We start from the raw sequence: 57,671 nt of genomic DNA on the forward strand, positions 1-57,671 counted from the left end.
TGTGTCTCTGTGAATCTTGTCTTTTTCATCTTTTACAGTTTAAAATTAATAAATTTCTCTATTTTTAAACTGTCTGGTTTTTAGGGACACTTACAATTTCAGTAATATTACACCCTGTTTCTATATTGAGTATTGTAGTAATAGACAATAGAATCATATTAGAGAAAATCATAAAGATAGTCATAGGCTAAAAATTACCCATTTCAATACTATTATAAAATATATTTAATCGAAAATAATGTAGTGCTACGTTTTATTTATGCAATAACAATTAGATACACTACAAAATAATATATAGTTTTCTACTACATGTAAATATCATAAAATAAAAAAGAGGCTAATTTTTATACTTTTTCCTTAGATAATTTTCTAAGAAAAGTACAATGTTTACAATCAGTAATACAAAATAATACAGTGGATAGTATATAAATTTATTTCAAATATATTTATATGTTAAATTTTAATTATATATTTAATTATTTAAGAAAAATTTGTTAAACATGTTAGATCAGTCATTTTCCTATGATAATTTTAGAATATTATTAGATGTTGAAAACAGAAGAGGGAGGTACCTTCAAGATAGAAGTATTTTTAATAATGATGATGATTACTTTTTTGAATCTAGGAAATTAACAGAAAAAATAATAAGGCTTAATCGAGAAATCCGCGAGTCACAAAAAGCATTATCACTTACTCATTCACCAAAAGATGATGAATATGAAGAACATCAGAAACTATTAGATGAAAAAGAATACATTAAGGCAGAAAGGGAAGGAAAACTAGAAGAAGCATTAAAAAAAATTAGCCTTATTGCGAATGATGATGATTTTAAATTAGTGATAAGGAAAGGAATTGTAAAATTTGGTGACCAACTATATGTTACTGACAATACTGTAGAAAACTATCTAGTACTAAAACAACTTCAAAGAAACATCTACAAAACATTTAGTGTAAAGCAAGCTGATAGAAAACTAATTATTTCCCAAATAAAACTTTTGTTGAGCGAAAATTTCCCAAAAATTGTAGTAAGAACAGATATATCAAAGTTTTATGAATCCATACCTCATAAGCAACTAATCAGCAAAATTGAAGAAAACAGCCTTTTAAATAATTCTTCAAAACGTATTATTAAAAGTATTTTAAATCAGTATTGGAATTTACTGATAGCTGATGGTATAAAAAATTCGACTGATGAAAGAATAGGAGTCCCAAGGGGCATAGGCATAAGTGCGTTTTTATCTGAATTATATTTAAAAGACATTGATAATATAATCAAGTCTATTCCTAATGTAATTTATTATTCAAGATATGTAGATGATATAATCATAATTTTTTCTCCACCGCATCGCAATGAAAAAAAGACAACGGATCAATATAGGAAACTAATTGAGAAAGTTGTAAACAAATTTCATTTGGAGATGAACTCTAGCAAAACAAAAGTATTTGATTTAAGAAAAGAAAATTCTGAAAGGAAAACATCAATAAAATATGAGATCACATTTTTAGGATACAAATTTATTAAAGAATTTAAAAAGGAAAAAAAGCAACAAGTACAGGATGTAATTATACCTAAAAAGCTGGTCGTAAATATGTCAGACTCAAAATTAAATAGATTTAAGACCAAGATAAATTGTGCCTTCAATGAATTTGACTCCAATATAGTTAAATATAGTGGGCGAGAAAAAAGTACCAATAAATTACTTATACAAAGGATCAAAGTCTTAACTAATAATTTCAGACTATATAGAAGAAAAAGTAATGTTTTAATTGGAATTTACTTTTCAAATGAATTTCTTACTGAAGATTTATCAGATTTAAAAGATTTAGACTTATTTCTAAAAAATGAGATCAACAGACGTTCTATTAAACTTTCCCCAAAAACCAAAATAGCACTTGACAAACTATCTTTTATCGAAGGATTTAAAAATAAAAAAACACTAAACTTCAACTTTAATGATAAACTACCTAGAGGAAGTGTTAACATCGACAAAATACTAAATCTTTGGCATAATTTGTAATACGATGAGAAAAAAAATTAAAATATCCTATTCTAAAGAAAGAGTTGTTCTTTCTGATATTTTACCATTTGAAATACCTTTAATCTTCTCTAATAGATATTTTTATAAGTATTTATTGAAATGTGAAAATTTTAATAAAAAGATAGAGAAAAAGAAAGAAGAGTTAAAAAAAACAAGAAATGCTAATTTTAAAAAAAAGTTGGAAACAGAGATAGATCAACTAAATTTTCATATAAATATACTTAAAACTTTTGCAGGAAATAGCTACATCAATAAACCAATGTGTTTTAAATTAAAACATAAGGAGAGTGATTATAGAGAATTAAGCCTAATACATCCAATAAATCAAAAAAATGTTGTAGAGTTTTATGATAAATACAAGTCTCTCATTATTTATTATTCATCAATTAGCCCCTTTTCAATTAGAAAACCTACAAAGATTGCCAATTTTACATTTTACAATGATCTATTACATAAAAAAAATGAGGATGATTGTTATGAATATTCACAAATTGAAGAAGAAGATAACGAGTACGAAAACCTAAGATCATTTTTTGCTTATCACAAATATAGTAATATTCATAAATTTTATGAGTCATACCAATTTCATAGATGTGAAAAGAAATTTAATAAGTTATTAAAAATTGATGTTTCCAAGTGTTTTGATTCAATATATAGCCATACAATAGCCTGGGCATTATTCAATAAGCAAATCATAAAAGATAATGTTAATATTTCATTAGAAACTTTTGGAGGAGAGTTTGACAAACTTATGCAAACTTTAAACGCAAACGAGACAAATGGCATAGTAATAGGTCCAGAATTTTCCAGAATTTTCGCTGAATTAATATTACAGCAAATTGACAAATGTATTTTTGATAATTTACTACACAATACTGAATACAATAAAAGGCTAATCCATAAAAGAGACTATGAAATTTTTCGATATGTTGATGACTATTTTGTTTTTTACAATAATGAAAGTGATAAAGATATTATTCTAAAAGAATTCAAGATCTGTTTAAAGGAATATAAATTATACCTTAATGAAAAGAAGTCTATTACATATGACAAACCAATTATTACAGAAATCTCTTTAGCAAAACAAAAAATAAGTGACTTATTTTCAGAACATCTTAAACTTAATGAAAACAAAAATGATGATGATATTTTAAAAAGCATATACTTCTCTTCAAATAATGTAATAACAAGATTTAAGACCATTGTTAAAGAAACAAAGGTTGATTACAAAGATATCATGAACTACAGTCTTGCTGTATTAGAGAATAAAACGGCAAAACTAATTAAGAAATGGCATACTTTCAATGATAAAAACGATAATCTTCAGAAACAATATGAAAAAGGATTTCTTGAAATACTGGATGTATCATTTTTCTTATACTCAGTTTCCCCAAGAGTAAACTCTACCATTAAGCTATCATTAATATTAAATAAGATTATTGCATTTCTTAAAAAAAACAAATCAAACCTTTATAAAGAGCCCCTACTAAACCATTATAAACATAATATATTCAAAAAAATTTCAGATGAGATTTATTTAATTTTACAAAAGAACAAAACGGAAATACATACCTCTATAGAAAGCTTATATCTCCTGATCGCACTTACTCAACTAGGAAGAGAATATCGTTTGAATCCTAAAAATTTATCAGCATATTTTAATATTCAAGCTGTTAATGATAAATTTATTATAGATAAAGATTTAAATTATTTCAATATTGTTGTTTTACTTTTTTATATAAGAGATATTGAAATTTACAAGCCTATTAAGGATGAATTAAAAAAATATATTTTAAAAAAATTTAGAGAAAAGAAAGATTTTGAATGGAGGAATGAAGCAGAAACAGTTATGTTATTAATGGATATTTTAACATGCCCTTTCTTAAACGAGTCAATCTCAAAAGAAGAAAGTGTAGCAATATTTGAACTTATTAACAATATAAAAACTGAATTCGTAAAACCTGTAAACAATTCAAACGTGGACAGTTATATAGATTCCTTAAAAACATTATTAAGAGAGCTATATAACCTAAATCCGATAAAAGAAAGATTAATTGATATGATTAACCTTAATAAATTATCAAGCAACCTAAAAGCATATCTTAAAGAGCTAAAGAATTATCCAAATTTTTTCAACCAGATATATAAAAGAGAACAAGATATTTCTGATGCGTTAGATTCATTTACAAGTAAATTTAAAGTTGAAAATAAGTATAAATTTAAAAAAGATGTTTTAAATTTGCTTGAAATAGAATCTTCTCAAAAAAGATTAATTGAATCAGAAAAATATTGGTTCATAAAATGGAACGATTTTGATTTTGGCATGGAACTTCAGGCTAAAAAAAGCCAAGAAGTTTACTAGATATAACTGCAACCGACAGTCAGTAATGACAACACACACAAGCGGTTTTAAGCAAGCTCTAAAGTTGAGCTCTTAATAAGAAAGTAGTTTAAGTCGGGGACTACTTTTCTCATATTATAAAATTTATTAAATATCTTTATTTAAATTAATTTATTTTTTGTTGACTGTATATCTATTAATTATAATTTTAAAAAAAAGACTGTTTTTTAATTTGAAATTGTTTTTTTACAAAACTGTCTATAGTCTTGTAGACAGTACATAATAATATACTGTTTCTGAATATGAATATTTTTATCTAGGTTGGTGGTTATGTATATGTTGATTTTTGATATAAAATAATTCTTTCAATGCTTATTCCAATTTGATGATATTTGATTGTAAGTAATTAAAAATTAGATGTATTATTCTCCAAAATCAGGAGAATCTGTAATTGGAAAATCTATAAATATATCTTCAAAATCCTTTCTTTGAGCATTTATTAAAAAGTCATACTTAAAATCAGGATAAGTGGTTAACAAGCTGTTTGACTTTCTTTTTTTATTTTTAGACCGAGAATATTTTACAATTAACTTAAAAAAATCATCTCTGTTGTTATGGATAAAAAAGTCAATCATTTCATTTATATTAAGAACAACTAGTTTATTAATTGATTTGTAATCTTTATTTTCTAGCCTCTTGTGAAGTTCTTTTGTGAATATATTTTCGAGAGCAGGTAATGAAAATAAATCTTCAGACACTACAAGTATAGGGAAGATTTCTAATTTTTTTCTATTATTTTTCAATTTTGAATCAAAGTCGGAAATATTACTGTTTTTTATAAATTTTTCTAACTGGGTAATACCTTTTTTCTCTAAAAAATTTTCATTAATATACTTGTACACATCATCATATTTATAAGATTCAAGAAAGGAAGGAGGAGGTAGATAGTCTTTGAATTCAAAGATGAATACTTGGTTACCAATTCTTAAATAACAATCTGGAAATCCTTGCAATTTACTTTCAAAGATTACTTCCGTAATGGAAGGTTTTGACTTTATTAACTTTTTTACTACATATCTGAATATAAGTTTTTCACTAACTTCGGTACTTATAATAGACTTATAATTATGAAAATCAAAATCGGGTCTTATTTGTTTTTTATATTTTAAAAATAACTCATAATTTATTCTATGATAAAAGCTATGAAATAAATAATTCCAGTTTAAAATCATAACACTATCATTAATGTTAAAGATAGAATGATACATTAAATGATCTGTATTAATTTTTTTATTAAGTAAATGATTAATTGTGATTTCTTTGAAGTAAGAGGTAATCATATCTCCTTCATCTAACTTAAATAAATTAGATTCACTTTTATTCTCATTTTTTATAGATGAAATTAGAGTGCTTAACCATATGTCTGGATTGCTTATTCCTTTTTCTTTATAAAATTCATTCAGAAGTTCTTTATAAGTGATATAGAAATAATTTAACAGACACTTCATTTTTAATATCTGAAATGTTATTCTTTTGGGCCTATCAAGTTCGTATATTTTAGAATAAAATATTATTTGAGCATACTCGTTATAATATTCTCTACTAAAAGATGTAAAATCGGTTCCTTCGGAGCCGAAAGTTGTTTCATTTAATTTTAAGTAAATAGTAATAAAATCATCTAGTAACAATTTTTCATTTTTATTACTTTTTAATAGTGAATAATTTGAAAAAATCAATTTAAAAAAATTATTATTTGTTTTTTCATTAAATATAATACAAGAATGAGATTTATTTTTTTCGGAATATTTTAATATAGTGGAAAGATGAGTATATGTTCTAATTGTTAATTGGTCTAAGATATATATGCTTTGGATGATTTTTATATCGTTGCTATGTTTATTTATTTGAAAATTTATATTAGAAATTGTTAATAGCAAGTAATCTGGATCATAGCCTAATAATAAATCTATAGGATTAGATATTTGTTTAGTATAAACTTCTTTTAGTCCTAGAATTATTTTTATTCTCATTTATTCGATTTATAAAAAAGATAATTTTTGATTTAAAATACTCAAAATTACAGAATATGTTTATTATTAAAATGAATTCTGCAATATTTTATTTTTTTACTACTGCTTGTGCATTTCGGAATTTTAATAAAGATGATATTTTCTGGAATAAAGAAAAAAACACCCAATCATATTTCTAGAATAGATTGATGAGCCTAATAAGTTTAAAGTTTGTATTATTAGTATTGACAACGTAGGGAGTAACCTTAGGATGTATGATGATCATTTTTTATGAAAGATAATTCAGGCAGAGATTATAGTATAATAAATAAACCTTCTTATTTGCTTGTAGATTAGTCCTTAAAAAAAGAAATTGAATGGCTAAAAGACCCTATTAGATGTAGAAAATTGACTAGAATAGGTTTTAAATTTGTTGAAGATAATTTAAAAGCTGTTGACCTAATATATTCCAACAAACATATAAGTAAAATTAATGCTGTTTTATAAATTGAGAAATAATTCTTCTCAATTATTATATATGTATACAGGCTCCCTATATAGATTCATCCCCCTATCTCTTTTACAGTTTTAGTGGTACCCCCCCCTCTTGTCATATTTGTATAAATTAGAAAACTCAATGTGGGGAAGTGGTGGGGAAATAAATTGAGATAAAAACAAAAACCTACTAGTACTAGTAGGTTTCTTTTGTTGTTAGCAGAGAGGAAGGGATTCGAACCCTCGATACCCTTTTGGAGTATACACACTTTCCAGGCGTGCGCCTTCGACCACTCGGCCACCTCTCTAATTGCGGTTGCAAAAATATAACTTATGTTTGGTTTTCACAAATTAATTTGACATTTCTCCTCTTAAATTTTTCTGGAACAATGTGCCGAAGCTTTCTGTATAATGAGGATTTTCGATAAGGTGCATTGCTTTGGTAAGAGCACTTTCTGCAGTAAGGTCGCCGCCGCTAATCGCACCAATGCGTTTGAAAATGTTACTGTTATCATACTTTCCGATAGAAATTTCACCGGAAATACATTGGGAAATAATCACAATTTCTGTTCCGTTAGCTCTTATATTAAGAAGGATATTTTCGATATTTTTATCAGAAAAAAAAGTTCCGGATCCAAATACACGAAGGATCAATACCTTTATTTCTGAAGCTTTAATAAAGCTTTCCAGCTCATTTAGATTCATTCCCGGGAATATCCAAATCAAAAATACTTTCTTGGAAATATGCAGATCGACATTGAATGTCTCATCTTTAGGAGCTCTATATAAGATATTACGATCGGCTTCCAGATTTACACCAGACTGCCCCAATATAGGATAGTTAGGTGTTTTAAAGGCATCGAAATTCTCTGCGCTGGCTTTTATACAACGATTGCCTCGTAATAGTTTGTATTCGAAATATAAAGCAACTTCCTGAATAACAGCCTCATCACCATCATAAAAACTGGCATAATATAAGCTAGTCAGCAGATTTTCTTTAGCATCAGTTCTTAGATCACCAATAGGAAGCTGTGAACCTGTAAGAATAACCGGCTTGCGAAGCCCCTTTAGCATAAAGCTAAGAGCTGATGCTGTATAAGCCATTGTATCAGTACCATGAAGTATTAAAAATCCCGAATAATCTTCGTAATTTCCCTCAATGATTTTGGCTATGGCAGTCCAGTGCTCAGGACCTACATCAGAAGAATCCAACGGGATAGAGAATTGACTTAATGTAACATCGCAGTCAAGGAGATTAATCTCCGGAATACGGCTGGCAATTGTTGAGAAATCGAAAGCTTTAAGGCTTCCGCTTTCGTAGTCTTTTTCCATACCAATGGTGCCTCCGGTGTAAATGATGAGTACTTTGCGCTTCATATCCCCAAAATTACATTAAATTATCGTTAAATAAGAGTTCCGATCTGAAAAATGATTTATTTTATTCTATAAACAATTAAAATGCGCCTATGAAAATTTATTATTTTCTTTTTATGCTGTCCTTTAGTTTATTTTATTCTCAAAGTACCAAAACGATGCGTGTACAGGATGCTGTAGACGGGAAACCGATAATACATGCAAGAATATTAATAAACAATGAAGTTTTCTATACAAATGATGACGGGAAAGTTCCGGTATCTGAAAATGCTGCGAATATAGAAGTCTATGCGGGGAATTATGAAAAAATCATATTGAAAAATTTCACAACTCTGGTAAAACTAAAACCACGGGTGAGAAGTATAAAGGAAGTGCAGATTCGAAATTATAATAATGTAGCCAGCATTATTAAATCGGTGTATAAAAGATATGGAAAACTTTATTATACCAAGCCATCTCTTTATAACGCTATATACAAACAAAAAAACACCAGAAACAAAGAAATAAGTATGCTGTTAGTAGCGAATATGGATTTGTGGACAGTGGATAATATGTACCATCCAATATATGCACGCCGGAAGGATTTCGATTCTTTTGTGCAGGCAGATTTGCATAAAATCAAGTATTATAAATCTATAGAAAATACAACTGCATTTAATGGTTCTAGTTTGGATAGTTCAAAGGACTTTATCGGAGATATGTTTTTCAACTATACTTTATATAAACTGGATAAATTCGTTCGTTTGAAAGATGCGAAAATTGACGGGAAAATTATAGATGAGGACGGTGATTTGATTACGATTTCATTCAAATTGTTTTCACCAAAGTATAAAGTTACCAACACGGGATTTTTTGTTTACAATAAAGCGGATAAAGTGATTACACATTGTGAGATGAATTACGATCAGGGTGATGTGAAGCCTTTTAAAACAATTAATGAAGCCGATGAGGAGTATCGTTATATGACAACCAGTGGGGACGTGATATTCGATTTTTATAAGCTCAATGATAAATATTTACCGTCTTTTGCTCATACTTCAGGTGAATATTATATGCTTTATGATGATCAGAAGCATGTGGGAACTTTTAATCGTGAAATTACATTCAGTCAGTTTTATAAATCCGATAATAAAGGGTTGACTAATAAGATAGATTTTGGGAAAAAACTTTGGAAGAATATACAAACTGGAGAAGTGAAAGCTACGCCTATCTTGCTTTCAGAAGAAGAGCGCCGCTTTATCGATGAAAATAAGTAATTTTGGGGCATGAATGATCCGCGATATCAAGATATCTATGAATATATGAAGGGATTTCTTACTGAAGAAAGACTTTCTAAAATTGAGAAATATGCAGAAGAAAGCTCCGATTTTGTATTGCCTGTGCTGGAGAATATTTATCAGTTTCGTAACGCAGCAGCAATTATTCGTTCGGTAGAAGCCTGTGGATTCCATAAAATTGCAGCATTGGAAGAAGAAAATGTATTTAATCCCAACACCAGAGTCGCCCGTGGAGCCGATACATGGATGCAGGTAGAGAAAATGCCCAAAACAATATCTTCACTGCAGCAGATTAGAGACAAAGGTTATAAAATACTGGCCGTTTCTCCAGAAAAAAATGCGGTTTCTTTACCGGAATATGAGCTGAAAGAACCTGTAGCATTAATATTTGGTACTGAGATGGAAGGAGTTTCTCAGGAAGTATTGGATTTTGCAGACGAAACCCTGATTATTCCGATGTATGGTTTTACCCAGAGTTTTAATGTTTCTGTAGCTGCTGCTATTTGTATGTATGAGCTAAAACAAAAACTTCTGAAATCGGATATTGATTATAAACTATCTGATGAAAAAAAACTGGCAATGAAGATTCGCTGGGCTGTTAACAGTGCCCGTTCTGGTGATGAAGTATTGAATCATTATCTAAAAAAACACAATATAGAGGCTACTTTCTAATATTAAATTAGATTGTGAATTAAAAAATAAAAACAAATCAGTATAAAAAATGGTCAGAATAATTTTCTGACCATTTTTTATATGTTATTATGTGTAAAGACTAAAACATTTTTTCGTATCCCCAGGCAGCTACAAATACACCTGCGGTTTCTGTACGAAGACGTTGGGGGCCCAGACTTACAGCCTTGATCTGTTTTTCCTTTAGCATTTGGATTTCCTTCAAACTGAAATCTCCTTCAGGGCCTATAAGAAAACAAATGTCCTTTTGTATTTGCAAACGGGTAATATCCTGTCTTTCTAATTCCGAATGGCAATGTGCTACATAGGTTTTTTCAGCATTTACCTTTTGTAAAAAGTCAGAGATTTTAATCAGGTCATTTACTTGTGGAAAATAGAAACGTAAACTTTGTTTAGAAGCGGCAATAACCTGCTTTCTGATTTTATCAATATTCAGATTTTTACGTTCCGTTTTTTCAGTTAATAAGAAGCTTATTTCTGTTACACCCATTTCAGACGCTTTCTCAATGAAAAACTCAGTGCGGTCAATATTTTTAGTCGGAGCAATGGCAATATGTAGATGATGTGGGAAATCTGGTGTTTCTAATTGGACTTCGGTAACTTCAATCAAAGCTTTTTTTCCTTCAAAGTAAAGCTTTCCATGTGCTAAAGCACCCTCTCCGTTGGTAACCGAAATCTCTTCACCTTCCCGCATACGCAAAACCTTTGCGATATGTTGTTGGTCGTCTTCGTTAATCTGAACAGTATTTTCAGTAATATTTCCGTAAAAAAGTTTCATTAAAAAGTTGAATGTTAATTTGTGTAACTGTGTAATTGTTAATTATTAGGCACTAAATCTCTTTTCGAGAGCATTTAGTTGATTGGCAATATGTTCTATTTTATTTCGAAGTTCAGCGTAGACTTCTTCAGATATTAATTTTAGCTCAACAGAAATAATTAGAAAATTTAATAATTCTATCGTGGAGCCATATGCAATGTTTATAAATCTGCTTTTGTCTTTATTAGATTTTCTTGTAGATCCTTCTGCTATATTAGCTGCAATACTCACTGATGATCTATTCATTTGTGAAGTTAATCCAAATCTTTCCTTTTCAGGGTAATTCGATGTTAGCTGATAAATAATTACAGATAGATTCTTAGCATTTTGCCATACCTCTAATTTTTCAAAATAAAATTGATGCATAATGGCGATTTTTCGGTTACACGATTAATCGAATTTACAAAAAATATTAAAGATCATACTTAGCAGTAGCAGTAGCTCTAAGATCAGTAAATTCTCCTTTCTCGTATTTCAGTTTGGCAACCATTGCAATCATTGCAGCGTTGTCTGTTGTATATTCAAATTTCGGAATGTAGTAGTTCCATCCTTTTTTCTCAGAAAGCTCTTGTAAGGCACTTCTCAGTTTGGAATTAGCAGATACGCCACCGGCAATAGCAATTTCTTTTACGCCGTAATCATCAGCTGCTTTTTCCAGTTTTTTCAGGAGAATATCGATGATGTTTTTCTGAACAGAAGCACACAGATCGTTCAGATTTTCTTTAACAAAATCAGGATTCTTTTTTACTTCTTTCTGAAGGAAATATAAAACTGAAGTTTTAATTCCACTGAAAGAATAATTGTAACCCTCCAATTTAGGTTTGTTGAACTGAAATGCATTTTCATCCCCTTCTTTAGAAAGCTTATCTATAATAGGTCCGGCAGGATAATCCAGATCCATAATCTTACCTATTTTGTCAAAAGCTTCTCCGGCAGCATCATCTATTGTTCTGCCAAGAATTTCCATATCGAAATAATCTTTTACCAGTACAATCAGTGTATGTCCACCACTTACAGTAAGGCAAATGAACGGGAATTTTGGTGGATTAGGGTTAGCATCCTCAATGAAATGTGCAAGGATATGTGCCTGAAGATGATTCACTTCTATTAATGGAACATCCAGAGACATCGCCAACGATTTAGCAAAGGAGGTTCCCACAAGAAGCGACCCCAAAAGACCAGGTCCTCGGGTAAAACCTATGGCACAAATTTCATTTTGTTGTATATTTGCTTGGCTGAGTGCTTGGTGAACAACAGGGATAATATTTTGCTGATGCGCGCGGGAAGCCAGTTCCGGTACAACGCCACCATATTCCAGATGAATTTTCTGGTTGGCTGCGATGTTGGACAAAATGCTATTCCCCTGTATGATGGCAGCAGAAGTGTCATCACAAGAAGACTCAATACCTAAAATAACAGACTTGCTCATAGATGGCAAATTTAGAGAATAATAAGGACAATAACGAAAAACCGATTGAAAAGCAGATCGGAGAAGCTGTAGATAAAACCATAGATACGGTTTCCAAAGCTGTAGATGAAGCAGAGCATTTTGCCGAGGATGTTGCAAAACAGGCAATAGAAGATGCATCACATTATAGCTGGTGGGCCAAACTATTATTGTACCTTTTTTATATAGGATTGGGTATAGTTGGTTTATTTTTTATTGTTGTAAGCTTACCAGTTACCAAAGACTGGGCAGCTACCAAAGCTTTAGGCTCCCTGAACAAAGATTTTGGGATCGAAATTTCTAAAAAAAATGTGGAGCTTAATATTTTCGGAGATGTTACCATCGAAGGATTAGAAATAAAAGACCACAAAGGATTTCCATTTATAAAGGCAAAAGAATACCGGGCGAGTTCCGACTGGTTTTCTTTACTGGATATTGGGAAAACAAATACTTTGGCTTTTAAGTCCATGGTTTTAAAAAATGCTGATGTAAAAGTCATTACCTATAAAGGCGATTCTATAGACAACTTTAATCGCTTTATCAGCAAATTCGATGATGGCAAGCCCCGAAATCCTAATAAGCCAATATTCCAGTTACGTTCCAGAGTACAGATTCTGGATAGTAAAATCTCTATTGTCAATCAGAATCATACTGGTGAGGAAGCAAAATGGCTAACAGCAGATCATTTTAATCTTACAGCTCCTTTACTAAAGGTTAAAGGTCCTGAGGTAAGTGCACGGATTAATAATATGACTTTTCAGACAGTTCGTTGGGGAAAGAAGCACCTTGTGGAAACTTTCTCTACGGATTTCTCTTTGACTAAAGAAAAGCTAACATTTAAAGATCTTACACTAAATACAGATCACTCACTACTAATGGGAGATCTTGTTTTGAAACTGGATAAGAAAACTCATTTTGCAGACTTTAACAATAAAGTTTTCTGGGATATGACCCTGAAGCAAGGAAGTCAGGTAAGCGGCTATGACATTAGTTATTTTGTAAACAGATGGGATAATTATATACCGATTAATATTTCCGGTAGAATGAATGGTCCTCTGAACAAATTTACGCTGAATAACTTTTTAGTTCACGGGAAAGATGTAAAAGTTCAGACATCTAAAATGCAGGTGAAGGACCTCCTTAAAGGTAAATATCATATTACCACAGATCAGATGTCTGCAGACTTCACATATCCTGATTTGCGTGCTATGCTTCCGAAATTTATTTCCGGGAAGATGGGCAATTTTGCAGATGTTTTCCAGAATATAAAGTTCAATGGTAAGGCAGATGTAGATCCGCACCGTGTTATTGCCAGTGGTAATCTGATTACAGGAATAGGGCAAGCTGAAATAAAAAGCGTAACGCTCTCGGATTATAGCTCAAAAGATCCAAAATATGTAGGTGATATTTTTGTGAAAGACCTTAATGTTACAGCATTTACCAAAAATAAGGACGTAGGACTTATTACAGGGAATATAAATGTAAACGGACAGGGATTTGATGTTAATACACTTTCATTACAAACAAAATCCAATATACAGCGTATTCAGATTATGGGGAAAGATGTACACAATCTTTCTTTAGATGGTAATCTTGCCCAGCGAAAATATGATGGACTTATCGTTATCAACGACGACCAAATTAAAGGGAATGTAAAAGGACTAATTGACTTTAGTACCAAAAGAATACAAGCAGATGTAAAAAGTGAGATAGAGTATCTTAATCTGAATTATTTCAGTAATAATGCCAATAATAATGCCAGTGTAAGTGGCGTTTTCGATGGTAAAATTTCGATGACGGATATTAATGATCTTAATCTGGATGCCAGTCTGGAAAATCTGAAATTTACTTCCTCCGATCAGAAGTTTGAAATACCAAATGCTAATGTTAAAGCCTTTTTTGATAACGGAAGCCGAATTATTGATGTAGACGCACCAGGTGCTGCAAAAGGTAAGATTGTAGGGCGTTTTAATCTCGGAGATCTGGCCAGTATGGCACAAAGTGGTCTTGGAAATGTATTGGTGGGATATCTGCCGAAAAAAATATACAAAGGACAAAATTTTGATCTGGAATTCGATGTGCAGCAAAAACTTATCAGCTACTTCCTTCCGGATGTATACATACCTTCCGGGGCTCATATTAAAGGAGCTTATATAGGTGATACCAATGATCTTAATTTGGATGCAGATGTACCAAGTCTGAAGTATGTAATGACTAAGAAAGAAGAGATTAGGGAAGCCGACAGAGCATTGGCAAGACTTAATCCTCAGTATAAAATAGAAGAAAAAGCTGTTGTTACAGATAGTGCTGTTGTGGACAGTATTCATCTGAAAATTAACACAGCACTCCATCAGGAGCAGATTCTGGCAAATATTCAGAAAATAAAATACGATAAGAATATTGTAAGGGATGTAGTACTAAAAGGAACTAATGAAGATGACAAGATTCTGCATATTGCTTCCATATTTAAAGTTGGAAATGAGTCACAGGATGCATCCGGAAAACTTAAAGAATATGCGGTCAACCTGAATCAGGTAACCGACCCTAACGGAGATATTGCTGTACGCTTTGAGCCAACATCTGTAAAACTGAATAAGGATACCTGGAGTGTAGATACATCTGCGGAGCTCAATCATTCCATTGTTTACAGAAAGAAGCAGGGAGATTTTCTGGTAAGTAACCTTAGGTTGTTTTCAGAAGAAAGTAGTATTCTGATCAACGGAATGTTTAAGGGCGGAAAGGATTTTGATACCGAAATAAAACTGGATAACCTGCAATTGGCTAAAGTTCTGGCATTTCTGCCAGGAGAAAATAGTATGGATATCCGTGGTATTGCCAATGGTTCGGCCAAAATAAAAATGAATAAAAATGATCTTCAGCCTATTGTTGATATTAAGGTTGAAGCCATTAAGATGAGTGGTCAGGATGTTGGTAACCTTGTGTTAAACGCTAAAAATGGTAATGCAGTAAATGTTTATGATATAGATGCACATATTGCATCGGATTCCGGAATAATAGGAGAGAATAATCTGGCCCTTCACGGAACAATCAATAACAATACTCCTTCCCCGACATTAGACCTTACAACATCATTAAAAGATTTTAATATTGCATTCGCCGGAGAATTTGTAAAGAGTCTTTTTTCTAACCTGAGAGGTAAAGCTAACGGTGAAGTGAAAATATCGGGTCCGCTGAATAATATCGATTATTCCGGAGATATTGCAATGACCGGACTTGGTTTCAAGTTTGTTTTTACAGGTGTAGACTATAACTTTGCAGATGCGGTAATTCCGGTTTCCAAAGGTTTGGTGGTACTAGACGGGCTTAAAGTAAATGACGGAAGAGCTAATTCTTCAGGAACTATAGCGGGAGCAATTAATTTTGAGAAAATTTCGGCGCTTGGGATCAACCTTATTATACAGGCAGACGATTTGTTATTACTGAATACCTCTCAAAAAGATTTCGATACTTTCTGGGGACGTGTAACAGCAAAAGGAATTATCAACATCTCAGGTTCCTCTTCAAAACTGAACTTAGATGCCAAGGCAGCTGTTCTTGGTGGTAGTGAATTTACGCTAAATACCAGCACCGCTTCTTCAGTTGAAGAATTTAAAATGCTGAGGTTCCTTAAAGTAGATGAAAAGACAGGGGAAGTTTCGATAGAGCAAAAAGTAAATTCAGGTGCTAATATGAACATTGGTTTAATCCTTGATGTGGATAAAAACTCTACAGTAAATGTATTGGTGGGAGATAATGTCGGAAATATCAGTGTAAGAGGTATGGCCAATAACCTTAGGTTTAATATGAACCGTACCGGAATGATGTCGATGAACGGAGTCTATGCTGTGGATAACGGTACTTTTGTTTCTAAAGCGATCCTGGAAAGAACCTTCCAGATTCAGAAGGGAAGTAACATTTCATGGGACGGAAACGTCATGAACCCGGACTTGAATATTGTGGCAAACTACTATAGAGTTGTTACGAATCTTGGGGAATACCTTACTGTAGGAAAGCTTCAGCCTACGAATGTTGAATTGCAGATTAAGATTAAAAACAAAATGCAAGAGCTGAACCGTCAAGGTGCTATTGCAATGGATATTATATTACCGGATGCTTCCAGTCAGATTCGTGAAGCTTTGGCCTCCAAACTGAATACAGAAGACGAGAAGATCAAGCAGATCGGCTCGGTACTTATTATGAACAGCTTTAATGTAACTTCTTCGTTAGATGGAGTTACAATAGGGAATGCAGCAGTATCTACAGGATACAGTATGCTGTTCAAAAATCTGGCATCAGTATTTAACGCGATTAGTAACGATTTCCAGATCGACATGGATTATATTAAAGGAGATCAGGCGTCCAATACAGGAGATCGTGCCAATACAAGTGTTAATCTTACCCTTTCTCCGCGTGTAAAAATTAAAACAGGTATCGGTATTCCGATCACCCGTACTGCCGATGTACAGAACAATTACCTTTCGGGGGAAGGCTCTATAGAATACGATGTTTCCAAAGCAAATGACGGTAGCCTCGTTCTGCATGCTTATTCCAAACCAGCCAATATTGGACTTGTAGTAGGATCTAATGCCAGTGATAATCAGAGTTATGGAGCGGGTGTAGCTTATACCAGAAGTTTTAATAAGTTCAGTGAACTATTTGGAAAAAAGAAAAATAAAGAGAAGAAGAAGAATAAAACTGACACCAAAGCCGTTCAGGATTCTATAAGAAAGTAACGCATCTATTTTGTTGTTTTTATCGTAATTGATTTTTTATAGTGCATATATATTAAAAATCGTTAAAGTTTTTTGTTTAAAGTATATTTTCTTAAATTTGCATTATAAATAAAGAATAATATTTTTTTTTAAATTAAAATAAAAATTATGAACTATCAATTGGACGAAATAGACAATAAGATTCTTGGCTATTTAGTTGCAAATACGAGAATGCCTTTTACAGAAATTGCAAAATTAATGGATGTTTCTGCGGGGACTATTCACGTAAGAGTTAAGAAGATGGAAGATGCAGGAATTATCCTGGGGTCTTCTCTGAATATAGACTATGGGAAATTGGATTACCATTTTACTGCGTTTATCGGTATCCTACTTACAAAGTCTAACAGAACGCAGGAGGTATTAAAGGAATTAGCAAAAATCCCTAATGTAGTAGAGGCTAGTGTTATTTCCGGAAAATATAACATTTTTATTAAAATAAGAGCTAAAAACACAGATGACGCTAAACGCATTATTTATCAAATCGATGATATTGCAGATGTTATGCGTACAGAAAGTATGATTTCTATGGAAGAATACTTAAGTGATAAAAATCGTCTTATTCAGGCAATTATTTAAAACTTTATTTAATAAATTTACAGTACAAAAGCTTTTGAATTTTCAAAAGCTTTTTTATTATCATTTTATATGGAAGAACAGGACTATTTTGAAAACGAGCATGAGCCAAAACGCGGAACCCCTTTTTATTTAATATTGGGTGTTTTATTATTGTTATTGATCAATAATCTCAACGTAGACTACATGACAGTAGGGATGAAAGAACAAATGCAGATACCACAATGGTATATTACATTGCTGTTTAGTTTGGATGCCTTGGCTATTTTGTCGTTAGTAGGAATTTATTACTTCAGAAAAATTGCGGTTTATTTATTCCCTGTACTTATCATGATCCACTTTATCATTCACCTGAACTATTTGATGACATTCTTGTATACAGATGTATTTATGATGTTTTTCTTCATTGGAGTAGGGCTGTTGGTATTTATTCCGAAGTGGAGGTCTTTTAAATAGATTTCAGCTAACATTTTCTATCACTTTAAAATCCAGAGTATTTACTATGAGAAAGTTTTTTGTATTTGTTACAGTTTTCAGTGGTTTGTTCATTTTTGCTAAAAATGATGTTGTTAAGCCCTATAAGTCTTTTAACAAGAGTAGTAATATAGTTGCCATCCAAAGATATGCCTATGCCGAAGTAGTCTTTCAGCATTATTATAAAGACAAGACATGGGTGAACGGTAAATATGTTAGCGATAATATAAGAGCAGATATTTCCAAAACGACAAGTCCGTCACAAGCTCTGGATATTATGGGCGAAAATGGTTGGGAATTGACAACATCATTTACTCGGAATTTTGACGGTGGGTATGAATATTACTATTATTTCAAGAAAGCTATTAATTAAATAGAGATTTTCCTGATTTGAGACAAGCAGTATTAAGATAGTTTTAATAAAATGTTTACTAAATATTATCCGGACCTGTATTTCCTAGAGTAACCGAAAAGAAAGTATCAAGATCTGTATCTTCATCCAGGCCAAACTTCTTTTTCAAACGGTATTTTGCCATTCTTACACTTTTAGGTTCCACATTCAGCAGGTGGGCAATCTGTTTGGTACCCATACCCAGGTAGATATAGGAACAATACTTTAGGTCCAAAGCTGTAAGTTTTTGCAATGCCTTTTCACTGATATTTCTGAAGAAATCCGGATGCAGTTCCTGAATTCTGAATTTAGCTTTTTCAAAATCCTTGTCTACACGGCTAACTTCTTTTACTACCTGATTAATATTGATATCTGTATCCGACAATCGGGTTTGCAATTGCTGGAGTACTTCATTTTTATGCTGAAGATGAAGATGGTTAGCCAAAACCTCGGTTTGTAATTTTTGTTGTTGTAGTGTTAGCAATTCTTGTTCGGCTTTTAGCCTTGCCTGTTCCTCTTTTTCCAGTTTTATCTGTATTTCAGCTTCATTTTTCTCTGTGTTGAGTTGTTTTTCCCTTACAAGAGAATATCTGAGTCGGAAGTGGTAAGATCGGAACATAAAAAAAGCGCCGATTAAACCAATACATCCCAGGATAATGTATAAAAGTTTTTGCTTTTTGAGCGACAGGACTTCCTGTTCTTTTTTATCAGACTGATATTGAGCTTCCAGTCTTTTCACATTAGCAGCTTCATCCTCGTTAAACTGTTCTATACTATATTGGGTTACCTTCTTCTGATATTCAAGAGCCTTCGTCAGATTTCCTTTTTTCTCATATAATTCGGCCAGATCATTTACAATCTGTATCATAATATAATAATAGACAGGTGACTGTGTTAGTAACATTGTCTCTGCCTGCAGAAGATACTGTTCCGCTTTATTCAGGTCATTATCCCGCGTTGCCAGGTTAGCGAGCATACCAAAACCTCCCGCCTGTATAGACTGTGGTTTGGCTGTATGTGCCGAAGCATTTAGGGCTTCACCAATATTGTATTCTATTTGTTTGCGAAGATCATCTGTTAATTTAGGAAAGTATTTCAGCAGATAGCTGGCAGTATTATTCCGGGCGATGGCATAAGTGTAATCTGATACATGTCCTGGAAACTCTTTATACAAGGCAGCTGCTTTTTCAGAGTTACTCATGATTGCATTCAGATCTTCCGGACTATTGGTTTTTTCGTACTGATAAGTATAAGCTGTTGCCAACGCAGTATAAGCATTGCTTAGCTGATTTTTATTACCAGATTTTTCAGCCTGTTCTATACTTTTTCGAGCATATTTAAAGCTGTTTTTCAAATCGTTCCAGGTTGTATAGGTACCATATAACAGATAGTATAATCTGAATTCAAGTATAGGATCTCCTTCTGTTTCTTCCAGTAAAGAGAGGCTTTTCAGGATGTATACAACGGACTTTTTATATTCATAAAGCGAATGTGAATAATAGGCAGGCAAAAAGCTGGCATATGCTTGAGCTATTTTATTATTGGTTTTGGAGGCACTTGTTGAGGCGGAATCTATATAAGGCTGTACCTGATCATATTTCTCCAGATTACACATTATAATCCCTTGGAAGACATGAGCTTTTGTTATGGCTAAAAGATTATCTGATGTTCTGGCAAGTTTTAGGTATTCCTTATTATAATAGGATGCCTTATCATATTGCTGTTCGCTTCTGCATTTCTCAATAACAAGCTCATAAATTTTTAGCTTTTCAGCAACAGGTAACTGTTCCGTTTTTAATCGGTTGATTAGGCTGTCTGTATAGATATTTTTTGCTTTTACAGAATGGAACAAAAGAATACAGAATAATAATACCAGATAAAATTTCCCTTTCATTAAACAAATGCTTTATTAAAAATGTGTTCAGATTCTGTATTATTTTTTATAGAAGTCTTCGGATTGGTTATAATTTTAATAAAAGTAACAAAAATCAACAGCCTACCCAATTATATCACAACTAAATGTGTTTTTCAATTTATTGTTATTCAGTTTATTACAAAATCTGTAGTCATTCTGTAGTCGCACGCATTTTTATGGTAGCTGTTCTGTAGTAACCATAAAATTGATTTTACTATTCCGATTGTACAATTTTGTCATAGTCAAGCTGTAAAACACAAAACAACATATTTTATTAACCTTTAATCAATTTTATTATGGACAACAAAACTTTATCAGTCATTTCGTACATCACTATTATTGGATGGATCATATCTTTTGTCATGGGGAAAGATACTGCCAACAACTTGTTGAAATACCACCTTCGTCAGTCGTTTGGACTTTTTATTTTCGGAATAGTATTGAGTATAGTGCTTCAGATTATAATGAGTATTACAGGGCTTTATGTCTTAGGCTATATAGGTCTTATAAATTTTGCTTTGATGATTATCGGAATTATCAACGCGGCAAATGAAGCTGAAAAGCCATTACCACTAATTGGAAAAATGTTTGAAGACAAATTTGCATTTGTTGGCTAAGCAAAAATATTCTTGCATTTAAAATAATTATACAAGTATGTCAGTCTATAAGCATTTGAAAAATGATGGTATCGGGTATCTGGTGAAGCAGTACCCTTCGCTACAGCATATAATTATACTGGCATGGGTACTAATTGGTCTTGTTCTAATAATTAATACCAGCTACTTTAAAACAGGTATTGTAATATTTGTATTGTCATTACTACTTGCCATACTCACTTTTCGGGGACCTCGGGTTTATGTGGATCCTTATGCAAAAATCATTACTGTAAAACATGGCTTCAGGCAGAATCAGTATGATTTAAAAGATTTTGAAGGATTTGAATTACAAAGTTTTGTGCTGATGGGTTTCATTCCGGTTGGCAGCTATTTGTATGCTAACTTTAAAGATTTACCTAAAATAAAACGTCCAGCAATGTCACAATCTTTTGGTAAAAAAAGAATGCAGGAAGTGTACAATGAGTTGGAAGAATTGATAAACAATAAAAACACACAATAAGGAATGAAAAAAATAACAATTGCAGCGGGTATTTTTGTACTCACATGTACTGCTACATCCTGTGACAAGATAAAAGAGAAGTTATCGCAACAGGACAAAACCACCAAGATAAATCCGTTTAGTGTTGATTCCGGAAACGAGAGTCAGGATATTATTGCTTTCAATAATAAAATAGTAAAAATGGATAAAGCACAGGCAGATTATATAAAAAGCTTTGAAGAAGGTTTAACCAGCATGGATGATTTTGTTAAAAATGCTTTGGAAAATCCCAATGCTATGCGTTTCACCCCTGTGTCAACACCTATCTCTACATTTATTGCTCTTGAAGAAATAAAAGCACCAAAAGTATTAGGAGGCGAATACCAGAAGTTAGCGGATAAAATGAACAGTACATTTAAAGATCTAAAAACATTGCAGGAAGAGCTATCGGCTTATAAAAATGCTGAAGACTGGAAGGATGATAAAGGGAAAAAAATTGCTGAGATTAAAGCTAAGGCTGACAAAATTATAGATGAGAACCGAAATGCTGCCCGTCAGTTATTTACAAAACTAGAGGATAAAGCTGACAAGGCAGAAGTAGAAATGCTAAAGAATCATCCGCTTAAGCAACAAATTACCCAATCCAAAGAGATATTAGATCTTACGCAAAAGATTATTGATGATTCTTATGATATTAAAGACGAGGCTGCTTATAAAAAGCTTTTTGCACAACAATACCAACAATTAGAGAAATTGTACAACCGAAATCTTGAAAATAAAATCCCGTCTGCAGAAAAGAATAAAGAATCTAGCTACAATTCATTTAATAATGCTGTAAACACATTTTTGGGGCAAATGCGAATTGTACAACGCAGCATGAATGAAAATAATGAGCAGTTGATGAGTGACCTGGACGATCTGGAAAGAGAAGCTAAAAATGTACTCGGCCGGTATAATTATTTTGTGGATTAAATCAATCACATATAATAAATAAAAGATGAAAATATTAGGCATTATACTTATCATTATAGGCTTCTGTATCACTGTCGTGGTGAAAATTGGCCCTTCTGAAGAAACAAAATGGATTTTTACTTATGGAGACTTACTACCAATGATTACGGCATTAGTTCTTATAGTTCCAGGGTTAATAATCTATAAAAAAAACAGATAAAAATATCATGTATAAATTCTATAAAAAAGAAGGTAATCGGTATATTTTCAAAAACCAACCTGTATTGATGTTTATAGGGGCTCTTCTTTTCTTTATAATAGCAGGAATGTCTTATAATTTTTCAGCAATACTAGGGCTTGCTATTGCAGCTGTTGCAGTTTTTATCATTATCAATTTTTTCACCAAAAAGTTTATAATCGATATGGACCAATTAACGGTTACCGGAAAACATGGAATCTTTATTCCTGAGAAAACTTATCCTATTGCAGATTTTATAACCTTCGAAGTGATTCATGTCAAATATATGGGACTTATTACAATCAACCTCATATTGGCTGCTTATTTCAAGGTGGATGGGAAAGAGAAAGTACTCACTGTTGGCCAGGCTGTAACTAGAAGAGCTATTCAGCGATTGCTAAATGAGACAGAAGATATTATGAAAAGTAAGGCGTAAGTACAATGAATGTATTCGATAGATATCAGTTTAGGGAAAATGGCAGTGAAATTAGCTTTATGCCCAATTACAACTTTCTTCGCACTTTAGTATGGTGGCTGGTGCTTGGAATTATTGCTGCACCTGTTATCTACCTTTGTATGAATTATATGTCGCGGGATAATTTTTTAATAGCTCTTATAGTATGGGTACTTTATATGGCCTATTTTGTCTTCAACTTAATATTCAGAATTCCTGTAAAATACATTTTTTATAAATCTGAAAAGAGTATTTACCGAAAAAATATTATCAACAGGAAGATTATGAATTTCGATGAGATGACTTATTTTGTAAAAGATGAAAGTGGAGGTTATTGTTATGCAATCGGGAAGAAGAAAAAGCAATTTATAAAGAATTACAGAGTAAGTAATTACTTTTCCAATTCAAAATCCTCGCAAAAAATAGAAGACGAATACTTAGAAAATATACTCTTTCCTATACTGAAATTGATGGGAATAGCAGTTGAAAATGAAAAATGATTTTACGAAAGTAAAATCATTTTTTTATAGAAACTTGTATAACTTTGTGAAAACTAATAACATGAATATCAATAAAAGCATATTGACACTACCTTTACTGGCAGTGTCCTTTTTAGGCTTGGCACAGAAGTTAAAAGTTTATCACAAAGACTGGATAGACTTCAACAAAAACGGGAAGAAGGATGTCTTTGAAGACAGAAAAGCTCCTATAGATAAAAGAGTTGAAAACCTGCTTTCCCAAATGACTCTGCAGGAAAAAGCCAACCAGACGGTAACCCTCTACGGATACGGAAGAATCTTAAAAGATGAGCAGCCAACATCCCAATGGAAAAATGAAGTTTGGGTGCATGGCCTTGCCAATATCGATGAAATGCTAAACAGCCTTCCTTATCACAAAAGTGCAGTTACAAAATATTCCTATCCTTACAGCAACCATACTGAAGCACTCAATAATATCCAGAAATGGTTTATAGAAGAAACGAGACTCGGAATTCCTGTTGATTTTACCAACGAAGGTATACACGGCCTTACTCATGACAGAGCAACACCATTTCCTGCACCTATTAATATCGGAAGTACATGGGATAAAGACCTGGTCGGAAGAATCGGAAATACTATAGGAAAAGAAGCTTATTATCTGGGATATACCAATGTGTATGCTCCTATATTAGATGTTTCAAGAGATCCGCGTTGGGGCAGGGTTGTAGAGACTTACGGCGAGGATCCGTTTATGATAGGGGAATATGGAAAACGTATGGTAAAGGGAATTCAGCAAAACGGAGTGGCCTCTACGCTCAAGCATTATGCTGTTTATTCTGTACCCAAAGGCGGAAGAGATGGCCTTGCCAGAACTGACCCGCATGTTGCGCCCAGAGAAATGCATACAATGTATCTCTATCCGTTTAAAGAAGTCATTCGTAAAGAACATCCGTTGGGAGTAATGGCGAGTTATAACGATTATGACGGTGTACCAATAATCAGCAGCAAATATTTTTTAACAGATCTGCTGCGCAAAGAATATGGATTCGATGGTTATGTAGTATCAGACAGCGATGCACTGGAATTTGTACATAGTAAACACCACGTAGCAAAAGACTATGAAGAGGGTATTCAGAAAGCGTTGGAGGCTGGATTGGATGTCCGGACTAATTTTACACAGCCAAAAGAATACCTCACACCATTGATGGAGGCTCTGGAATCTGGAAAAATAAAAGAAGAAGTATTAAATGAAAGGGTAAGGAGTGTACTAAAAACAAAGTTTAAACTGGGTTTATTCGATGAGCCTGTCCGGAGTTTTGCTAAAGAAGCTGACCGTAAGGTGCATATAAATGAAGATGAGGCTCTTTCTGCAGATGTTAACCGTCGCTCCGTTGTCTTACTTAAAAATGAAAAGCAAACATTACCTCTTGATGCAGGGAAAATAAAAAATATTCTGATTACAGGTCCATTGGCAGATGCAGTGAATTACACGACCAGCCGATACGGACCGTCCAATAATCCGGTGACGACCATTCGGAAGGGGATAGAGGATTATGCTTCGCTTCATCATATCAATACTTCATATACTAAAGGTATAGAAGTTATTGACGAAGGATGGCCGGAAACAGAAATTATCCCTGTGGAACCTACAGAAAAAGAAAAATCTGAAATAGCTAAAACAATAAGTATGGCGGAAAAATCAGATGTTATCGTTGCTGTAATGGGGGAAAGCGAAAGGGAAGTTGGAGAGAGCAGATCGCGAAGCAGCCTGAATCTTCCCGGAAAGCAAACTTACTTTCTACAGCAATTATACAAAACAGGAAAACCTATAGTTTTGGTTCTTGTGAACGGAAGACCTCTCACTATAAACTGGGAAAACAAATACCTGCCTGCCATTTTGGAAACCTGGTTTCTGGGTCCGCAAAGCGGAAAAATAGTTGCAGAAACTTTGTTTGGTGAAAATAATCCCGGTGGAAAGCTGCCCATTTCTTTTCCTAAATCGATTGGTCAGTTAGAAATGAACTTTCCCACGAAGCCTGCAGCACAGGCGGGACAGCCTGGAACCGGACCAAATGGCTCAGGCAGCAGCAGAGTTACAGGGTTTTTGTACCCGTTTGGCTATGGTCTTAGCTATACCAATTTTGAATTTACTGACTTTTCTCTGTCTTCAAAAAAAATAAAAGCCGGGGATGAACTGCATGTGAAACTAAAAATAACCAATGCTGGCAAAGTAAAAGGAGATGAAGTTGTACAATTGTACCTTTCGGATTTGGTATCTTCAGTTACAACCTACGAAATGGATCTTAGAGGATTTGAGAGAGTAACTCTGGAGCCTGGAGAAACAAAAGAAGTACAATTTACCCTCAACAAGGAACATATGCAGCTGCTTAATGATAAGATGGAGTGGGTTGTAGAGCCAGGAGAATTTCGTGTGAGTGTAGGAAGCTCTTCGGAAAATATTAAGTTTAAAGAAATATTTGAAGTTGAAGATTAATCTGTAGTATAAACAGGACAGTAAACGGACTAATAAAAAGCCTTGTCAAGGTTAATGCTTGATGGCTATACTCACCTTGACAAGGTTAAATAAGTTAATCCTAACTCACAAAAAAGGCCGGATATTTTCCGGCCTTTTAGTATTTATAAGATTTTGATTATCTGTTCAGAATTCTTTTTACAGCTTCTTTTACAGCTTCAGAATCAATTTTATATTTCTTCATTAGTTCTGCAGGTGTTGCAGATTCTCCGAAGCTATCGTTTACAGCAACAAACTCTTGTGGAGTAGGTCTTCTTCTTGCAAGCATACCTGCAACAGACTCTCCTAAACCTCCAAGGTAGTTGTGCTCTTCAGCAGTAACAAGTTTACCTGTTTTTTCTACTGATTTCAGGATGATTTCTTCATCTAAAGGTTTAATTGTATGGATGTTGATTACCTCACAAGATATACCTTCTTTTTCTAACTCGTCAGCAGCAACAAGAGATTCCCATACTAGGTGACCTGTAGCTACGATAGTTACATCTTTACCTTCCTGTAGAAGAATTCCTTTACCAATTTCGAAAGGCATATCTTCCGGAATAAATACCGGAACAGTTGGTCTACCGAAACGAAGGTATACAGGACCTTCATAATCAGCAATAGCAATAGTTGCAGCCTTTGTCTGGTTGTAGTCACATGGGTTGATCACTACCATACCTGGTAACATTTTCATCATCCCGATGTCTTCTAAAACCTGGTGAGTAGCACCATCTTCTCCTAATGTAAGACCAGCATGCGAAGCACAGATTTTTACATTTTTCCCGGAGTAAGCAATAGACTGACGGATTTGATCATATACTCTGGATGTAGAGAAGTTAGCGAAAGTTCCGGTAAAAGGAATTTTTCCGTTAATTGTTAAACCAGCTGCAATACCCATCATGTTAGCTTCAGCAATACCTATCTGGAAGAATCTTTCCGGAGCTTTCTCGATGAATTTTTCCATCTTCAAAGAGCCGATAAGGTCAGCGCATAAAGCAACTACATTTGGGTTTTTATCTGCAAGTTCAGCAAGCCCTGCTCCAAAGCCTGAACGTGTATCTTTTTTTTCTGTATAGGTGAATTTCATTTTTTTGTTTTGAAGAATTAATAGTCTGCTACCTCGTCTAATTGTAACTGATCCAAAGCTTTGCCTAGTTGCTCATCATTAGGAGCTTTTCCATGCCATGCGTGTGATCCCATCATATAGTCTACTCCGTAACCCATTTCCGTATGCAAAATAATAACAACAGGTTTTCCTTTTCCTGTTTCTTCTTTTGCTCTGCCCAGGATTCCGATTACTGACTCCAGGTTGTTACCGTTTTTCTCTTCCAGAACTTCCCATCCGAAAGCTTCTAACTTAGCATGAAGATTACCAAGGCTTAATACATCATCTGTATCACCATCAATTTGTCTTCCATTATAATCTATTGTAGCAATAATATTATCTACTTTCTTAGCAGCAGCATACATGAAAGCTTCCCATACCTGTCCTTCCTGAAGCTCACCATCTCCGTGCAATGTATATACAAGAGCTTTATCACCATCTAATTTCTTACCCTGTGCAGCACCAAGAGCAACAGAAAGCCCCTGTCCTAATGAACCGGAAGCAATTCTGATACCTGGCAAACCTTCATGAGTTGTTGGGTGGCCCTGTAATCTTGAATTTAATTTTCTGAAAGTATTCAGCTCTTCAACAGGGAAGAAGTCGAATCTTGCTAGTGTACTATAATATACAGGAGAAATATGTCCGTTGGACAAAAAGAAAAGATCTTCTCCTTTCCCTTCCATAGTAAATGGTAACTTGTAATTCATCACTTTACCGTATAATGCAGTAAAAAACTCAGTACAACCTAAAGAACCTCCAGGGTGGCCACTGTTTACAGCATGAACCATACGTACAATATCTCGGCGGATTTGTGTAGCGATGTTGCTTAATTCATCAATACTCTTAGTCATAATTAAATTTATTTCCGAGCAAAAATAAGGAAATTATATGGTTTTTGAGGAATGAGATTAGTCGTCTTCGATTTTTATTTTTCCAATATTTGCAGCTTTATATCCTATAGTCTGTATACAAGCCTTACCTGTACAATGATAAGCCTGAAGAGATTTGTCCTTTATGCTTCCTATTATAATATAAGGGATACGTTGTGATTGTTCGTCCAAATGTATACCAGCGAGAATAAAACGATCATTGTCTACCCATGCAGCATCATCTATCCATGCCGAGGATCCCATAAAGTAGATCCGGGAACTTTTGTGATTTTGCATATTGCCAAGGTCTACCTGAGAGTCTATGTCGTATGCTGCTATATACTTCTTTTTCTTTTCATCATAATAAACAGATGAACTGTACAAATCGATAAAATGTTTTTTATCCGGAGAGAAAATCAGCAGATCTTTATAGTTTTTCACGAATGCGGTAAATTCTCTGACAGGCTGATCTTCCTGAGAAATATTATCAAATCCGAAATTATTATGTGCTTTGAAATTTTGAACAGAAAACTCGGGAATAGAGGCTTTCCATGTTTTGAGTTGCTGGTCGAATAGCTTCCGGAAATCAGATAAATCCTGCGGTGCTTTTTGTGCAAAAACAAAAGAACTTAGTAGTACAAAAATAATCAGGTAATTTTTCATTCATATATGTTTATCTAAAAGTAATAAAAATAGAAAATCTGTACTGAGTATTGCAGAGGTTTTATAATTTGGATAATTAAAAATGAATCTTTGTTAATAAATTGGGGTTTAATTTGACTTTTAAAACCATTTATTAAATAAATACAATATATTCGTATAACAAATCGCAATAAATTATGAAAAAACTATTAATTTTTAGTGTATCTGCTTACTTGATGGCAGGTATCATTTCGTGTAAAGGTGTAGACAGTGCAACACCTGTAACAGAAGATCACTTAGCTCTGAATGCAGTAAATGCCCAGGTGGATAATACTGTAAATATTAAAACATTCGACAAAGTAAAAAATGCTTTTGGTGACGGACTTTCCCAAAGTGCTGAAGGAGCCTTTACATTTCCGGCTGATGTAACAACAATAAAGACGATTAAGATGTTTATTAAAAATGAATGTCCTAACAAGACTTGTGATGAGTGGGATCGTTATGCCAATGTTTATGTGAAAAATAAAACAACAGGGGAATGGTATGAAATAGGACGCTTTATTACTCCATATTGGGTGGGGACGGAAAAATTACCCCGCGGACTGGAAATAGACGTTACCGATTTCAAATCTTTACTGTCCGGAAATACAGAACTTAAAATTTATACGGAAACATGGCTGGCCAAAGGAAGAGAATACAGTGTAGATTTCGATTTTGTATATGGTACACCGGATTATAAATATTCAGCTGTCGTACCTGTAATCCAGTATAACAAATCATCTATTGACGGTGTTCCTTATGGTAAAGCACATACATTGGGTCTGAAAAAGAATATCCAGTTACCAACAAACACGGAAAAAGCTTATCTTAGAACTACTATTTCCGGATGGGGACATGCTAAACCATACGATGCAGGAAGCAGAGGCTGTGCAGAATGGTGCTTCAGAACACATACTATAGCGATAAATAATGCGAATACTTTCCAACATCAGTTGGGTGCTTTAGGATGTTCAGCCAACCCTATTAATAATCAGAGTCCGGGAAATTGGGCTCCTGACAGGGCAGGGTGGTGTCCGGGAATGGCAGTACCAACACGTATAGATGTGCTGAATAACTCATTAGTGGGTGGTACTTTCAGTTATGAATATAAGTTCCAGAACTGGACAAACAACGGAACCAATGGAGACGCTTTTTATGCAATTTCCAGTTTTGTAATTGCAAAAAGTAATACACCGATTACTACCCCGGTAGTTACAAACTAAAAAACAGAATATATTCATTTATAGATAAAACCGCCTTGGCAAGGAATCAATTACTTTTCGGGTACTTGAAAAACACCCCGCAGATGAAAATCTGCGGGGTGTATGTTTTTAGTAAGAAGTTACAGGTAAAGTTCCTCAGCTGATATTTCTATATCGTTTATGCTTGCATATCTTTTCTTCATCAGTCCGTTTTCATCAAACTCCCAGTTCTCATTTCCATAGGCACGAAACCATTTCCCTTCTTTATTTCTGTATTCATATTCAAATCTTACAGCGATCCGGTCTTCTGTATGAGCCCAATACTCTTTTTTCAGTTTATAATCCAGTTCATTTTCCCACTTCTGAGTAAGGAACTGTACAATTTCTTTTCGGCCGTTTATAAACAAATGTCTGTTTCTCCACTCACTATCCGGAGTATAGGCTAATGATACTTTTTCAGGATCTTGTGAATTCCATGCATCTTCTGCCATTTGTATTTTTTGTTTCGCTGTTTCCAATGTGAATGGCGGTACAGGTAGTTTCTTTTCCATTGTGTATATTTTAGATAAGGTTATTAATTATATTTTGTGAAGTTTTGATCAATTCATTGGAACGAAATAACTGACTTTCTATAATAGAACTTTCAAACAAAAGGTAGATGTGGTCCGCCTTTACTTTATCATCAAGCTGAGCTCTAAAAAAGTTCCGGAGGTCCTGTTTATGCTTCTGGATTATTTGTAAAATAGCTGTTTTGTCTGTTGGAATTTCTGACAATAGATTGAGAAAACTGCATCCTCTGAAGTTCTCCTTTTCATTCATTGCTATTAAAAAATCGAATGTTGATAAAATATTTTGTGTAGGTTCCGAAGATTTTGAAACAAACTTTTGTAGTTCACCAAACCAATAGTCGTGGCGGGAATTTAAAAATGCAGCACAGAGATCGTCCTTGGATTTAAAATGCTGATAAAAACTTGCCTTTGCAACCTTTGCTTCGCTGATGATCTGATTAATTCCTGTACTGTTATATCCCTGCTGGTGAAATAATATTGTTGCTGTATCCAGAATCCGTTCACGAGGTGAATTCATATCTAATCATTTTGAACAACAAATGTAGTTTAAATAAAATGAACAGACAAGTCTGTCTATTTATTTTGTAAACTTTTTTAATCCCAAGATTTCAGGCTATTCTATTAAACTATTGAATTCAGAAGGCTGGCCAGATTTGCTGTAAGATTTTTTCTGGAAAACTGCATCAGGTTTTCAGAATTCTGATTAACAGTATTATTCTTCCAGTTGTTATAATTTTGGAGAACAAACGATCTTATAGCTTCATGATCTTGGTAGGTAAAGTGATTACCTGCTTTAGTTTCATTAAGGATTTTTTCGACATCTGCCTTTTCCGGTCCTACAGAGAGAATAGGATTTTGTGTAGCCAGGTATTCAAATATTTTCCCCGGAATAATTCCGGCCGATTCTTGTTTCGGGAAATTGGTAATAAGCAGCATATCTGCATTTTCCATTTCCTTTACGGATTGTTCATGTGGAATATATCCAACAAGGTTCAGGTTATCTTTTAAGGGAGAACTTTGTAGATTTTCTAATATAATATCATCCACACGTCCTACAAATCGGAGTTCAAAATTTTGTGCAAAATCAGAATCTTCCTGAACGATATCGGATAAAACTTTCCATAGATTTTCAGGATTTCTTAGCTGTTCCAAAACACCGATATATGACAGTGTGAACTTTGAGTTTTTAACGGACTTTTTATTGAGCTCTTCTTTATCAAATCCATTAGTAATACAAGCAGAGTTAGCACCAGCTTTTCTAAAGTTTTCAGCATCGCCATAGCTGGTAGCCAGAGTAATATCAGCAGTCTGAAAAACTTCTTTTTCCAGTTTTCGGTGCTTCTGATCGGCCCATGGGGTAAGCTTCAGGTGTTTGTAATACGAAATTTCGGTCCAGGGATCACGAAAGTCTGCAATCCATTTAATAGCCGGAAAGTATTTTTTCAGACCTTTTCCTATCAAGTGTAGACTATGAGGAGGGCCTGTCGTTACAATAACATCTACAGGATTGGTTTCAAGGTATTTTTTCAGAAAAGAAATTGATGGATTAACCCAAAATTTTCGGGCATCCGGAATAAAGAAATTCCCACGAACAAAAATAGAAAGCTTAGATTTCCACGACTGGTTTTTTCCTACATCGAATTGTCCTGCTTTAAATTTTTTATTCTTCTTATTTAGCTTTTCAGCAAGCTGATAAGGCTCCCAGATTTTGTTCTGTATAATCTGTATATTCTTTGGAACATCTTTTACCAGACTTTCATCCAGTAAAGGATAAGACGGATTCTCCGGTGTATAAATAATGGGCTCCCAGTTGTTCTCCGGAAGATATTTGGCAAACTTTAGCCAACGTTGTACACCAGGTCCACCCGCAGGAGGCCAGTAATAAGTAATGATAAGAATTTTTTTCTGCTTCATAATTTTAACCGCATAAGTGGCAAAATAAAAAGTATATACTCAGAGCCTGAATTTATTAACCACATAGAATCATAGTTTTTATAATGTAAATGAAGGTGTCCCAGACACTAATTTAGAGTACATAGCTAATGTGTAAAACTCATTTTCTGTGTAAACTTTCATTTATCCAATAACCTGACTATGTATCTATGTGGTTTATTAAAATTTAAATATACCTATAATGGTTTATTTTTCACTTTTGGTAGTTTGTTGTTCTTTACGCTGATAAAACCAAAATCCTAGTGCAGCTAATAAAATGAATAAACCTGCTGAGGCCAGTGAAATAGTTTTTCCTTTCTGGATAACTTCCGGTTCAAAAGCCATTCTGATCTCATGCTTTCCGGCAGGAACATGAACTGCACGTAGAAGATAATCTGCTTTTATATAGTCAGTTTCCTTTCCGTCGATATAGAATTTCCATCCATGTGGATAATAGATCTCAGACATTACTGCTAACTGAGGAGTTGCAGATGAGGTTTGGTATACAATCTCGTTTGGCTGGTATGTTTTAACCGTAATCTTTGCAGCAGGATCAGCCTGAAGAGTTTTTCCGTTAAGATACTTCTCATCTTCTTTTCCGACAACAGCCACCTTTTTATTATCAACTTTAGAAATAAGATCAATTTCTTCGTTTGGAGTACCAGCTATTTTTACTTCACTTACAAACCATGCAGGTCCGTTCGCAAATGGGTTTTCTTTTGGTTGTATTCCCGTTTTATCTGCTACTAATACATATTTGGTATTAAGCATATTCAGGATATTCGGATCTCCGCCACCATTGAAATATTTGTTGATAAGGTCGTCGTAACGTCTAAGTTTTGCCGCACTATAGCCACCTACAGAACTTACGAAGTATGAAGTATTTGTTTCATTGAACGGCCCTAATAAGGTATTGAAAACTCTGTAATGACTTTTATCTGCTTTAGCAATACTTTCCAAAGCCTGATTAACAGGAGCCTGTTGTAAAAGTCCTTCGATATAAGAATTACCATTGGATTTTGCCAGATAGCTTTCAGAAGCTTCAGTAATAAATGGATTTCTTGCGAACATTTTATCCGCAAAATTATCATTGTTCAGGTAGCGTTTGTTTACAGTCCAAAGGTCAAATAAACTGACCACACCGATAATAATTAATGCGATATTCTGATTCAGTTTTTGTTTCATTACCATAAACATAGCTCCAGCTGTAATCAACACATATAATATTGCTTTTATAGCATCGGTACGGAACATGGAATATCTTTCACCAACTAAATAATCAAGAAGGTATGACGGTAAATACTGTCCTTCTAAATCTGTATGTAACCCAAGAATGGTTTTACCAAAAAGAATTAAAATTAATGTGATCCCTACAACACTTCCCGTAGTGTAGGTAAGAACTTTCTGTTTATATTCAGCTGTTAACTTTTCATCTGTAAAGAAACGGTATAGTCCGATAATAGCAATAAAAGGGAAGAGTAATTCCACTACAACCAGAATTGAAGACGGAGCTCTGAATTTATTATATACTGGTACATAGTCTATAAATAAATCTGTTAATGGCATAAAGTTGCTTCCCCATGCCAACATAATGGTCAGCACTGATGCACCAAGAATCCACCATCTGTATTTAGGCCAAGCAAAGAAAAAGCCTAGTATAGCCAAAAATACCACTACAGCACCCTGATATGCGGGTCCTGAGGTTCCTGGTTGATCTCCCCAGTAAGTAAGACTTCCGGTAAGACCTTTCATCATATTATTAACCTCTTCCTGAGAGGTTGCATTTTCCTGTACCAGTTGTTGAAGTTTTTCGGTCATTTTATCACTTCCTTCTTCCTGACTGGCGCCACCCATCAATCTTGGGATAAACAGGTTTAGCGTTTCAGTGACTCCGTAGCTCCACATGGTAATGCTTTCTTTGTCCATACCCTGTATATCTTTCTGTCCACCAGAAGATTTCAGAATTTGTTTGCCACGGACAGTTTCTTTAACGTATTCAGCATTGGAAAGCATTCTCTGGCTGTTCATGCCTAAACCTAATACCATAGCAATCCCCACAACAGCTGTGGAAATAAAGAAATGTTTATAGTCCTTAGTCTTCAGAATAGCACGAAGGAGTTCCGAAAGGAAAAAGAAACCCAAAGCGATAAAAAGATAATAGGTCATCTGCGGGTGATTGGCCATGATTTGTAATGCCATAAACAAAGTTGTGGCTACAAATCCCCAGAAGTAATTTCTTCGGATATACACCAGAAGAATAGAGGCTACTAAAGGCGCAAAGTAGGCTATTGTATGTACCTTACCATTATGCCCTGCAGCTATAATAATACAGAAATAAGTAGAAAGTCCAAAGAATGTAGCCCCCAGAAGAGCATACTTCCAGTTGCGCAGTGCAACCATTCCCAAAAAGAAAAAGCCTGAAAAAAGCAGAAACAGATAATTGGCAGGTTTTGGCAGAAACATCAGTAGATCATCTACTTTTTTTACGATGTCTCCACTGAACTTTGCACCTGTCTGATAGGTAGGCATACCTCCAAACATAGCATCACTCCAGTAGGTTTCGTTGCCTGTTTTAGCACGGTATTCCAGCATTTCCTGTGCACCACCTCTGTAGTGAACAATATCAGGCTGGATAAGCTCTTTACCTGTTAAAATAGGATTGGCATAGAATACAGCCATTAGTATAAATAATACTAGGCTGATACCAATAAAAATACTATTCCTGTTGCTTATTTTCATTCGTATATTTTTGTTTATGGCTTTGCCACTGATTCTTTGTTTAATAGCACACTCATAATTTATCTGTTATAAATTATTTACGTGTTTCATCTTTAATTTCTTCGTATTCTACAGTTTCTGCATCCCAGTTAAGATTTTGTTTGTCTTTTTGCTGAGACTGGTCTTCTTGTTTTTTTTGTTTTTCGGACGCTTGTTGTCCGGTCATTCCCTGATAGAATGGCTGAAAAAATATTCTTTTCAGTATATTCCATACAAAAAAGATGATAATTACAATTAGAATGAATTCAAACAAATATTTGAACATTGCTTTTTGCTTAAGGGTTTATTTTAGTTGTTGAAACATTTTTCTGCGTTGCAGATTGCGTTTGTTTTCCGTCGCTTAAAGTTTGCGATTGGGTAGAGGTCATTGTAAGAGTAGATGATTTCATCCATCCTGTTTGTGTATCAAGCTTCAAAGATCCGTTTTGTATTCCCTGAAGACTGACTGTTTGGGTAACACCGTTTTGAGACTGCTTATCTGTCTTTTTAGGAATTCCGCCTTGTACCGTAATTTCAGCCACACCATTTTCTACTTTTGCTAAAGTAAAAGTTGTAGAGCTTTTTAGTTTTCCGTCCGGGCTTAGGTTATTACTTTCAGTAAAGCTCTGACCAACTTTTAATCCTTTTTCAGGGAAAAGGTTGATATTGGTTTTGAATTGAGCTTTCAAAGCTTCTTGATTAAACCCTTGCTTAAATCCTTCATTCAGTGCTTTACGCTGATTAGCATCTTTTACGGCACTGTTTACAGCAGTATTCACTTTAGCATAAATAGGTTCGAACCCTTCGAAAGAAATAATTTTTCCGGTTTCACTCATCTTCATTTTCAAAGTGTTCCCCATCAAAGCTTTATTTACTTTCCAAAAGATTTTCAGATTTTCATTTTTAGGCTCAGCTCCGTTTGTATCAACGCTAAGCGTTTGTCCCTGAACTGATCCTGTTTGCTTTTTAGAGATGAAATTTACATCCACATCATAAACTCCTTTGTCAAAGTTTGTCACTGTGAAAGTCATATCATCAGTAGTCTCATTGGTATTAGATTGAGTCTTGTCACCCATTGTCATGCTCTGAACATCTTTTTGTGACAAAACAAAAGGATAAGCCTTTCCTTTCTCTAATTTATATTTAAGGGTGTAAACACCAGCAGAATCAGAAATAGCAGGTTTTACCTCTGCTTTTGCTTCTGGTGAAGTTTCTGTTGTTGTTTCTGTTTTGTTACCCTCGGTTTTGGTTTCAGTCGTTTTTCCTTCCTTTTTACATGCAATCAGTGATAAACTTATTGCTGCAAAAGCTAATACTTTCTTCATTTCTTTGTAGTTTTTAGTGATTGATAATTCTCTGTCTTACGGCTTCATATAGAATAGCGCCACATGCGACAGATACATTAAGCGATTGTGTTTTTCCTTCAATAGGTAGTTTTATTTTTTCATCAGCATGATGTAGTACCTCTTTGGATATTCCTGTTTCTTCATTCCCCATAACAATACATACAGGTTCTGTAAAGTTTTCCTCATAAATAAGCTTCTGAGCTTTCTCTGTAGCTGCAAAAACTTTGATGCCCGACTGTTGAAGGAAGTCAACGGCATGAGCAAGATTTTTCTCTTTGCAAATTTTTACATTATAAAGTGCCCCGGCTGAAGTTTTAATAGCATCCGAATTAATAGGAGCAGCTCCTTTCTCCGGAATAATGATAGCGTCTACACCTACACATTCTGCAGTACGGCTTATCGCACCAAAGTTTCTTACATCGGTTAGACGATCCAGTATCAGAATGAAAGGAGTTTTGCCTTCTTCAAAAAGCCGTGGCAAAACATCTTCTATTTTATAAAAAGGAATATCTGATATAAATGCAACAACACCCTGGTGATTTTTCCGGGTAAAACGGTTTAGTTTTTCCACAGGAACATAATTAGCACGTAGGTTGTGCTGAGCCAAAAGTTTTTTTAGATCAGCAACTATAGGTCCCTGTAATCCATTTTGTACAAATACTTTGTCTACAGTTTTACCTGCTTCTATTGCTTCTATTACAGGTCTTAGCCCAAATATGAAATCGTCTTTTTTATCTTTATTTTCTTGCATTCAATATTCTTTTAAATATTATCCTCCTGCAAAGAGGAGACCTGTTTTCAAAATTAACCGTTTTTTATGGTATTTTTATGTTAATACATTTCTCCTATAATAGCTCTTTTCTGTGCCATTATATATCCAAGGTGTTGACCTTCATGTATATTATTGAAGAGTACTGCATCCTCAATATTTTTAAGATCCATTCCCAGGCTTGTGGAGTAATTCGTGTAATCCAGAAAGAAATTTTCGTCATAGTCATTCGCCATAATTCTGGAAGTTTCAGTAAGTAGAAAATTAAGATCTTCTATTTCTTCCTGCGATACATCCATGTTCGGCAACGTCCCTTTTTTATAAGTTTCAATCCAGTATTTATCTATTCTGAAAGGATTTCCGCTCAGGTAGTATATTAACAGTTGTTGTGTTGCCACACAATGTGCAATATTCCAATAGATATTGTTATTAAAGCCATCGGGAATCATCATCAAATCCTGGTGACTGGTTTTCTGAAGGACATCGGCAAGGTTTCTTCTAATAACGCGATGTGCTTTGAAAAGGTTATTCACTATTTATTCAGATTAATTTGCTCCAAAAGTAATCTAAATCGTGCAAATTGCCTAATTTTAAACGCTTAACTTTAACAAACTTTAACGATAAATAACGTTTAATTATGGTGGTTTTTGCAATGTTTTTGCAGAAATTTACCCACTAAAATTGAATTTAAGTCTATGTCAGAATATAATCAAGCAGAGGATATTAAAATTTTAATGGAAAAGGTGAAAGAGAAGAATTATTTTTTCTCTCTTTTGAAGTCGGAAGTCAACAAAGTCATTATAGGTCAGGAATATATGATTGATAGACTCCTTATAGGACTTTTAGGAAATGGACACGTTCTGTTGGAAGGGGTTCCGGGACTGGCAAAGACGTTGGCGATAAAAACATTGGCCGATGCTGTGCAGGGGCAGTACTCCAGAATTCAGTTTACACCAGATCTATTGCCTGCTGATGTAGTAGGGACTATGATCTATAATGTAAAAGACAACGACTTTTCAATTAAAAAAGGACCTGTATTTGCAAATTTTGTACTGGCTGATGAGATTAATCGTGCACCGGCAAAAGTGCAGTCTGCATTGTTGGAGGTAATGCAGGAAAAGCAAGTGACGATAGGAGATACAACGATGAAGTTACCAAAGCCATTTTTGGTATTGGCTACTCAAAACCCGATTGATCAGGAAGGAACCTATCTGTTGCCAGAAGCACAGTCCGACCGTTTTATGATGAAGTGTAGTATAGATTATCCTACATTTGAAGATGAGCGTAAGGTAATGCGTATGGTTTCTACATCAGATATTCCGCAAATTAACCCTATCATATCATTGGAGCAGATTGTTGAAGCTAAAGAACTTATCAACAAAATCTATTTGGACGAGAAGATAGAAAAATATATTCTGGATATGGTTTTTGCAACCCGTTATCCAGAACAATATGGATTATCAGATCTTAAAAACTACATTACTTTCGGAGCATCACCAAGGGCATCTATCAACCTAGCAATTGCTTCCAGAGCATTAGCATTTATCAGAGGGCGTGCATTCGTTATTCCGGAAGATGTAAAAGAAATATCGAAAGATGTATTACGCCACAGAATAGGATTAAGTTTTGAGGCTGAAGCTGAAGAAATGACGGCTGAGAAAATTATTGATGCTGTTTTGTCTAAAGTACAGGCTCCGTAATTATTTTATAAAATGAGTATTAAGATATGTATTGCCGGAGTTACAGGCTGGGCAGGTTCGGCGCTTAGTAAGGGAGTATTGCAGGAACCGGATATTACTCTGGTTTCAGGTATATCTAGGAGTAATGCCGGGAATAACCTTGCGAATATTCTTGATGTTACAACTCCTGAAATTCCGATTTTTAAAGATATTGAAGAAGCTCTGGAAGGACCTTCTTTTGATATTCTTTTTGAATTTACAAAACCAACGATTGCCAAACATAATGTTGTACAGGCTATAAAAGCCGGGAAGGACGTTATTGTAGGAACATCCGGATTGTCGGATAGTGACTATGAGGAAATCGAAGTATTGGCAAATCAGTACGGAGTATCGGTTTTAGCAGTTGGGAATTTTGCAATCACAGCTGTCTTGTTACAGAAGTTTTCGGTAATGGCAGCAAAGTATATTCCTAATTTTGAAATTATAGATTATGCCAGCCATTCAAAGCCAGATGCCCCAAGCGGAACGACTTTGGAATTGGTAAAAAAAATATCGGAAGTACAGACCTCTACAGATATTGTAAAAGATGAAGATATAATTGGCTATGCCAAGACAAGAGGTGAAAAAATAAACGGAGTCAGAGTACATTCAGTAAGACTTCCTAATTATATGATTTCTGTAGAATCTATTTTTGGATTAAATGATGAACGCTTAACTATTCGCCATGATTCTGGTATGGGAGCTGAACCTTATGTACAAGGTGCAATTCTGGCGATTAAAAAGATAAACACTTTTAAAGGCTTCAGAAGAGGTCTGGATAGTGTTTTGGATGAAGGATAACAATGGATATAAAAGATATTGTAAAAAAAGTAAAGCAGATAGAAATCCGGACTAAGAGAAGTACGGATGCTATGCTCATGGGGCAATATCATAGCGCTTTCAAAGGGCAGGGGATGACTTTTTCTGAAGTCAGACAATACCAGTTCGGTGATGATATCCGAAGAATTGACTGGAACAAAACAGCACGTTTCCGTGAGCCTTATGTAAAAGTAATGGAGGAGGAACGAGAGTTGACTGTAATGTTGATGGTTGATATTTCGGCTTCTATGAATTATGGTACCCATGCTTCATTGAAAAGAGAATACGTGGCCGAAATTTGTGCTACATTGGGATTTTCTGCAGTAACTAATAATGATAAGGTAGGACTTATCCTTTTCGCAGATAAGGTCTATAAAGTTATTCCGCCTAAAAAGGGAAGGCCACATGTATTGGCTATTATCAGTAGTATTCTGAATGCCGATTATATTCCGTCAAAAACCAATCTGGATGTTGCATTGGGCTATCTGATGAAAGCTTTTAAAAAGAAGAGTTATGTTTTTCTTCTTTCAGACTTCAACGATCAGTTTGATGTGAAGAGCCTTCGGGTTGTAGGGAATAAACATCAGCTTCTAGGTTTCGGGGTGTATGATGAAAAAGATATGCAGATTCCGGATATCGGATATGCTTTACTAAATGATGCTGAGACCGGAGAAAAAAAATGGGTAAATACATCCAGTGCAAGATGGCGGTATCAGTTTGCAGAGCAACAAAAACAAAAAATTAAAAATACAGAAGAAGCATTTGATAAAAGTGCTTCGGTATTCTTGAAACTCAATACAGGGCAGGATTATACCAAGCCATTGTATAATTATTTTCAGACACGATAAAATTGATGATGAAAAGAATTTTTTTATTCTGTTTTATAGCAATTAGCCTTTTAGGTTTTGGACAAACACTCTCCTCGCAATTGTCCGACAATACCCTGGTTTTGGGAGAGCAGGGAGAATTTAAGATTAATGTTAGTAATGTTACGGGACTAGATGTTCAGGCAGCTCCGAAAAATGAGATATTGCCTTTTCATTTCGAAATCCTTAGTGACAGCATTCAGCGTACCCCTAATCTCTATACAAGAACCATAAAATTCCAGATTTTCGAAGAAGGGAAATTTAAGATTCCACCAATCGAAATTAAAGCTGGGGATAAAGTACTGACTACAATACCTTACGAAGTAGAAGTGATAAACACTGCCAAAAAAGGTGAACAGATTAACGATATTATGAACAATAAAGACGTTGAACTGGGCTGGCAGGATTACTGGAGTCTGTATAAATTCTATATATGGATTGCATTAGTGGTTATTGCGATTATTGTCCTGATCTGGATGCTTGTTAAATGGGGAAGAGCTAAGAAATCTTCACCAACTGTAAAAACCAATTTCACGCTTCAGGAACTGGAAAAGCTAAGGGGTAAAAAGTATATTGAAAACAATGACTTCCGTAGCTTCTATATAGAGCTTATTGATATTACAAGAAACTTCCTGTCCGGCCAATATGGTTTTCCGGCGAAGGAATTGTTGACTGATGATCTTCTGGATTACATGAAGGGACAGAACAAAATATCAGAAGCCAATGAAAAAATTCTTGCTGAAGTCTTTGAACGTGGAGATTTAGCTAAATTTGCAAAGGTTATTCCTTCGCATACAGAAATGGAAGCCGATTTCAATAATATTAAAGAATTTGTGAAAAGGTCTTATAAAGACATAGAATTTGAAAATCTGAGAAAACATGTCTGATCTTTTTGCTCCTTTGGGTTTAAACTTCGAGTTTGAAAGCCCATGGCTTTTACTTTTATTTCTCTTATTTATTCCACTGTTGATAAGGGATCTTATCAGAGGGAAGAACGAAGGGGTTAAAGTTCCGACAACCGAAGGAATGTCACGTCCTTCCGGGATTGGTTTCTTATTTTTTATACTGAAGTGTACCAAGTATATCATTCTTTCATGTATTATATTAGCTCTGGCCCGTCCAAGAACTTTTACTGTAGCACAAGATCAGAATGATGGAAAAGGTATCGATATTATGCTGTCGGTAGATGTCTCTTTTAGTATGTTGTCTAAAGATTTGGAGCCGGACAGGCTGCGTGCTTTATCCAAAATAGCACAGAAATTCATAGGTGATAGGCCTGGAGACCGAATAGGATTAGTGGCTTATGCCGGAGAAGGATTTTTGAAGGTGCCTCTTACAACAGATCATGAAGCCGTAAAGCAAGAGATTTCAACTCTGAATCCAAATGAATTGTCGGCAGGTACAGCAATAGGAGAAGGATTGGCGGTTGCGGTTAATCACCTTAAAGATAGTAAAGCCAAAAGCAAAATTATTATTCTGATGACAGATGGGGTGCAGACTATCAAAAATAGTCTGGAGCCCGCTATTGCTGCTGAGTTGGCAGCTAATAATCATATTAAGGTTTACACGATCGGAATCGGAACAAATGGTTATGCTCTGACACCTACAGGGATTGATCCTTTTTTCGGTGATCTTATTTATACAGAGCAGAAAGTAGAAATTGATGAGCTGGCATTGCAAAATATAGCTTCAGTTACCGGAGGTAAATATTTCCGGGCAACTTCTAATGAAAGTCTTCAGCAGATATATGAAGAGATTAATCAGTTGGAGAAGTCGGATATCAAAGTAGCCAAGATGTACGATTATAAAGAATATTTCAGATATTTTCTGTGGATAGCACTTATCGTATTGCTTTTGGATGCTTTATGGAGATGGATAATGTATAAAATTTTGACGTAATGGACTGGACTTTTGAAAATTATAATTATCTGCTTCTGTTACTATTGGTGCCGCTGATGTGGCTGCTGATCGCTAATTTTATACGCTGGCGTGAAAAACGTAGAAAACTGTTTGCAGATTCTAGCTTTCATACCATTTTATTTGCTTCTAAAAGCAAGTATAAATATGTTTTCATTCCTCTTTATATTCTTGCTTTTACCTTTTTAATTCTTGCTTTTGCAGATTTGTTAGGGGGCAAAGAGGAGATGAAGGTAAGTCATAAGATTGCGAATGTAGTACTGTTGATGGATGTATCCAACTCGATGAATGCAGAAGATGTTCAGCCGGACAGCAGATTAGGTCGCGAGAAAAAGATCGTTCTGCAAACCCTGAAGAACATGAAGGATGAAAGAGTAGGTATTGTAGTTTTTGCAGGAAACGCTGTATCTATTATGCCGCTGACTACTGATTATGCCGCTGTTGAGACTTATATAAGCTCGATAGAAACAAGTATTATCGGGCAGCAGGGAACAGATTTTCTGGTGGCTATGCGTGAAGCAGCGAAAATGTATAAGAATACAGGAAAGAACGGTAGAAATGTAGTATTGATTAGTGATGGTGAAGATAATGAAGGACATGATAAGGAAGCTGCTGCTTTGGCCAAGAATCAGAACATTAAGATTACAGCTGTCGGAATAGGAACAGAACAGGGAGCTCCGGTTCCGGACTATATGTATGGACAGTTAATGGGGTATAAAAATACACCTTATGGTGAACCTGTAATTTCGAAACGAGAAACTCAGGCTCTGGTACAGATGTCCAACGGAACAGGAGGAACTTATATAGATGGAAACAACGATAATGCAGCAGCACAACTAATTAGTGCTCTGGATAAACTGAAAAGTGACACTGAAGTTACAACCAATTCCCAGTCTTCAATCCATTATTATCAGTGGTTTTTGGGGATTTCGTTTATTCTGTTTTTTATAATATATTTAACAAATCCAAAAAGAGATTTTAACATATAAAAGGCTAATTTTGTAGCGTATTAAAATGTTGAAAAAAAGCACTTTATTCATATTATTCGTATTTGCAACAGGGATTTTTTATGCTCAGGACTATAATGCTTTAGTTTATAAAGGAAATAGGAATTTTGAGAATAAGAAGTACGATGATGCTTCGGCTAAATATTTAGACGCCATAAAAAAGAATCCACAAGACTTTACGGCCCACTATAATCTGGGAAATTCATTGTACAAACAAAAGATGTACAAAGAGGCTCATGCTGAATATAAGAAGGCTGCGGAGTTAAGTAAAAATACAAATGATAAAATGGCTTCTCTGTATAATCAGGGAAATGCTATGATGCAGCAGAACAATCATGAAGAGGCTGCTAAATATTATAAGGAAGCTCTGAAATTGTCCCCTGCAGATTCTTCACTCCGCAAAAACTATGAAATTGCGATGCTGAAGGATAAAGAGAAAAAGCAGAAGAATGGTGGCGGTGGAAATGATCAGAATAATAAAAACCAACAAGGTAATCAAGGTCAGCAAGACAATAACCAGGGCGATAAAAAAGATAAACAAGGTGGCAATGACCAACAAAATAAAGGTCAGGGCGATGGGCAGGATCAGAATAAAAATGAAGGAAAAAACAAACTGCCAAAAGACGTAGAAAAAGAAATTCTTCGTCAGATGGGAGATAAAGAAAAAAATACATCGAAAAGAATACTTAATCAAAAAGCAAATAGTAGCCCTCTGAGCAACGAAAAAGACTGGTAATGAACCGGGTGTTTCTATACATATTATTTCTGTTAACTGGCCTGCAGATTCATGCGCAGGTTGAGGTTGACGTGGTTATGGACGAGAAACCTAGCTATAAAATTGGTCAGGAAATTCCTATTGTATTTATTGCAACCTCCAAATCTTCTCTTGATGTCCGGATGAAGTTGCCATATTTTGATCCTAAAAAGTACGATGTATCACTTCCTGCTACCAATACGGAGTATTTTCTGGATGACAAAGGGGTATCTCTAACGAGGTTTTCTGCTTTGGTTGTTGTAAAGCCTAAAGTGCCGGGTGCAATGAAAATTGGTAGTGCCCTGGCCAGAGTGGATAATGTAATGTATAAAAGTGACGCAAAAGATATTTTTGTTAAGAACGAAAAATACGTAGAAAACAGACCTCCTATCCGCAATAATAACGAAGTATATATCAAGACAAACGTTAGTGATAATGATGTCTATGTAAACCAAGCCACTATGGCTGTGGTAACTGCGTATAGCAGAAATATGAACAGTCTGGATAATGTTGAAGATGTTCAGCTTCCACCTGCACAAGGAGTCCGTTACTACAGAGTAGGGGACAGCAATGGTGAGGTAAACGATCATGAAGAAGAATTTTCCATGAGAATGGCTGTTTATCTTTTATTTCCGGAAGAAGCGGGAAGAGCTATAATTCCTCCTGCCAACGCTAAAGTAGTACAGGGTGGTAGTATAACAAAGATTAAGGCAAACAGTGTAAGCCTTAATGTAAAACCACTACCGGAAAATGCACCTGCAGATTTCCAGAATGCTGTTGGTAAATACGATGCAAAGGTTGCTGTGAAAACACCCGGAGATCTTGAAATAAACAAACCTGTTAGTGTTGAAGTAAAGCTGACTGGTGTAGGAAATCTGAAAGATGTACATTTGCCGAAATTTGCTAATTCTGAATATTACAGCGTATATAAACCAAAAGTAAATTACAATGTAAAACCTTCGGGCAGCAATGGATTTAAAGGAGAACTTACGGCCAACTATATTATAGTGCCTAAAAAACAGGGGAATATTCCGATTGCTTTAGAAGGCTTCTCTTACTTTGATCCGGAAGAAAAGAAATATAAACAAGTAGCTTTGTCTACAATACCATTATTTGTTCAGACACCCGAACAAATGGCATCCGACAGATCGACTGTAGAAAAAGTTATGGAAAATACTGCAAGTGTGCTCAACCAAAAAGTAAAATTACCAGTTATTGCTCAAGTAGATGCTGATCATAGTTTCATGCCGAAAAGCTCAGAAAATATTCCTGTATGGTTATTATTTGTAGCATTAGCATTTGTAGCATTCTTCCTTTATTTTTTCTATAAAATATACAGCTCCAACAAAACAGCTTCACCAACCGGGAAAAACTATTCTCCACACTTTAAGCCTGTAACTAATGTTGAGGACTCCGAAAAACAAATTCGTGAAGAAATGTCTGTAGATATTCCGGCGCATCTTCAATATCTGGATACACTGATTAAGCAGAAAGATTACTCTGGTTTCTTTAGCGCTTATGCAGAAATGAATGCTGATCTGGAACACGATATTGATATCCATCACAACATGACGGTATTGGATTATATTGAAGATACCTTTGGGAGAACTGATATGGAAGCATTCAAAGATGTACAAAGTCGCGTTGAACTGATGAAATTCTCTCCGTTTAAGGAAGATGATTCTATGAACGATTTACTACAGCAGATCTACTCCGCATATTCGAAAATTGAAAAATAAACAATTTTATTTTTATAATTTTGTACCATTAATTTTCTGTATGCTCGAAGATATTTCAATTAAAGAGATAATGACCTCCTTCATGGTTTTGTTTGCCGTAATAGATATTATTGGCTCAATTCCTGTTATTGTGGGTCTGAAACAAAAGTTTGGAAAGATTGAAGCGGAAAAAGCATCCATCGTAGCCGGATGTATTATGATCTCCTTTTTATTTATAGGTGATAAAATACTTAAACTGATCGGAGTGGATGTGAATTCATTTGCAATAGCCGGAGCTTTTGTGATTTTTATTATCGCTGTGGAAATGATTCTTGGAATAGAGATCAATAAACCCGGAAAAGTGAATTCGGCTTCTATTGTTCCGATTGCTTTTCCTTTAATTGCAGGTGCGGGTTCTCTAACGACAATTCTTTCACTTAGATCGGGCTTTCACGATATTAATATTATCCTGGGAATCATCCTGAATATTATCCTGATCTATGTGGTACTGAGGTCTGCAAACTGGATGGAGCAGAAGCTTGGGGATGCATCTTTGCAGGTTTTGCAAAAAATATTCGGAATTATTCTTTTAGCTATCTCTATTAAATTATTTACAGCTAACTTTGCACAGTTGATCAAGAGCTATATCAACTTTTAAATTTTTATTTTATGAAGACGTTTTATAAGGTATTTTTAGTATTGTTTATTGTTTTTATCGGTATCAATTTTTATGCAGTTCAGTGGAATCTGGGTGCTTTTAATGAAGAAAACGATAAGTTCTGGTTTTCAATCGCTGCTGCAGTTGTAGGGATAATTGTTGTTTTTATCATGGACTTCTGGAGCCGCCTAAGCACCAAGAAAGGTTAGTCGCTGCAATACAGCGTCAGCTTTCATCTCGGTTTCTTTCCATTCCTTTTCAGGCTCACTCAGAGCTGTAATTCCACCACCGGCATAAAGTAAAATACCGTTGCGGAAAAGTTGTGCGCACCGAAGATTTACATAGCAAGTCGTTTCATTATCTTGTTCTGTCTGTATATAACCGGCATAAAATGCTCTGTTATATTTTTCAGTATTTTTGATAATCTGAGAACACAAATCTTTAGGAACACCACATACCGCAGGAGTAGGGTGTAACTCTTTTATAAGAGTAGAAATATCTTGTCTGCTGACTACTGCTTTAAAATCGTTGCGCAGGTGTTTTATATTGCCTGATATGTGATCATATACAGGGCTGATTTCTACTTGTTGAGAATATCGGCTGAGTACAGATTGTATATAAGTGCTTACAGGTTTCTGTTCCTCTATTTCTTTTTCAGACCATTCCTCGGATACAGGAAGAGTTCCTGCGAGGCTCATTGTCTGAAAGTCTTCCGTATTTTTATTGTATTGACCCAACACTTCAGGTGTAGCACCTATCCACACTTCATTTTTATCTACAAAAAGGTGTATAAAAGCATTTGGGTAATCTTTACATAATTTCAGAAAGGTTTTACCCAGATCTATTGTTTCATGCTCCGGAGTATCAACCCATTTTTGTCGGGATATTACAACTTTGGGTAGTTGATTTTCTTTAATAATCCCGATTACATTTTCTATTCGGGCTAGATATTCATCCTTGGTTTCAGATGTGTCATGGTATTCCTGCTGAATGCTTTGGCTGGTAATATTCAGATTTAGAATTTCTTGTTCAGTAATTGACTGAAAAGAGCCATCGAATGTGATCTCCTTCAGATTGTCAAAAGAATGAAATTTGATTGTATTTTTAAGAGGCGTATCGCTGTTAAGAGTATAAAAAACCTCTTTAAAAGGAAATTTAAAAAGTATCACTTTTTTATTTTATGTTAATAAGGAATGCAAAGGTATAATCAGTAAAATAGAATAAAATAAACAACATACTTATTGCAGAACAAATCCGGAATAAGCATGTGAGTTTGTTATTTTATTATTGTACCATCACCTGACATTAATTACCACATTGGTCATCGTAGAATGGCAGATAAGGTCTCCTTTCTCGTCTCTTATTTCTATTTCGGTAAAGTGCTGAGTTCTTCCTTTGCGGATAAGTCTTGCAGTTCCGGTAACCATTCCTTCTTTTTTAGATTTAAGGTGATTACAGTTAAGGTTAGTTCCTACAGCTGCATTTACAGATCTGTCCAGTACAATATTGGACAGGCATGAACCTAAACTTTCAGCTAATGCAGCACTGGCTCCGCCATGCAGCATACCTAATGGCTGATGTACAACAGGTGTTACAGGCATTGTTGCTACCAGATAATCATCACCAACATCTGTAAATTTTATCTCCAGTGTCTGTAATAATGTATTTCTGTTCCAATCGTTTAATGCTTGTAGCTGCTCTTCCTTGGTCATCTTAGTAGATCTTAGGGTTGTAGTTTTCAGGATATTTAGCATTTATATCCTTGAAGTAGTTTTCAATTTCATCCATAACACTCTCAAAAGTTCTTGTAGTAAGATCTTCATAAGATATCATATGGCCTATTTTAATTGTTTTGTATTTGTAGTCTCCTGATGCCAATACAATTGGCACCTTAGCCTGCAATGCCATGTGGTAAAAACCAAGTTTCCACTTTTTAGCATAAGAACGGGAGCCTTCCGGAGTAATTACAAGACTGAAGTCTTCTTTCTCAAATTCTCTCGCAATAACATTAATAAGATCATTCTTCTGAGAGCGGTCTATACCAATAGCTCCGATAGATTTAATAATACCTCCGTAGAAAGCTTTGGTATGAGAGTCTTTAATGATTACTTTCAGGCGTTTGCCATATTTCCAGTATACCATAATTCCCAACAGATAATCCCAGTTGGAGGTGTGTGGAGCCTCTACCAGAATACAACGGTCCAGATTTTTAAGATCACCATCTAACTGAACTTTCCATCCAAGTAATTTAAGAAGAGTACTACCAATAAGTTTTTTCATTCCGGTTTGAATAAATAATTAAAACGATTGCAATAGCTGCAATCGTTTTACAAATATAAAGATTATGCTTATACTTTTAAAATAAGGTTGAAACAAAGTCCATAATTTTAAGGACTATTTCGAAAACAAACTGGATCATGACTTTGGATTTTGGTGTTAAATTTCTTTAAAACTAACACCACAAATTTAGAATTTTTTTTGAAAATTACCCAAAAAGTGGTGTTAATTTTTTTACAATAATTTAGATTATCTGGTTTTTATTTTAACCTCTTTTTTGCCGTTGCTGATGCTTACGTTCACTTCTTTAATAGAATCTTTGTCTATTTTAATTTTGTTATCGTCGTCAGATTTTCCGATTTTGATATCGTCAACAGCTACTTTTTTGCCGTTTACTATAATACTGTCCGGAGCATCTTCATTACCAGTGGTACTGATAGAGATGTTACCATTGAAGGTGTCATCATCGTCGTTATCCTTTTCGTTCAGGCTAACGTCAGCACCTGGTGCAGTTACTACTTTCATTTTTTTCGGTACTACAAGCTTGTATTCTATCCTGTAGTGACGGAATCTGTTGTCGTAGTTATAAGAGAAGTAATTTGGTAACAAAATTTTGTTATCGATAACTTCTACCGGAAGCTTCATTTGTAATGGTTTGTTATAACCGTTTGCAGATTTTTCTACAATTAGATATGGTGCAGCAACATCTTTTCTTTCAACATGTATATATGGATAAGTTTTTTCGAAGATTGTTTTCTTATCAGAATAGATATCGCTGATGTATGATTTGAAGTTCTCCGGAATAATAACCTTTTTGTTATCCAGTATTATACTGTCAGACTTAGTATTGATCGAGATGTTTTCTGTTTCTTCATTGTGTCCGTTGAATCTGAAATTAGTTTTAGATGCGGAGTAACCAATGAATCCGATAAGTACAATCCAGCATAGTACAAGTGTTCCGATAAGGTATCCCATATATTTTATCTTCAGATTCGGACTGAATAATTTCAGTGAAATCAGTGTAAAGATAATAGCAGGAATAAACATGCTTAGGAATCCGAAGAAGATAATTGCACTACCTGTTACACCATCATTAAAGTAAAAGTTGATGTTTTCAGGAATATCTATAGCCCCTTCTCCAAAAGACAATCCTCCAAATAATACTGCAATACTTCCTAAGAAAAATGATACTGCAATTGCTGAAGTGAATAGTCCAAAGATTATAGAAAGAGCCTTTAGAAAAGCATTTCCTACATCGTTTGCCTGTCCTTTATTGCTTTGATAAAACTGATTTACTTTTTCAGAAGAATCTGTTGCAAACTGTACGACTTTGTTGCTTTGTTCTTTCAGGTTGTCAAAATTAAGAGGTTTACCTCTCATTTTTAAGAAATCACCTGCAGTTTTTGCTTTAGGAACAACTATCCATAAGATAATATAGATAAGAGCTCCGAAACCTTTTGCAAAAAGTAATAGTACAAAAGCCAAACGAATCCATACAATGTCTACTCCAAGATAGCCGGCTAATCCTCCGGATACACCTCCGATCATTTTTGTTTCAGGATCACGGAATAGTTGTTTGTCTCTGCTGAAGCCACTTCCGCTGGCTCTGGAACTTCCGCTCTTTTCTTTGGAAGTATACTCCTGCTCTTGCTCGTCAATCTGTTCTGGCGTACCGATAAGGGCAATTATTGCCTCTACATCTTCATCGTTAACCACTTCACGTTTACCAAGTCTGGTTTTGAAGATCTCTACAATACGCATTTCTATATCCTGCATTACCTCATTAGCTTCTTCTGGTTCCATAGAACGACGAAGGGCAGCAAGGTAATCATTAAGCTTTATATAGGCATGTTCCTCGATTGTGAAGGAGAAACCTGCAAGTCCTATTGATAGTGTTTTATTCATTGTCTTGGCTTTTTGTTATTTGGTTAACGGAATCTGTTAATTCCGTCCATGTGTTTTGTAATTCGTTCAGGAATAATTTTCCTTTCTCAGTTATTTCATAATATTTTCGTGGGGGGCCGCTTGTAGACTCTTCCCAACGGTAGGAGAGAAATTCTCCGTTTTTCAGACGGGTTAGCAACGGATAAAGTGTGCCTTCCACAACATCTAGTTTTCCTTTTTTTAGCTCATCAATAAGATCTGATACATACATTTCTTTTTTATTGATAAGACTTAAAATACAGAACTCTAAGATGCCTTTTCGCATTTGCGCTTTGGTATTCTCTGTATTCATCTGTGTAATGGTTTGATTTTAAATTAATATTCAGAATAAACTCTCAGCTGATTTTAAGCCTACTCCGATTTTACATTACAAAGATATATAAATTAAATGGTATTATGCAATACAAAGTAGTAAAATAATTTTAATACTGGATGTAAGTATTTGTAAATCAGTGATAAAAATTTCAATTGTATTTTTGGAGTTATTTTAGATAAAGCAATTTTTAATGAGAATTGATGCTAAATAATGAAGCTTGTTTAAAAATAAATGTGAAATTTGATTGACTTTACTATATTAAATTGTAGTGATAATACGTTTAAGTTTAAAATAATATTAAATTTGAGAAAAAGAATTATGAAAAAAATGTTTTATTTGGCTTCTTTGCTAATAGGAGGGGCTGCTTTTGCACAAATCACAACAAACGAAATTAACGGAATAAAGGTGAATATGCCTTTAACAGAGCTGAATGCTAAGTTCAAACAGGATATTAAACCAAAAGTAGTAGAAAACTTTACAGATGAACCAGAGAACTTTACTCCGGTAACTATTAATGGAACAAAGTACAATATTATCTTTGTGAAGGACTTCTACAGTCCTGAGAAAACTTTAGTGTATTCTGTTGCTACAACTGATCCGAAGAGTAAAGGTAAAAATCCGATTGGAATAGGGAGTACATTAGCTGAACTAAAGAAGGCCTATGCTAAAGAATCAACAGATGCTACAGGCAATACTTTTACAGTTTATCAGAAAGATAAAGGCGAAAGAATCCTTATTTTCAAACTGAAGAATAATAAAGTTACCCGAATCTTTGCTTCTGTATTTGCAGCGGGTTAATACTACAAATATTCCTGTAATTTAACAGGTAGTCATCTAAAGGTACTAAACTTATTTAGTACCTTTGATAGATGAAATTAGAGAAAGAAATCCAGTTTATACTGGCTGTAGATGCACTAAAAAATGTGCAGCGCAGAAACTACAATGCAGATGATTCCCGCAGAGAAAATACAGCAGAACACAGCTGGCAAATCGTAATACTGGCACAAATCCTTTATCCATATGCTAAAAACAAAGAGCAGGTTGATTTACTAAGAGTCATCCGTATGCTTTCTATTCACGATTTGGTAGAGATAAACGCCGGAGACACATTTCTTTTTGATGAAGAAATGATGAAAGGTAAGTTTGAACGTGAGAAAATTGCAGCAAAACAGATTTTTGGAATTTTAAATGAACCTTTGCGATCTGAGTTTTATGATCTGTGGATAGAATTTGAAGGTGAAGAAACTCCTGATGCCATATTTGCTTGTGCTATAGACAGAATTATGCCTTTTATTCTTAATTCTAATACCAGCGGGAAAAGCTGGACAGAAGCAGGAATTACAGAAAATCAGGTGCGCAATATGTTGGAAAATGCAATTAAGCGTGCTTCAGATGAAATGGGAGAAGCTTTCGATATCCTGCTACAGAAAAGTATTGATGAGGGGATGTTGAAAAATTAATTTTCAATTTCGCAGGTTATGCAGGACTTTATAAAACAGATTAACTCTTACTATCCTTTGTCAGCAGAAACAACTGATGCACTTCTGGGGATATGTAAAGAGGACTATTTTAAAAAGAACGAGTTGCTGCAAAAATCCGGTGAAACAGCCAGATACTATTATTATTTAAAATCCGGTCTGGTGGGTTATTATACGATAGATGAAGACGGAGAGCAGGTTTATAAATTATTTTTTGCAGAAAAAAGCTTTCCTGCTGCCACGGTTTCTATTATTAAAAATGAGCCCGGAGATTTTAGTATTATAGCACTTGAAGATTGTACAGTCATAAAATACCCGGCAAAAGAGTATCGGAATTTGCTTACTAAACATCATGACCTGGCCATGCTTCATATCCGTTACCTGGAGCAAAACTGGGTGGTAAACAAAGAACCGCTAGAGATTTCTCTAAAGAATGAAACGGCAAAACAGCGTTATCTTAAACTACTGAAAGAACCAGATTTGTACAACAGGCTGAAGCAGCATCATATTGCATCTTATTTGGGGGTAACACCAACCCAGCTCAGTCGCATAAGAAAAGAAATAAAAGATTAAAAGCATTTACATATGTAGATGCTTTTGTTTTTTTTACGCCTCAATTTTGTCTCATCAATTAATAATAAAAATTATGAAGGCATTATTTAATCTCACCCTTTTACTGGTATTCTCACATTCACTTTTTGCACAAAAAGTTATTCGTGAAAAGATATTCAGCACAAAGATGAAAAAAGAGATCAGCACCATTATTGTAACTCCGGATATTAGACCTCATCAGCAATACAAAACGGTGTATATTCTGCATGGTTATAGTGGGAGTCCGGAAAGAACTTTGAAGCAGGATATTCCAGATTTACAGGCTAAGGCAAAAGCCTATAATACCATTTATATTTTACCCGATGGCAATTACAACAGCTGGTATGTGGATAGTCCGGTGGATCAGAAATCACAATACAAAACTTTTATAGGTTCGGAATTGGTACAATATATTGATAGACACTATCCTACAAAAGCTGAAAAAATATCCAGAGGAATTTTAGGATGGAGTATGGGCGGCTTTGGATCCCTGTATATTGGGACTTCATTTTCGGAAACATTTGGGATTGTAGGCAGCTCTTGCGGGGCTTTGGATTTCCGGACTTTCAATGAAGGCTACAACAATTATCAGGTGGATAAAGTTTTAGGTCCTTTATCTTCTTTGGGCTCAGAATATATTTTGTCGGACAACACCGATAAAATGCTGAACACAGGACAATATTACATTCTGGACTGTGGAATAAATGATTTCTTTATCAGTAAAAATCAGAGTTTTCATCAGGAATTACTCAGTAAAAAAATTGAACATCTTTATATAGAATCCTTAGGAGAACATAACACCGAATACTGGAGTTGTGCTTTATCTAACCAATTATCATTGTTTGAAAACTATTTTAGTCATCAGTAAAAGCAAACCCTGTCAGGATTAATGATATGTAATCCTGACAAGTTTTTTAATTAGTATGTTGATTGACTTTGATTTTATACCAGAAATCAATAATCCATGCAAAGAGGGTATAGAAAATCAGAATACACGGGAAAATAACAAATACAGCAAGTAGAACATAACCTTGCTTCATTCCTTGTTCATCGACTACCCATTGGATAAAATCGTAAGAGAAAATGAAAACAAGGGATGTAAGTATCGCAATAATTAAAGAACCTAAAAGTACAGTATAATTAAATTTTTTAGAGTGTTTTCGTCTGCGGTTGAGTATCCATCTGATATGGAAATAGATCATAATCAGGAATCCAATTGTCATAATACCAATAGGCTGTAGAAAAAGTAAAATCTTGCCAAACACAGATACCTTTTTTGAAAATGTAATTTCCAGTTGTTCCTGTGTTATATCATTAATCTGTATTTTGTAATTTCCGTTTTGTTCTTTTTGAAGCTTGCTAATATTGGTGTTATTTATTTCCAGACCGGAAGGAAAGTGTAAATTAATTTCTATTGGTCCAAAGGATTTCCAGTAATTTGAAGGGTATAATGCATAGGCTATCTTAAACTCTCTTAATAGCCCATATATATTATATTCCGGGACACCTTCATATTCTACAACAATATTATTTTCTCCTTTTTGAAGATCAGCCTCAAAATAGATAAGTTCATTCAGATTAACATATTTTGGAGAATTCTGCTCAAATCTAATATCGTATAAATCTTCTCTATTCTGATCTTTGTGGATAAATGAAAACTGAGAAATGTTTTGGCTGGTGATTTTCGGAGTATTTATCTTTTTTCCATTAACCGATATCATGCTTTCAGAAGCCATGTTTTGTGCAATAAAAAGTAAAGGAAGTTTAGCTTCTTTTTCGGAATATATCTGGTAAGATACCTTATATCTTATTCTGTAAAATTCATAATAGTCATCATACTTATCTGAAGGTAATATAGTTAGATCCATTTTTTCACTCAATACCTTACAATCTTTACTTCCGAATATCGGTGAACTCGTTGTTCCGTCGGAATAGGGTTTTGCCATATTTCCGTAAATACGGATACATGTCATTAATACGAAAAGTAACAGGAAATATTTTGTAAGTAGTGTTGAATGGCGTTTCATAAAATTATTTCAGGGCTGAAAAATAGGCAGAATTTTTATATTTTTTGAAAAGTTACTGAACAAAGAAAAGCTAACAAACAAAAAAGCCCGTAAAAGGGCTTTCTGTTTTTAATATTACTGTTATTACTTCTACTGTGGGCAGATTACCGCAGGGCATTTGTATCCCGGGCAAAGAGGCTTAGGTATTTCTGGGCAACATTCATAGGTGCACCAGTTACCAGCACTACCGTTAATACTTTTCATCTGTTCTCTAGACAATGCTTTTTGGTTTTTAAGCTTTAAAGCGTTTACTTTTAATGTTTTCATTTTTCAGTGATTTTGGTTAAAAAAAATATTATAAAAGTCTAGTACATAATTGTACAATAGCAAGTTAAATATTTTTTCTCAAATGAAAAATACTGCTCAAATATGTCCGCTTATAGTGTTGTATCCGGCTTTTTGGGGCCATATATAGCCTCCGGATTATTACGCAGGAAATAAGCAAACATGCAATGGAATAATAACAATATAGCAAAAACGAGGGAGCATATATAAAATGCACCTCCAAAACCTAATGTAATAGATAAATCGCCTCCAAAGCCAACTTTATAATCTCCCAATCCATTCATTTGAGATTGGAAAGTCCAATAAAAGACGGATAAACATATTAATGCTATTGCAGAAAGCACAATATGGTAAATATATTTTTTCTTTATATTTTGAATAGCATGTAGAATGATTCCTAAAACCGCGGATAGCAATGGAATAATAATAAATGGATTTGGCGGAATATTGCCTTTGGAATTATCTGATTTGTCCATTGGGGAGTATCCGTTTTCATCAGAAGAGTTATCATTTCCGAAAGAACCAAAAGGAGAATCTTTTTTCAATGTTTCTTTCATTTGTCTGTTCATTTTTTCTTTGGAAATACCTGTTACCAAATCGGTTCCTTTAACAGATACTAGTGTTGTGCTTCCACACTTTACAAGAAAAAAAGGAAAGAAGAAGCATATAATAATTACACTGTAACTGGGAATAGGTAATAGATCTGAAATGACTTTTAATGGTTTCATAATTGGTATTTTGGTAAAAATAGGGATTTAGCTCAAATAATAAAAAATCCCTTGACAAAGCTGCTAAGGGATTGATATAAGTTGTATGTGATTTCGGAAATCCGAATTAGATTCTTTCTAACTCGTCTGCATTTATAGTAGTCTTAAATGTTCCGTAATTTACAATCACTTTATTTTTAGAGATTTTTTCGATAGTACCTACACTTGTACTTCCGGAGATCCGTACACGCTGACCTTCTTTTAGCCACAGCGCACGTTCTTTTTGTTTTTTCTCTTCCAGCTTTTCATTGGTTTCAGCGATTTTTTCCTTCACATCATCCTTTTTCAGCTGTTGGGTAATTTTCCGCTTTACTACTTTTAGTCTGTCATTGGTCGTCTTATCAGTTTCCTTGCGACGGTATTTTTCCTGTTCCAGAATTTTTACAAAATCTTTTACAATGTCTTTTCGGGACTTCCCATTTACATAGCCATCGATAAAAGATTCTACACGATTTCCAAACTGTAATTTGCGGTGCTCCTCCTCATATAGTTTCTGAAAGTTGAAGAGTTTTTGCTGAAGCTGCTCGTTTAGTTTTTGCAGATTATCGCGTTTGTCTTCTACAGATTCCTTTCTCTCGGTAAGATCAGATTTCAGTTTTTCAACCTCATATTTCTCTTGCTGCAGTTTTACAATTGTCTTATCAAGATTTACAATATCATGTTCTACCTTTTTCTGAGCATTTTTAATAATAAATCTTGGTATTTTATTTTTCTCAGCAACCTCGAATGTAAATGAACTTCCGGCCTGGCCAATTTCCAGTTTGTACATAGGTTCCAGAGTCTCTTCATCAAAGAGCATAGCTGCATTAATAGCATTTGGAAGTTGTTCCACAACCAGCTTGATGTTGGTGTAGTGAGTCGTAATAATGGCAAAGCTATTCTTGTCATAGAAGAATTCCAGAAAAGCCTCTGCTAAA

The 57,671-nt window shown here is 34.5% G+C and carries 56 protein-coding genes and 1 tRNA gene (1 of these 57 running past the window's edge); 30 read left to right on the top strand and 27 right to left on the bottom strand.

Annotated elements, in window-relative coordinates:
• The first annotated feature begins 500 nt into the window (after positions 1 to 500).
• Complete coding sequence (gene drt3a, locus C8J95_RS16370) at positions 501 to 2,018, top strand: antiviral reverse transcriptase Drt3a (RefSeq protein WP_107809803.1); 1,518 nt, start codon at positions 501 to 503, stop codon at positions 2,016 to 2,018.
• 4 nt (positions 2,019 to 2,022) lie between these two features.
• Positions 2,023 to 4,401, top strand: a complete 2,379-nt coding sequence (drt3b, locus tag C8J95_RS16375; RefSeq protein WP_107809804.1) for an antiviral reverse transcriptase Drt3b — start codon at positions 2,023 to 2,025, stop codon at positions 4,399 to 4,401.
• Positions 4,402 to 4,802: 401 nt separating this feature from the next.
• Here the strand turns inward: drt3b and C8J95_RS16380 are convergent, their stop codons facing one another.
• The 3 genes from C8J95_RS16380 to C8J95_RS16390 all read right to left on the bottom strand — a co-directional run bounded on the left by C8J95_RS16380 (position 4,803) and on the right by C8J95_RS16390 (position 8,261).
• The gene (locus C8J95_RS16380; RefSeq protein ID WP_107809805.1) at positions 4,803 to 6,410 is read right to left on the bottom strand and encodes a hypothetical protein; all 1,608 of its coding nucleotides are present in this window, start codon (positions 6,408 to 6,410) and stop codon (positions 4,803 to 4,805) included.
• A 694-nt stretch (positions 6,411 to 7,104) separates the two neighbouring features.
• Positions 7,105 to 7,192: transfer RNA gene (locus tag C8J95_RS16385), tRNA-Ser, on the bottom strand.
• Between the two features lie 43 nt (positions 7,193 to 7,235).
• Positions 7,236 to 8,261 (bottom strand): asparaginase, encoded by a 1,026-nt coding sequence (locus C8J95_RS16390; RefSeq protein ID WP_107809806.1) that lies wholly within the window; start codon positions 8,259 to 8,261, stop codon positions 7,236 to 7,238.
• An 89-nt stretch (positions 8,262 to 8,350) separates the two neighbouring features.
• Here C8J95_RS16390 and C8J95_RS16395 point away from each other — a divergent pair, with 89 nt between their 5' ends.
• Both C8J95_RS16395 and C8J95_RS16400 read left to right on the top strand, forming a co-directional pair.
• Positions 8,351 to 9,514, top strand: a complete 1,164-nt coding sequence (locus C8J95_RS16395) for a hypothetical protein (protein ID WP_255412849.1) — start codon at positions 8,351 to 8,353, stop codon at positions 9,512 to 9,514.
• Positions 9,515 to 9,523: 9 nt separating this feature from the next.
• Positions 9,524 to 10,207: an RNA methyltransferase gene (locus C8J95_RS16400; protein ID WP_107809807.1), complete on the top strand. Its 684-nt coding sequence runs from the start codon at positions 9,524 to 9,526 to the stop codon at positions 10,205 to 10,207.
• A gap of 100 nt (positions 10,208 to 10,307) precedes the next feature.
• Here C8J95_RS16400 and C8J95_RS16405 read toward each other — a convergent pair whose 3' ends face one another.
• The 3 genes from C8J95_RS16405 to tsaD are packed head-to-tail and all read right to left on the bottom strand — an operon-like array spanning position 10,308 to position 12,471.
• Positions 10,308 to 11,003 carry a 16S rRNA (uracil(1498)-N(3))-methyltransferase gene (locus tag C8J95_RS16405; RefSeq protein ID WP_107809808.1) on the bottom strand — a complete coding sequence of 232 codons (696 nt, stop codon included), beginning with the start codon at positions 11,001 to 11,003 and terminating at the stop codon, positions 10,308 to 10,310.
• A gap of 45 nt (positions 11,004 to 11,048) precedes the next feature.
• Positions 11,049 to 11,408, bottom strand: a complete 360-nt coding sequence (locus C8J95_RS16410; RefSeq protein ID WP_078771110.1) for a four helix bundle protein — start codon at positions 11,406 to 11,408, stop codon at positions 11,049 to 11,051.
• 46 nt (positions 11,409 to 11,454) lie between these two features.
• Complete coding sequence (gene tsaD, locus C8J95_RS16415) at positions 11,455 to 12,471, bottom strand: tRNA (adenosine(37)-N6)-threonylcarbamoyltransferase complex transferase subunit TsaD (RefSeq protein WP_107809809.1); 1,017 nt, start codon at positions 12,469 to 12,471, stop codon at positions 11,455 to 11,457.
• A gap of 2 nt (positions 12,472 to 12,473) precedes the next feature.
• Between tsaD and C8J95_RS16420 the strand changes: the two genes are divergently transcribed.
• The 4 genes from C8J95_RS16420 to C8J95_RS16435 all read left to right on the top strand — a co-directional run bounded on the left by C8J95_RS16420 (position 12,474) and on the right by C8J95_RS16435 (position 18,681).
• Positions 12,474 to 17,222: a translocation/assembly module TamB gene (locus tag C8J95_RS16420; RefSeq protein WP_107809810.1), complete on the top strand. Its 4,749-nt coding sequence runs from the start codon at positions 12,474 to 12,476 to the stop codon at positions 17,220 to 17,222.
• Positions 17,223 to 17,369: 147 nt separating this feature from the next.
• A complete protein-coding gene (locus C8J95_RS16425) occupies positions 17,370 to 17,837 on the top strand; it encodes an Lrp/AsnC family transcriptional regulator (RefSeq protein ID WP_009089420.1) in 468 nt (155 codons plus the stop codon).
• Positions 17,838 to 17,906: 69 nt separating this feature from the next.
• Complete coding sequence (locus tag C8J95_RS16430; protein ID WP_034866291.1) at positions 17,907 to 18,290, top strand: hypothetical protein; 384 nt, start codon at positions 17,907 to 17,909, stop codon at positions 18,288 to 18,290.
• Between the two features lie 46 nt (positions 18,291 to 18,336).
• Entirely contained in the window at positions 18,337 to 18,681 is a 345-nt protein-coding gene (locus C8J95_RS16435; protein ID WP_107809811.1) for a hypothetical protein, read from the top strand.
• A gap of 58 nt (positions 18,682 to 18,739) precedes the next feature.
• On the opposite strand, the gene C8J95_RS16440 is transcribed toward C8J95_RS16435, so the two are convergent.
• Entirely contained in the window at positions 18,740 to 20,593 is a 1,854-nt protein-coding gene (locus tag C8J95_RS16440; RefSeq protein ID WP_107809812.1) for a hypothetical protein, read from the bottom strand.
• A 317-nt stretch (positions 20,594 to 20,910) separates the two neighbouring features.
• Here C8J95_RS16440 and C8J95_RS16445 point away from each other — a divergent pair, with 317 nt between their 5' ends.
• From C8J95_RS16445 to C8J95_RS16470, 7 genes are all read left to right on the top strand, one after another.
• Complete coding sequence (locus tag C8J95_RS16445; protein ID WP_107809813.1) at positions 20,911 to 21,231, top strand: import component protein; 321 nt, start codon at positions 20,911 to 20,913, stop codon at positions 21,229 to 21,231.
• Positions 21,232 to 21,268: 37 nt separating this feature from the next.
• Positions 21,269 to 21,730, top strand: a complete 462-nt coding sequence (locus C8J95_RS16450; RefSeq protein ID WP_107809814.1) for a hypothetical protein — start codon at positions 21,269 to 21,271, stop codon at positions 21,728 to 21,730.
• Between the two features lie 3 nt (positions 21,731 to 21,733).
• Positions 21,734 to 22,681 (top strand): DUF3829 domain-containing protein, encoded by a 948-nt coding sequence (locus C8J95_RS16455; RefSeq protein WP_107809815.1) that lies wholly within the window; start codon positions 21,734 to 21,736, stop codon positions 22,679 to 22,681.
• A gap of 25 nt (positions 22,682 to 22,706) precedes the next feature.
• Complete coding sequence (locus tag C8J95_RS18730; RefSeq protein ID WP_157757810.1) at positions 22,707 to 22,880, top strand: hypothetical protein; 174 nt, start codon at positions 22,707 to 22,709, stop codon at positions 22,878 to 22,880.
• Positions 22,881 to 22,887: 7 nt separating this feature from the next.
• On the top strand, positions 22,888 to 23,334 hold the full coding sequence (locus C8J95_RS16460; protein ID WP_107809816.1) for a hypothetical protein: 447 nt from the start codon (positions 22,888 to 22,890) through the stop codon (positions 23,332 to 23,334).
• Between the two features lie 5 nt (positions 23,335 to 23,339).
• Positions 23,340 to 23,852 carry a hypothetical protein gene (locus C8J95_RS16465; RefSeq protein WP_255412850.1) on the top strand — a complete coding sequence of 171 codons (513 nt, stop codon included), beginning with the start codon at positions 23,340 to 23,342 and terminating at the stop codon, positions 23,850 to 23,852.
• Positions 23,853 to 23,913: 61 nt separating this feature from the next.
• Positions 23,914 to 26,325: a glycoside hydrolase family 3 N-terminal domain-containing protein gene (locus tag C8J95_RS16470; protein WP_255412851.1), complete on the top strand. Its 2,412-nt coding sequence runs from the start codon at positions 23,914 to 23,916 to the stop codon at positions 26,323 to 26,325.
• Positions 26,326 to 26,482: 157 nt separating this feature from the next.
• Here the strand turns inward: C8J95_RS16470 and C8J95_RS16475 are convergent, their stop codons facing one another.
• Genes C8J95_RS16475 through C8J95_RS16485 form a run of 3 tightly spaced genes read right to left on the bottom strand, consistent with a single transcriptional unit; the run spans position 26,483 to position 28,980 of the window.
• The gene (locus tag C8J95_RS16475; protein WP_078402679.1) at positions 26,483 to 27,430 is read right to left on the bottom strand and encodes a transketolase family protein; all 948 of its coding nucleotides are present in this window, start codon (positions 27,428 to 27,430) and stop codon (positions 26,483 to 26,485) included.
• A 17-nt stretch (positions 27,431 to 27,447) separates the two neighbouring features.
• Entirely contained in the window at positions 27,448 to 28,299 is an 852-nt protein-coding gene (locus tag C8J95_RS16480) for a transketolase (RefSeq protein ID WP_107809818.1), read from the bottom strand.
• Between the two features lie 57 nt (positions 28,300 to 28,356).
• Positions 28,357 to 28,980: a hypothetical protein gene (locus tag C8J95_RS16485; RefSeq protein WP_107809819.1), complete on the bottom strand. Its 624-nt coding sequence runs from the start codon at positions 28,978 to 28,980 to the stop codon at positions 28,357 to 28,359.
• A gap of 176 nt (positions 28,981 to 29,156) precedes the next feature.
• Between C8J95_RS16485 and C8J95_RS16490 the strand changes: the two genes are divergently transcribed.
• Positions 29,157 to 30,221: a peptide-N-glycosidase F-related protein gene (locus tag C8J95_RS16490; RefSeq protein WP_107809820.1), complete on the top strand. Its 1,065-nt coding sequence runs from the start codon at positions 29,157 to 29,159 to the stop codon at positions 30,219 to 30,221.
• A gap of 119 nt (positions 30,222 to 30,340) precedes the next feature.
• Here C8J95_RS16490 and C8J95_RS16495 read toward each other — a convergent pair whose 3' ends face one another.
• From C8J95_RS16495 to C8J95_RS16530, 8 genes are all read right to left on the bottom strand, one after another.
• Positions 30,341 to 30,751 (bottom strand): nuclear transport factor 2 family protein, encoded by a 411-nt coding sequence (locus tag C8J95_RS16495; protein ID WP_107809821.1) that lies wholly within the window; start codon positions 30,749 to 30,751, stop codon positions 30,341 to 30,343.
• Between the two features lie 10 nt (positions 30,752 to 30,761).
• Complete coding sequence (locus tag C8J95_RS16500) at positions 30,762 to 31,286, bottom strand: TetR/AcrR family transcriptional regulator (protein WP_107809822.1); 525 nt, start codon at positions 31,284 to 31,286, stop codon at positions 30,762 to 30,764.
• Positions 31,287 to 31,390: 104 nt separating this feature from the next.
• Positions 31,391 to 32,683 carry a glycosyl transferase family 1 gene (locus tag C8J95_RS16505; protein WP_107809823.1) on the bottom strand — a complete coding sequence of 431 codons (1,293 nt, stop codon included), beginning with the start codon at positions 32,681 to 32,683 and terminating at the stop codon, positions 31,391 to 31,393.
• A gap of 225 nt (positions 32,684 to 32,908) precedes the next feature.
• Complete coding sequence (locus tag C8J95_RS16510; RefSeq protein ID WP_107809824.1) at positions 32,909 to 35,440, bottom strand: YfhO family protein; 2,532 nt, start codon at positions 35,438 to 35,440, stop codon at positions 32,909 to 32,911.
• Between the two features lie 73 nt (positions 35,441 to 35,513).
• Positions 35,514 to 35,744, bottom strand: coding sequence for a hypothetical protein (locus C8J95_RS16515; RefSeq protein WP_107809825.1), 231 nt, complete (start codon positions 35,742 to 35,744; stop codon positions 35,514 to 35,516).
• Positions 35,745 to 35,754: 10 nt separating this feature from the next.
• Entirely contained in the window at positions 35,755 to 36,783 is a 1,029-nt protein-coding gene (locus C8J95_RS16520) for a DUF6263 family protein (protein WP_107809826.1), read from the bottom strand.
• Between the two features lie 13 nt (positions 36,784 to 36,796).
• Positions 36,797 to 37,555 (bottom strand): 23S rRNA (guanosine(2251)-2'-O)-methyltransferase RlmB, encoded by a 759-nt coding sequence (gene rlmB, locus C8J95_RS16525; protein WP_107809827.1) that lies wholly within the window; start codon positions 37,553 to 37,555, stop codon positions 36,797 to 36,799.
• Between the two features lie 80 nt (positions 37,556 to 37,635).
• Positions 37,636 to 38,106 (bottom strand): DinB family protein, encoded by a 471-nt coding sequence (locus tag C8J95_RS16530; RefSeq protein WP_107809828.1) that lies wholly within the window; start codon positions 38,104 to 38,106, stop codon positions 37,636 to 37,638.
• Positions 38,107 to 38,268: 162 nt separating this feature from the next.
• Here C8J95_RS16530 and C8J95_RS16535 point away from each other — a divergent pair, with 162 nt between their 5' ends.
• From C8J95_RS16535 to C8J95_RS16580, 10 genes are read left to right on the top strand one after another with little or no spacing between them, the layout of a single operon-like run.
• Positions 38,269 to 39,273 (top strand): MoxR family ATPase, encoded by a 1,005-nt coding sequence (locus C8J95_RS16535; RefSeq protein WP_059155224.1) that lies wholly within the window; start codon positions 38,269 to 38,271, stop codon positions 39,271 to 39,273.
• Between the two features lie 12 nt (positions 39,274 to 39,285).
• Entirely contained in the window at positions 39,286 to 40,092 is an 807-nt protein-coding gene (gene dapB / locus C8J95_RS16540) for a 4-hydroxy-tetrahydrodipicolinate reductase (RefSeq protein ID WP_107809829.1), read from the top strand.
• A gap of 2 nt (positions 40,093 to 40,094) precedes the next feature.
• Positions 40,095 to 40,958, top strand: coding sequence for a DUF58 domain-containing protein (locus C8J95_RS16545; protein WP_107809830.1), 864 nt, complete (start codon positions 40,095 to 40,097; stop codon positions 40,956 to 40,958).
• Positions 40,959 to 40,963: 5 nt separating this feature from the next.
• Positions 40,964 to 41,863 carry a BatD family protein gene (locus tag C8J95_RS16550; RefSeq protein WP_107809831.1) on the top strand — a complete coding sequence of 300 codons (900 nt, stop codon included), beginning with the start codon at positions 40,964 to 40,966 and terminating at the stop codon, positions 41,861 to 41,863.
• Positions 41,856 to 42,875, top strand: a complete 1,020-nt coding sequence (locus C8J95_RS16555; protein WP_107809832.1) for a VWA domain-containing protein — start codon at positions 41,856 to 41,858, stop codon at positions 42,873 to 42,875. Before C8J95_RS16550 ends, C8J95_RS16555 begins: the two co-directional genes overlap by 8 nt.
• Positions 42,875 to 43,882: a VWA domain-containing protein gene (locus C8J95_RS16560; protein ID WP_107809833.1), complete on the top strand. Its 1,008-nt coding sequence runs from the start codon at positions 42,875 to 42,877 to the stop codon at positions 43,880 to 43,882. The genes C8J95_RS16555 and C8J95_RS16560 overlap by 1 nt, the downstream gene beginning before the upstream one ends.
• A gap of 25 nt (positions 43,883 to 43,907) precedes the next feature.
• Positions 43,908 to 44,636: a tetratricopeptide repeat protein gene (locus tag C8J95_RS16565; RefSeq protein WP_107809834.1), complete on the top strand. Its 729-nt coding sequence runs from the start codon at positions 43,908 to 43,910 to the stop codon at positions 44,634 to 44,636.
• Positions 44,636 to 46,393, top strand: a complete 1,758-nt coding sequence (locus tag C8J95_RS16570; RefSeq protein ID WP_107809835.1) for a BatD family protein — start codon at positions 44,636 to 44,638, stop codon at positions 46,391 to 46,393. The genes C8J95_RS16565 and C8J95_RS16570 overlap by 1 nt, the downstream gene beginning before the upstream one ends.
• 40 nt (positions 46,394 to 46,433) lie before the next feature.
• Positions 46,434 to 47,030: a MarC family protein gene (locus tag C8J95_RS16575; protein WP_034866300.1), complete on the top strand. Its 597-nt coding sequence runs from the start codon at positions 46,434 to 46,436 to the stop codon at positions 47,028 to 47,030.
• Between the two features lie 11 nt (positions 47,031 to 47,041).
• Positions 47,042 to 47,239, top strand: a complete 198-nt coding sequence (locus C8J95_RS16580) for a hypothetical protein (protein ID WP_059155231.1) — start codon at positions 47,042 to 47,044, stop codon at positions 47,237 to 47,239.
• Here the strand turns inward: C8J95_RS16580 and C8J95_RS16585 are convergent.
• From C8J95_RS16585 to C8J95_RS16605, 5 genes are all read right to left on the bottom strand, one after another.
• On the bottom strand, positions 47,219 to 48,199 hold the full coding sequence (locus C8J95_RS16585; protein WP_107809836.1) for a chorismate-binding protein: 981 nt from the start codon (positions 48,197 to 48,199) through the stop codon (positions 47,219 to 47,221). The two genes, C8J95_RS16580 and C8J95_RS16585, sit on opposite strands and share 21 nt — an antisense overlap.
• Positions 48,200 to 48,325: 126 nt before the next feature.
• Positions 48,326 to 48,742, bottom strand: a complete 417-nt coding sequence (locus tag C8J95_RS16590) for a PaaI family thioesterase (RefSeq protein WP_107809837.1) — start codon at positions 48,740 to 48,742, stop codon at positions 48,326 to 48,328.
• A gap of 1 nt (position 48,743) precedes the next feature.
• Positions 48,744 to 49,310 carry a 1-acyl-sn-glycerol-3-phosphate acyltransferase gene (locus C8J95_RS16595; protein WP_034866225.1) on the bottom strand — a complete coding sequence of 189 codons (567 nt, stop codon included), beginning with the start codon at positions 49,308 to 49,310 and terminating at the stop codon, positions 48,744 to 48,746.
• 246 nt (positions 49,311 to 49,556) lie between these two features.
• Entirely contained in the window at positions 49,557 to 51,212 is a 1,656-nt protein-coding gene (locus C8J95_RS16600; RefSeq protein WP_107809838.1) for a PspC domain-containing protein, read from the bottom strand.
• Positions 51,205 to 51,543 carry a PadR family transcriptional regulator gene (locus C8J95_RS16605; protein WP_021348241.1) on the bottom strand — a complete coding sequence of 113 codons (339 nt, stop codon included), beginning with the start codon at positions 51,541 to 51,543 and terminating at the stop codon, positions 51,205 to 51,207. The genes C8J95_RS16600 and C8J95_RS16605 overlap by 8 nt, the downstream gene beginning before the upstream one ends.
• Positions 51,544 to 51,885: 342 nt before the next feature.
• On the opposite strand from C8J95_RS16605, the gene C8J95_RS16610 reads away from it, so the two are divergent.
• From C8J95_RS16610 to C8J95_RS16625, 4 genes are all read left to right on the top strand, one after another.
• Positions 51,886 to 52,365: a hypothetical protein gene (locus tag C8J95_RS16610; RefSeq protein ID WP_107809839.1), complete on the top strand. Its 480-nt coding sequence runs from the start codon at positions 51,886 to 51,888 to the stop codon at positions 52,363 to 52,365.
• Between the two features lie 71 nt (positions 52,366 to 52,436).
• Positions 52,437 to 53,027: an HD family hydrolase gene (locus C8J95_RS16615; RefSeq protein WP_107809840.1), complete on the top strand. Its 591-nt coding sequence runs from the start codon at positions 52,437 to 52,439 to the stop codon at positions 53,025 to 53,027.
• An 18-nt stretch (positions 53,028 to 53,045) separates the two neighbouring features.
• A complete protein-coding gene (locus C8J95_RS16620) occupies positions 53,046 to 53,618 on the top strand; it encodes a Crp/Fnr family transcriptional regulator (RefSeq protein WP_107809841.1) in 573 nt (190 codons plus the stop codon).
• 73 nt (positions 53,619 to 53,691) lie between these two features.
• Complete coding sequence (locus C8J95_RS16625; protein ID WP_107809842.1) at positions 53,692 to 54,504, top strand: alpha/beta hydrolase family protein; 813 nt, start codon at positions 53,692 to 53,694, stop codon at positions 54,502 to 54,504.
• Between the two features lie 46 nt (positions 54,505 to 54,550).
• On the opposite strand, the gene C8J95_RS16630 is transcribed toward C8J95_RS16625, so the two are convergent.
• The 4 genes from C8J95_RS16630 to C8J95_RS16640 form a co-directional block, all read right to left on the bottom strand.
• Positions 54,551 to 55,663 (bottom strand): hypothetical protein, encoded by a 1,113-nt coding sequence (locus C8J95_RS16630; protein WP_107809843.1) that lies wholly within the window; start codon positions 55,661 to 55,663, stop codon positions 54,551 to 54,553.
• 129 nt (positions 55,664 to 55,792) lie between these two features.
• The gene (locus C8J95_RS18815) at positions 55,793 to 55,969 is read right to left on the bottom strand and encodes a hypothetical protein (protein WP_164474825.1); all 177 of its coding nucleotides are present in this window, start codon (positions 55,967 to 55,969) and stop codon (positions 55,793 to 55,795) included.
• 110 nt (positions 55,970 to 56,079) lie between these two features.
• Positions 56,080 to 56,715: a hypothetical protein gene (locus C8J95_RS16635; RefSeq protein WP_107809844.1), complete on the bottom strand. Its 636-nt coding sequence runs from the start codon at positions 56,713 to 56,715 to the stop codon at positions 56,080 to 56,082.
• A gap of 106 nt (positions 56,716 to 56,821) precedes the next feature.
• Positions 56,822 to 57,671 carry the end of a DNA mismatch repair protein MutS gene (locus tag C8J95_RS16640; RefSeq protein ID WP_107809845.1) on the bottom strand. 1,298 nt of this gene lie beyond the right edge of the window, so 850 of the gene's 2,148 nt are visible here — the last part of the coding sequence; its start codon lies off the right edge, out of view; its stop codon occupies positions 56,822 to 56,824.

The organism is Elizabethkingia sp. YR214 (assembly GCF_003058195.1).
In the GTDB taxonomy this organism is placed as follows: Bacteria; Bacteroidota; Bacteroidia; order Flavobacteriales; family Weeksellaceae; genus Elizabethkingia.

Coding starts and splice junctions, on each gene's coding strand:
- C8J95_RS16475 (WP_078402679.1), bottom strand. CDS start 27,430: ATGAAATTCACCTATACAGAAAAAAAAGATACACGTTCAGGCTTTGGA.
- C8J95_RS16610 (WP_107809839.1), top strand. CDS start 51,886: ATGAAAAAAATGTTTTATTTGGCTTCTTTGCTAATAGGAGGGGCTGCT.
- C8J95_RS16565 (WP_107809834.1), top strand. CDS start 43,908: ATGTTGAAAAAAAGCACTTTATTCATATTATTCGTATTTGCAACAGGG.
- C8J95_RS16615 (WP_107809840.1), top strand. CDS start 52,437: ATGAAATTAGAGAAAGAAATCCAGTTTATACTGGCTGTAGATGCACTA.
- C8J95_RS16630 (WP_107809843.1), bottom strand. CDS start 55,663: ATGAAACGCCATTCAACACTACTTACAAAATATTTCCTGTTACTTTTC.
- drt3a (WP_107809803.1), top strand. CDS start 501: ATGTTAGATCAGTCATTTTCCTATGATAATTTTAGAATATTATTAGAT.
- C8J95_RS16545 (WP_107809830.1), top strand. CDS start 40,095: ATGGATATAAAAGATATTGTAAAAAAAGTAAAGCAGATAGAAATCCGG.
- C8J95_RS16440 (WP_107809812.1), bottom strand. CDS start 20,593: ATGAAAGGGAAATTTTATCTGGTATTATTATTCTGTATTCTTTTGTTC.
- C8J95_RS16495 (WP_107809821.1), bottom strand. CDS start 30,751: ATGGAAAAGAAACTACCTGTACCGCCATTCACATTGGAAACAGCGAAA.
- C8J95_RS16410 (WP_078771110.1), bottom strand. CDS start 11,408: ATGCATCAATTTTATTTTGAAAAATTAGAGGTATGGCAAAATGCTAAG.
- C8J95_RS16455 (WP_107809815.1), top strand. CDS start 21,734: ATGAAAAAAATAACAATTGCAGCGGGTATTTTTGTACTCACATGTACT.
- C8J95_RS16575 (WP_034866300.1), top strand. CDS start 46,434: ATGCTCGAAGATATTTCAATTAAAGAGATAATGACCTCCTTCATGGTT.
- C8J95_RS16425 (WP_009089420.1), top strand. CDS start 17,370: ATGAACTATCAATTGGACGAAATAGACAATAAGATTCTTGGCTATTTA.
- C8J95_RS16550 (WP_107809831.1), top strand. CDS start 40,964: ATGATGAAAAGAATTTTTTTATTCTGTTTTATAGCAATTAGCCTTTTA.
- C8J95_RS16535 (WP_059155224.1), top strand. CDS start 38,269: ATGTCAGAATATAATCAAGCAGAGGATATTAAAATTTTAATGGAAAAG.
- C8J95_RS16590 (WP_107809837.1), bottom strand. CDS start 48,742: ATGACCAAGGAAGAGCAGCTACAAGCATTAAACGATTGGAACAGAAAT.
- C8J95_RS16515 (WP_107809825.1), bottom strand. CDS start 35,744: ATGTTCAAATATTTGTTTGAATTCATTCTAATTGTAATTATCATCTTT.
- C8J95_RS16490 (WP_107809820.1), top strand. CDS start 29,157: ATGAAAAAACTATTAATTTTTAGTGTATCTGCTTACTTGATGGCAGGT.
- C8J95_RS16435 (WP_107809811.1), top strand. CDS start 18,337: ATGAGAAAGTTTTTTGTATTTGTTACAGTTTTCAGTGGTTTGTTCATT.
- C8J95_RS16450 (WP_107809814.1), top strand. CDS start 21,269: ATGTCAGTCTATAAGCATTTGAAAAATGATGGTATCGGGTATCTGGTG.
- C8J95_RS16560 (WP_107809833.1), top strand. CDS start 42,875: ATGGACTGGACTTTTGAAAATTATAATTATCTGCTTCTGTTACTATTG.
- C8J95_RS18815 (WP_164474825.1), bottom strand. CDS start 55,969: ATGAAAACATTAAAAGTAAACGCTTTAAAGCTTAAAAACCAAAAAGCA.
- C8J95_RS16380 (WP_107809805.1), bottom strand. CDS start 6,410: ATGAGAATAAAAATAATTCTAGGACTAAAAGAAGTTTATACTAAACAA.
- C8J95_RS16420 (WP_107809810.1), top strand. CDS start 12,474: ATGGCAAATTTAGAGAATAATAAGGACAATAACGAAAAACCGATTGAA.
- C8J95_RS16555 (WP_107809832.1), top strand. CDS start 41,856: ATGTCTGATCTTTTTGCTCCTTTGGGTTTAAACTTCGAGTTTGAAAGC.
- C8J95_RS16405 (WP_107809808.1), bottom strand. CDS start 11,003: ATGAAACTTTTTTACGGAAATATTACTGAAAATACTGTTCAGATTAAC.
- C8J95_RS16485 (WP_107809819.1), bottom strand. CDS start 28,980: ATGAAAAATTACCTGATTATTTTTGTACTACTAAGTTCTTTTGTTTTT.
- drt3b (WP_107809804.1), top strand. CDS start 2,023: ATGAGAAAAAAAATTAAAATATCCTATTCTAAAGAAAGAGTTGTTCTT.
- C8J95_RS16480 (WP_107809818.1), bottom strand. CDS start 28,299: ATGACTAAGAGTATTGATGAATTAAGCAACATCGCTACACAAATCCGC.
- C8J95_RS16605 (WP_021348241.1), bottom strand. CDS start 51,543: ATGAATACAGAGAATACCAAAGCGCAAATGCGAAAAGGCATCTTAGAG.
- C8J95_RS16580 (WP_059155231.1), top strand. CDS start 47,042: ATGAAGACGTTTTATAAGGTATTTTTAGTATTGTTTATTGTTTTTATC.
- C8J95_RS16635 (WP_107809844.1), bottom strand. CDS start 56,715: ATGAAACCATTAAAAGTCATTTCAGATCTATTACCTATTCCCAGTTAC.
- dapB (WP_107809829.1), top strand. CDS start 39,286: ATGAGTATTAAGATATGTATTGCCGGAGTTACAGGCTGGGCAGGTTCG.
- C8J95_RS16445 (WP_107809813.1), top strand. CDS start 20,911: ATGGACAACAAAACTTTATCAGTCATTTCGTACATCACTATTATTGGA.
- C8J95_RS16390 (WP_107809806.1), bottom strand. CDS start 8,261: ATGAAGCGCAAAGTACTCATCATTTACACCGGAGGCACCATTGGTATG.
- C8J95_RS16460 (WP_107809816.1), top strand. CDS start 22,888: ATGTATAAATTCTATAAAAAAGAAGGTAATCGGTATATTTTCAAAAAC.
- rlmB (WP_107809827.1), bottom strand. CDS start 37,555: ATGCAAGAAAATAAAGATAAAAAAGACGATTTCATATTTGGGCTAAGA.
- C8J95_RS16595 (WP_034866225.1), bottom strand. CDS start 49,310: ATGAAAAAACTTATTGGTAGTACTCTTCTTAAATTACTTGGATGGAAA.
- C8J95_RS16570 (WP_107809835.1), top strand. CDS start 44,636: ATGAACCGGGTGTTTCTATACATATTATTTCTGTTAACTGGCCTGCAG.
- C8J95_RS16395 (WP_255412849.1), top strand. CDS start 8,351: ATGAAAATTTATTATTTTCTTTTTATGCTGTCCTTTAGTTTATTTTAT.
- C8J95_RS16465 (WP_255412850.1), top strand. CDS start 23,340: ATGAATGTATTCGATAGATATCAGTTTAGGGAAAATGGCAGTGAAATT.
- C8J95_RS16505 (WP_107809823.1), bottom strand. CDS start 32,683: ATGAAGCAGAAAAAAATTCTTATCATTACTTATTACTGGCCTCCTGCG.
- C8J95_RS16520 (WP_107809826.1), bottom strand. CDS start 36,783: ATGAAGAAAGTATTAGCTTTTGCAGCAATAAGTTTATCACTGATTGCA.
- tsaD (WP_107809809.1), bottom strand. CDS start 12,471: ATGAGCAAGTCTGTTATTTTAGGTATTGAGTCTTCTTGTGATGACACT.
- C8J95_RS16470 (WP_255412851.1), top strand. CDS start 23,914: ATGAATATCAATAAAAGCATATTGACACTACCTTTACTGGCAGTGTCC.
- C8J95_RS16625 (WP_107809842.1), top strand. CDS start 53,692: ATGAAGGCATTATTTAATCTCACCCTTTTACTGGTATTCTCACATTCA.
- C8J95_RS16500 (WP_107809822.1), bottom strand. CDS start 31,286: ATGAATTCACCTCGTGAACGGATTCTGGATACAGCAACAATATTATTT.
- C8J95_RS18730 (WP_157757810.1), top strand. CDS start 22,707: ATGAAAATATTAGGCATTATACTTATCATTATAGGCTTCTGTATCACT.
- C8J95_RS16400 (WP_107809807.1), top strand. CDS start 9,524: ATGAATGATCCGCGATATCAAGATATCTATGAATATATGAAGGGATTT.
- C8J95_RS16600 (WP_107809838.1), bottom strand. CDS start 51,212: ATGAATAAAACACTATCAATAGGACTTGCAGGTTTCTCCTTCACAATC.
- C8J95_RS16620 (WP_107809841.1), top strand. CDS start 53,046: ATGCAGGACTTTATAAAACAGATTAACTCTTACTATCCTTTGTCAGCA.
- C8J95_RS16430 (WP_034866291.1), top strand. CDS start 17,907: ATGGAAGAACAGGACTATTTTGAAAACGAGCATGAGCCAAAACGCGGA.
- C8J95_RS16510 (WP_107809824.1), bottom strand. CDS start 35,440: ATGAAAATAAGCAACAGGAATAGTATTTTTATTGGTATCAGCCTAGTA.